This is a genomic window from Sphaerotilus sp. FB-3 (genome assembly GCF_023706025.1).
Classification (GTDB): Bacteria; Pseudomonadota; Gammaproteobacteria; order Burkholderiales; family Burkholderiaceae_C; genus Sphaerotilus; species Sphaerotilus sulfidivorans.
Genome location: NZ_BQWE01000059.1, coordinates 1 through 57,671, shown reverse-complemented (window position 1 = coordinate 57,671; position 57,671 = coordinate 1). Strand labels below are relative to the sequence as shown.

The 57,671-nt window shown below is 70.0% G+C and carries 47 protein-coding genes and 1 pseudogene (1 of these 48 running past the window's edge); 22 read left to right on the top strand and 26 right to left on the bottom strand.

Going from position 1 to position 57,671, the window contains the following annotated elements:
• Positions 1-672 carry the 3' portion of a galactose-1-epimerase gene (locus NFT33_RS18260; protein WP_251677476.1) on the top strand. 324 nt of this gene lie to the left of the window's left edge, so the window shows 672 of its 996 coding nt (coding positions 325-996); its start codon lies off the left edge, out of view; the stop codon is at positions 670-672.
• 32 nt (positions 673-704) lie between these two features.
• On the top strand, positions 705-1,568 hold the full coding sequence (locus NFT33_RS18255; protein ID WP_220785433.1) for a metallophosphoesterase: 864 nt from the start codon (positions 705-707) through the stop codon (positions 1,566-1,568).
• Here NFT33_RS18255 and NFT33_RS18250 read toward each other — a convergent pair.
• The 4 genes from NFT33_RS18250 to dusA form a co-directional block, all read right to left on the bottom strand.
• Positions 1,492-5,028, bottom strand: a complete 3,537-nt coding sequence (locus NFT33_RS18250; protein ID WP_251677474.1) for an ATP-binding protein — start codon at positions 5,026-5,028, stop codon at positions 1,492-1,494. The genes NFT33_RS18255 and NFT33_RS18250 overlap by 77 nt on opposite strands.
• Before the next feature lie 7 nt (positions 5,029-5,035).
• Positions 5,036-6,334, bottom strand: coding sequence for a DNA repair exonuclease (locus NFT33_RS18245; RefSeq protein WP_251677472.1), 1,299 nt, complete (start codon positions 6,332-6,334; stop codon positions 5,036-5,038).
• A gap of 50 nt (positions 6,335-6,384) precedes the next feature.
• Complete coding sequence (locus tag NFT33_RS18240) at positions 6,385-6,747, bottom strand: H-NS histone family protein (RefSeq protein ID WP_149503326.1); 363 nt, start codon at positions 6,745-6,747, stop codon at positions 6,385-6,387.
• A gap of 171 nt (positions 6,748-6,918) precedes the next feature.
• Positions 6,919-7,944, bottom strand: a complete 1,026-nt coding sequence (dusA, locus tag NFT33_RS18235; RefSeq protein ID WP_149503325.1) for a tRNA dihydrouridine(20/20a) synthase DusA — start codon at positions 7,942-7,944, stop codon at positions 6,919-6,921.
• Between the two features lie 262 nt (positions 7,945-8,206).
• On the opposite strand from dusA, the gene NFT33_RS18230 reads away from it, so the two are divergent.
• From NFT33_RS18230 to NFT33_RS18195, 8 genes are all read left to right on the top strand, one after another.
• The gene (locus tag NFT33_RS18230; protein ID WP_251677470.1) at positions 8,207-8,896 is read left to right on the top strand and encodes a heavy metal response regulator transcription factor; all 690 of its coding nucleotides are present in this window, start codon (positions 8,207-8,209) and stop codon (positions 8,894-8,896) included.
• A complete protein-coding gene (locus NFT33_RS18225) occupies positions 8,893-10,209 on the top strand; it encodes a heavy metal sensor histidine kinase (RefSeq protein WP_251677468.1) in 1,317 nt (438 codons plus the stop codon). Before NFT33_RS18230 ends, NFT33_RS18225 begins: the two co-directional genes overlap by 4 nt.
• 115 nt (positions 10,210-10,324) lie before the next feature.
• Positions 10,325-10,669 (top strand): CzcE family metal-binding protein, encoded by a 345-nt coding sequence (locus NFT33_RS18220; protein ID WP_251677465.1) that lies wholly within the window; start codon positions 10,325-10,327, stop codon positions 10,667-10,669.
• Positions 10,670-10,897: 228 nt separating this feature from the next.
• Complete coding sequence (locus tag NFT33_RS18215; protein WP_251677463.1) at positions 10,898-12,124, top strand: TolC family protein; 1,227 nt, start codon at positions 10,898-10,900, stop codon at positions 12,122-12,124.
• A gap of 43 nt (positions 12,125-12,167) precedes the next feature.
• Entirely contained in the window at positions 12,168-12,722 is a 555-nt protein-coding gene (locus NFT33_RS18210) for a hypothetical protein (RefSeq protein WP_251677461.1), read from the top strand.
• Positions 12,719-13,831, top strand: a complete 1,113-nt coding sequence (locus NFT33_RS18205; protein WP_251677459.1) for an efflux RND transporter periplasmic adaptor subunit — start codon at positions 12,719-12,721, stop codon at positions 13,829-13,831. Before NFT33_RS18210 ends, NFT33_RS18205 begins: the two co-directional genes overlap by 4 nt.
• Before the next feature lie 11 nt (positions 13,832-13,842).
• Positions 13,843-16,962, top strand: a complete 3,120-nt coding sequence (locus tag NFT33_RS18200; protein ID WP_251677457.1) for an efflux RND transporter permease subunit — start codon at positions 13,843-13,845, stop codon at positions 16,960-16,962.
• Positions 16,963-16,998: 36 nt separating this feature from the next.
• On the top strand, positions 16,999-17,388 hold the full coding sequence (locus NFT33_RS18195; protein ID WP_251677455.1) for a hypothetical protein: 390 nt from the start codon (positions 16,999-17,001) through the stop codon (positions 17,386-17,388).
• 19 nt (positions 17,389-17,407) lie between these two features.
• Here the strand turns inward: NFT33_RS18195 and NFT33_RS18190 are convergent, their stop codons facing one another.
• Positions 17,408-18,667, bottom strand: coding sequence for a hypothetical protein (locus NFT33_RS18190; protein WP_251677453.1), 1,260 nt, complete (start codon positions 18,665-18,667; stop codon positions 17,408-17,410).
• A 64-nt stretch (positions 18,668-18,731) separates the two neighbouring features.
• Here NFT33_RS18190 and NFT33_RS18185 point away from each other — a divergent pair, with 64 nt between their 5' ends.
• The gene (locus NFT33_RS18185; protein WP_251677451.1) at positions 18,732-19,754 is read left to right on the top strand and encodes a DUF1839 family protein; all 1,023 of its coding nucleotides are present in this window, start codon (positions 18,732-18,734) and stop codon (positions 19,752-19,754) included.
• A gap of 33 nt (positions 19,755-19,787) precedes the next feature.
• Here the strand turns inward: NFT33_RS18185 and NFT33_RS18180 are convergent, their stop codons facing one another.
• The 8 genes from NFT33_RS18180 to NFT33_RS18145 form a co-directional block, all read right to left on the bottom strand.
• Positions 19,788-20,708, bottom strand: a complete 921-nt coding sequence (locus NFT33_RS18180) for a DMT family transporter (RefSeq protein ID WP_251677448.1) — start codon at positions 20,706-20,708, stop codon at positions 19,788-19,790.
• A gap of 14 nt (positions 20,709-20,722) precedes the next feature.
• On the bottom strand, positions 20,723-22,558 hold the full coding sequence (gene typA / locus NFT33_RS18175; RefSeq protein WP_251677446.1) for a translational GTPase TypA: 1,836 nt from the start codon (positions 22,556-22,558) through the stop codon (positions 20,723-20,725).
• Between the two features lie 70 nt (positions 22,559-22,628).
• On the bottom strand, positions 22,629-23,519 hold the full coding sequence (gene truB / locus NFT33_RS18170; RefSeq protein WP_251677615.1) for a tRNA pseudouridine(55) synthase TruB: 891 nt from the start codon (positions 23,517-23,519) through the stop codon (positions 22,629-22,631).
• A 100-nt stretch (positions 23,520-23,619) separates the two neighbouring features.
• Entirely contained in the window at positions 23,620-23,997 is a 378-nt protein-coding gene (rbfA, locus tag NFT33_RS18165) for a 30S ribosome-binding factor RbfA (protein ID WP_149503319.1), read from the bottom strand.
• Positions 23,998-24,084: 87 nt separating this feature from the next.
• Positions 24,085-27,399, bottom strand: a complete 3,315-nt coding sequence (infB, locus tag NFT33_RS18160; protein ID WP_251677444.1) for a translation initiation factor IF-2 — start codon at positions 27,397-27,399, stop codon at positions 24,085-24,087.
• Positions 27,400-27,488: 89 nt separating this feature from the next.
• Positions 27,489-28,973, bottom strand: a complete 1,485-nt coding sequence (gene nusA / locus NFT33_RS18155; protein ID WP_220785414.1) for a transcription termination factor NusA — start codon at positions 28,971-28,973, stop codon at positions 27,489-27,491.
• Positions 28,970-29,539, bottom strand: a complete 570-nt coding sequence (gene rimP / locus NFT33_RS18150; protein ID WP_149503316.1) for a ribosome maturation factor RimP — start codon at positions 29,537-29,539, stop codon at positions 28,970-28,972. The genes nusA and rimP overlap by 4 nt, the downstream gene beginning before the upstream one ends.
• A 225-nt stretch (positions 29,540-29,764) precedes the next feature.
• Positions 29,765-30,598: a hypothetical protein gene (locus NFT33_RS18145; protein WP_251677442.1), complete on the bottom strand. Its 834-nt coding sequence runs from the start codon at positions 30,596-30,598 to the stop codon at positions 29,765-29,767.
• Positions 30,599-30,980: 382 nt separating this feature from the next.
• On the opposite strand from NFT33_RS18145, the gene NFT33_RS18140 reads away from it, so the two are divergent.
• Positions 30,981-31,199 carry a hypothetical protein gene (locus tag NFT33_RS18140; protein ID WP_220785409.1) on the top strand — a complete coding sequence of 73 codons (219 nt, stop codon included), beginning with the start codon at positions 30,981-30,983 and terminating at the stop codon, positions 31,197-31,199.
• Here NFT33_RS18140 and NFT33_RS18135 read toward each other — a convergent pair.
• Genes NFT33_RS18135 through NFT33_RS18125 form a run of 3 tightly spaced genes read right to left on the bottom strand, consistent with a single transcriptional unit; the run spans position 31,130 to position 33,990 of the window.
• Positions 31,130-32,653 (bottom strand): sensor histidine kinase, encoded by a 1,524-nt coding sequence (locus tag NFT33_RS18135; protein WP_251677440.1) that lies wholly within the window; start codon positions 32,651-32,653, stop codon positions 31,130-31,132. The genes NFT33_RS18140 and NFT33_RS18135 overlap by 70 nt on opposite strands.
• Complete coding sequence (locus NFT33_RS18130; RefSeq protein ID WP_220785408.1) at positions 32,650-33,360, bottom strand: response regulator transcription factor; 711 nt, start codon at positions 33,358-33,360, stop codon at positions 32,650-32,652. The genes NFT33_RS18135 and NFT33_RS18130 overlap by 4 nt, the downstream gene beginning before the upstream one ends.
• A gap of 39 nt (positions 33,361-33,399) precedes the next feature.
• Entirely contained in the window at positions 33,400-33,990 is a 591-nt protein-coding gene (locus NFT33_RS18125) for a Spy/CpxP family protein refolding chaperone (RefSeq protein ID WP_220785405.1), read from the bottom strand.
• A 468-nt stretch (positions 33,991-34,458) separates the two neighbouring features.
• Here NFT33_RS18125 and NFT33_RS18120 point away from each other — a divergent pair, with 468 nt between their 5' ends.
• From NFT33_RS18120 to NFT33_RS18110, 3 genes are all read left to right on the top strand, one after another.
• The gene (locus NFT33_RS18120) at positions 34,459-35,442 is read left to right on the top strand and encodes a polysaccharide deacetylase family protein (RefSeq protein ID WP_220785404.1); all 984 of its coding nucleotides are present in this window, start codon (positions 34,459-34,461) and stop codon (positions 35,440-35,442) included.
• A gap of 124 nt (positions 35,443-35,566) precedes the next feature.
• Complete coding sequence (locus NFT33_RS18115; RefSeq protein WP_251677438.1) at positions 35,567-37,111, top strand: lipopolysaccharide biosynthesis protein; 1,545 nt, start codon at positions 35,567-35,569, stop codon at positions 37,109-37,111.
• 155 nt (positions 37,112-37,266) lie between these two features.
• Positions 37,267-38,355, top strand: a complete 1,089-nt coding sequence (locus NFT33_RS18110; RefSeq protein ID WP_251677436.1) for a glycosyltransferase family 2 protein — start codon at positions 37,267-37,269, stop codon at positions 38,353-38,355.
• Between the two features lie 39 nt (positions 38,356-38,394).
• Here the strand turns inward: NFT33_RS18110 and NFT33_RS18105 are convergent, their stop codons facing one another.
• The 6 genes from NFT33_RS18105 to NFT33_RS18080 form a co-directional block, all read right to left on the bottom strand.
• Complete coding sequence (locus NFT33_RS18105; RefSeq protein ID WP_220785397.1) at positions 38,395-39,594, bottom strand: GNAT family N-acetyltransferase; 1,200 nt, start codon at positions 39,592-39,594, stop codon at positions 38,395-38,397.
• Positions 39,595-39,647: 53 nt separating this feature from the next.
• A complete protein-coding gene (rocF, locus tag NFT33_RS18100) occupies positions 39,648-40,565 on the bottom strand; it encodes an arginase (RefSeq protein WP_220785476.1) in 918 nt (305 codons plus the stop codon).
• A gap of 8 nt (positions 40,566-40,573) precedes the next feature.
• Positions 40,574-41,479 (bottom strand): LOG family protein, encoded by a 906-nt coding sequence (locus NFT33_RS18095; protein ID WP_246607030.1) that lies wholly within the window; start codon positions 41,477-41,479, stop codon positions 40,574-40,576.
• Positions 41,480-41,512: 33 nt separating this feature from the next.
• On the bottom strand, positions 41,513-42,265 hold the full coding sequence (locus NFT33_RS18090) for a HesA/MoeB/ThiF family protein (RefSeq protein ID WP_149503306.1): 753 nt from the start codon (positions 42,263-42,265) through the stop codon (positions 41,513-41,515).
• A 13-nt stretch (positions 42,266-42,278) separates the two neighbouring features.
• Complete coding sequence (locus tag NFT33_RS18085) at positions 42,279-43,724, bottom strand: S41 family peptidase (protein WP_149503305.1); 1,446 nt, start codon at positions 43,722-43,724, stop codon at positions 42,279-42,281.
• A 114-nt stretch (positions 43,725-43,838) separates the two neighbouring features.
• Positions 43,839-44,924: an ABC transporter ATP-binding protein gene (locus NFT33_RS18080; protein ID WP_149503304.1), complete on the bottom strand. Its 1,086-nt coding sequence runs from the start codon at positions 44,922-44,924 to the stop codon at positions 43,839-43,841.
• Positions 44,925-45,027: 103 nt separating this feature from the next.
• Between NFT33_RS18080 and NFT33_RS18075 the strand changes: the two genes are divergently transcribed.
• From NFT33_RS18075 to NFT33_RS18050, 6 genes are all read left to right on the top strand, one after another.
• Positions 45,028-46,692, top strand: coding sequence for an ABC transporter permease (locus NFT33_RS18075; RefSeq protein ID WP_251677434.1), 1,665 nt, complete (start codon positions 45,028-45,030; stop codon positions 46,690-46,692).
• A gap of 168 nt (positions 46,693-46,860) precedes the next feature.
• Positions 46,861-48,045: a glycosyltransferase gene (locus tag NFT33_RS18070; RefSeq protein WP_251677432.1), complete on the top strand. Its 1,185-nt coding sequence runs from the start codon at positions 46,861-46,863 to the stop codon at positions 48,043-48,045.
• A gap of 198 nt (positions 48,046-48,243) precedes the next feature.
• Complete coding sequence (locus NFT33_RS18065) at positions 48,244-48,852, top strand: TRAP transporter small permease subunit (protein ID WP_220785391.1); 609 nt, start codon at positions 48,244-48,246, stop codon at positions 48,850-48,852.
• Positions 48,849-50,636, top strand: coding sequence for a TRAP transporter large permease (locus NFT33_RS18060; protein ID WP_251677429.1), 1,788 nt, complete (start codon positions 48,849-48,851; stop codon positions 50,634-50,636). The genes NFT33_RS18065 and NFT33_RS18060 overlap by 4 nt, the downstream gene beginning before the upstream one ends.
• Before the next feature lie 143 nt (positions 50,637-50,779).
• Positions 50,780-51,892 (top strand): efflux RND transporter periplasmic adaptor subunit, encoded by a 1,113-nt coding sequence (locus NFT33_RS18055; RefSeq protein WP_251677428.1) that lies wholly within the window; start codon positions 50,780-50,782, stop codon positions 51,890-51,892.
• Complete coding sequence (locus NFT33_RS18050; RefSeq protein WP_251677426.1) at positions 51,889-54,981, top strand: efflux RND transporter permease subunit; 3,093 nt, start codon at positions 51,889-51,891, stop codon at positions 54,979-54,981. The genes NFT33_RS18055 and NFT33_RS18050 overlap by 4 nt, the downstream gene beginning before the upstream one ends.
• Here the strand turns inward: NFT33_RS18050 and NFT33_RS18045 are convergent.
• Both NFT33_RS18045 and NFT33_RS18040 read right to left on the bottom strand, forming a co-directional pair.
• Complete coding sequence (locus NFT33_RS18045) at positions 54,959-55,351, bottom strand: hypothetical protein (RefSeq protein ID WP_251677424.1); 393 nt, start codon at positions 55,349-55,351, stop codon at positions 54,959-54,961. The two genes, NFT33_RS18050 and NFT33_RS18045, sit on opposite strands and share 23 nt — an antisense overlap.
• 7 nt (positions 55,352-55,358) lie before the next feature.
• Entirely contained in the window at positions 55,359-55,751 is a 393-nt protein-coding gene (locus NFT33_RS18040) for a VOC family protein (RefSeq protein ID WP_251677422.1), read from the bottom strand.
• A gap of 127 nt (positions 55,752-55,878) precedes the next feature.
• Here NFT33_RS18040 and NFT33_RS18035 point away from each other — a divergent pair.
• Positions 55,879-56,211: pseudogene (locus NFT33_RS18035) on the top strand (transposase); the annotation flags it as partial.
• 452 nt (positions 56,212-56,663) lie between these two features.
• On the opposite strand, the gene NFT33_RS18030 reads toward NFT33_RS18035, so the two are convergent.
• Positions 56,664-57,104: a hypothetical protein gene (locus tag NFT33_RS18030; RefSeq protein ID WP_251677420.1), complete on the bottom strand. Its 441-nt coding sequence runs from the start codon at positions 57,102-57,104 to the stop codon at positions 56,664-56,666.
• Positions 57,105-57,333: 229 nt separating this feature from the next.
• Positions 57,334-57,671 (bottom strand): transposase (locus NFT33_RS19285; RefSeq protein WP_309296166.1); only part of this gene is annotated, 338 nt, incomplete at its 5' end.

Sequence of the window (57,671 nt, the reverse complement as noted above, 5' to 3'; positions counted from 1 at the left end):
GAGGCGCAGACCGCCGACCAGGCCGTCTTCGCGCTGCATTCGCCCGACGGCGACCAGGGATTTCCCGGCGCGGTCGAGGTGCGGGTGCGCTACCGCCTGCATCCGGGGCGGCGGCTGCGCATCGACTTCGAGGCCTGCGCCGACGCGCCCACGCCGCTGGCGATGACGAACCACGCCTACTTCAACCTCGATGGCGTCGGCACCCCCGGCGACGCGCGTGCGCAGCGCCTGCGCCTGCATGCCGACGCCTGGATGCCGGTGGATGCCGCGCTGATCCCGACCGGCCCGCCGGTGGCGCTGGACGGCGAGATCCGCGCCGACGACCCGATGGATCTGCGCCGGCTCCGCGCTGCCGACGCCCGGCCTTTCGCGACCCATCCGGCCCTGGCGGCGGCCGGCGGCTACGACCACGGCTGGCGGCTGGCCGCCGGCCACGCGCAGGAGGCCGCGCGGCTGGTGTCGGCCGACGGCCGGCTGGCGATGAGCATCGCCACCTCGATGCCGGCGCTGCAGTTCTACGACGGCCGCGCGCTGGCGCCGCCCTGCGCCGGCCTGGCGCTCGAGCCCGGCTGGCTGCCCGACAGCCTGGGCCGCGACGACACCGGCCAGCCCGATGCCTGGCTGCGTCCGGGCGTGCCGCGTCACGACTGGATCGAGTACCGCTTCGGCTGACAGGCTTGCAGGCCGGCCGCTAGACTGGCCGGATGCGCCTGCAGATCCTCTCCGACCTTCATCTCGAGACCCAGCCGGACTGGACGGCTGCGCCGGCACCGGACGCCGACCTGCTGGTGCTGGCCGGCGACATCGGCTCCTACCAGCGCGGCTCGCGCCTGCAGGGCGACGATTTCGGCCTGGGCCGCTTCGCGCCGCGCCCCGGCTGGTCGCGGGTGCTGTTCGTGCCGGGCAACCACGAGTACGACGGCCTGGACCATGACGCCACCGGCCCGCGGCTGCAGGCGCTGTGCGCGCGGCTGGGCATCGAGTGGCTGGACCGGCGCATCCGGGTGATCGACGGCGTGCGCTTCATCGGCACGACGCTGTGGAGCGACTTCGCCGCGCTCGGCCATCTGGACAAGGCGCTGCGCGCCGCCGACTGGTACCTCAGCCGCAACACCACGCTGCGCGAGGGCCGGCTGGTGATGGCCGCCGAGCTGCGCGGGATGGCGCTGGACTGCCAGCGCTGGCTGCGCGCCGCACTGTGCGAGCCGCATGACGGCCCGACGGTGGTGGTCAGCCATTTCGCGCCGACGCTCGACAGCGCCGACCCGCGCTACGGCATGGTTCCGGGCACCGCGGGCTTCTGCAACACGCTCGACGAGCTGCTGCCGCTGGCCGACCTGTGGATCCACGGCCACCTGCACTGCCCGGTCGACGTGACGCGCGCGGGCTGCCGCATCGTCTGCAACGCGCTGGGCTATGTGCACAAGGGCGAGCAGGACGGCCACCGGCCCGGCTGGTGCGTCGAGGTGCCCCGGCCTTCGGCCGAGGCGCTCACAGCGCGACGGCGTGCAGCCGCGTCGCTCCGAGCGTCCGGCGTGCGGGTTCCAGCAGATGGAGGTGGTGGGTGAAGACGATGATCTGCCCGCCATCGCCCTCGCAGGCCTCGGCCAGCGCCTGAAGCACCCGCAGCGCCCGGCCGTCGTCCGAGGTCATCAGCACATCGTCGAGCACCATCGGCAGCAGCAGGCCGCGCGCGCGCTGCTGCGCCAGCGCCGCCAGCCGCAGCGCCAGGTGGAGCTGGTCGCGCGTGCCCTCGCTCATCGCCTCGACGCCGATGGCGCGGCCGCCGCGCCGGCGTGCCTGCAGCACCGCAGGCCCGCCGGCGTCGTCGCCGGCCTCGGTCTCGAGCCGCTCGAACTCGCCGCCAGTCATCGCCGCGAACAGCGTGGAGGCGGCACCGAGCATCGGCCCCTGGCTGCGCTCGCGAAAGCGCTGCATCGACTGCGCCAGCAGCGCATGCGCCAGCCGCGCGCGCATCCAGTGCGGCAGCTCGGCGCGCACCGTGGCGGCGGCCTGCTCCAGCCCTTCGCGCGCCTGCACCGCGCGGTCGTCGCCGTCGATCGCGTCGAGCGCACGCCGCGCCAGCTCGTCGGCCGCTCGCGCCTGCTCGAGCGCCTCGTCGGCCTCGGCCAGCCGGCGCTCGAGCCGGAGCACCGCCTGGGCAGGATCGTCGGTCCCGCTCCCGGCACCGGTCTCGTGCGCCGGCGAGGCGCCGGCCAGACGGGCGCGCAGGCCGGCCTCGTCGTCGCGCGAGGCCTCGGCCAGCATCGCGCCGGTGCGCGCCAGGCGCAGCACGGCCTCGCGCTGCTGCTGCCACTGGGCCTCGCGCTGCGGCAGCAGCTCGGGCGAGGCCACGCCGGCGCGCTCGCACAGCCGCCCCAGCTGCGCCTGCACCGCAGCCAGCGCCGCACTGTCGGCGGCCAGGCGCTCGTCGGCCTGCTGGCGCTGCTGCTGCAGCCGGGCGCGCTCGCCCTCGACCGCACGCGCCTCGCCCAGCCGGGCCGCGAGCCGGTCGATCCAGCCGCGCAGCGCCTCGCCGGCCGGCGCCGGCTCGGCCAGCGCCGCAGCCAGCACGGCGGCGCGCTCCTGCAGATCGGTCTCGACCAGCCGCGCCTGCGCCAGGCGCTGGCGCTGCAGTTCACGCTGCTCGGCCAGCGTGCGCAGCCGCTCGCCCGCCTGGCGGCGCGCATTCGCGAGCGCCAGCGCCTGCAGCGCGTCCTCGGGCAGCACCACGCCACGGCCGTCCTCGTCGAGCAGGGCCTGCAGCGCCGCATGCGCCTGGCGCTCGGCGGCACGGCGCTGGGCGGTCTGGCGCGCCAGCCGCTCCAGGCGCTGCTGCGCCGCCTGATGCGCGCTGCGCTGCGCCTCCAGCGCGGTCTGCCGCTCGCGCAGTTCCTGCAGCCGCGCACGCGCCTGGCCCAGCAGCGCGGCCGCATCGTCCGGTGCGACGCCGGCCGGCATCGGGCCCAGCGCCTCACGCAGCTCGGCCGCGGCGGCCTGCACCCGGCGGTCGAGCGCCTGCAGCGCCTCGTCGACCGACTGCAGCGCCTGCACCGCCTCGAGGTGGCGCGCCTGGTGCTGCTGCCATTCGCGCAGCGCCTGCGGCGCCAGCCGCGGCAGGCCGGCCTCGGCCAGCGTCTCGTCCCAGATGCGGTTCTGGCGCTCGAGATCGCGCTGCAGCGCCTGCCGCTGCATGTCCAGCACCGCCCGGTCCTCGTCCAGTTCGGCCAGCGAGCGCTGCAGCGCCTGCAGCCGGGCCGCACGCTCGCCGTCGCGGCTGCGGCCGTCCGCCAGGCGGTCGGCATGGTCGAGCAGCTGCGCGAACAGCGCCCGGTCCTCGGTCGAAGGCGCCGCCGGGCCGTCGGTCAGCCTCCGCCACAGCGCGTCGCGCACCCGGCGCGCCTCGGCAATGTCGTCATCGGTCGGCACTGCGCCGGCGGCCAGCAGCTGGGCGCGCTCGGCCGCACGACCGCGCCGCGCCTCGTCGATCTGGTCGATGCGCTGTGCCAGCGCGGCCAGGCGGGTGACCGCGGCCTCGCGCTCGCGCAGCGCCTGGTCGATGTCGGCCTCCAGGCGCGGACATGCGGTCAGCGCCCGGCTCGCCATCGCCGCGCCGCCGAGCTGCAGCGCGGTGCGCTGCAGCATCTCGTGACGCTCGGCACGCTGGCGCTCCAGCGCCTCGCGACCAGCCAGAAGCGCCACCTCCGGCGCCAGCCGGTCGCAGCGCTGCTGCAGCGCCTGCACCTGCGCGGCCAGCGCGGCCGGCGGCTCGGTCAGATCGGCCGGCCGCGCCTCGCCCCCCGGCTCGGCCGCCAGATCATCAAGATGCTGGGCCAGGGCGCGCGTCTGCTCCTGCAGCTGCGCGGTGGCGGCTTCCATGCGCGCCTGCCAGGCCGCGTCGGGGCGCCGCGCCAGCAGCGCCGGCGCACCTGCATTTGCACCCGCGCCCGGCTCGAGCGCCTGCGCGGCCGCCTCGAGCTGCCGATCCAGCGCCTGCCCTTGCTGCTCGAGCTCGCGGCACTGCAGCCGCGCCGCCTCCAGGCCGTCGGCGGCGGCGACCAGGCGGTCGATGCCGGCGGCCTGCTCGAGCCAGCGCGGCGTGCCCGCCGGCAGCGCCTGCAGCTGCTCGTCGAGCCGGGCACGCAGCGCCTGCTGCGCGGCGCGGGCGGTCTGCAGCTCATGCTCGCGGGTCTGCAGCGCGATGCGCTGGCGCGGCAGATCCTCGTCGGGCGGCGGCAGCAGCGACAGCGCGGCCAGCTCGGCGCGGGTGTCGTCGAGCGTGCGCAGCAGCGGCGCCACCGCGATGCGCTCGCGCAGGTCACGCAGCGCCAGATCAGCCGCGGCGCGGTTCTCGCGGGCACGCTCCAGCGCAGCCTGCGTCTCGTCGGCACGCTGGCGCAGCGCGGCCCATTCGGCCGGGCGCAGCTGCGCGGCACGCAGCGCCTCATGCTGCTCGCGGTGGCGGCGCAGCGCGATGTTGACGCTGCCGGTGCTGCCGCGCGGCACCAGGCGCGAGCGCGCCTGCTGGTCGAGGCGGTCCAGCACCGTGCGCAGGCTGTGCACGCCGGCGCTGGCCTCGAACAGCGCCGCACCGATCTCGCCCTGCCCGGCCAGCAGCTGCTCGCCGCCGGCACGCAGGCGCTGGTGATCGAGCGCGAACATCAGATCGTGGTCGGCGCGCTTCAGGCCGCCGGTGAGCTGCAGCTCCAGGTCGGCCGAGGCCGGCAGACTGCCGCCGGCGGGCGCCACGACGGACAGCGTCGGCTCGCGGCCCTTGCGCCGCAGCAGCTGCAGCTCGCGCCCCTCGCGGTCGAGCACCACCGCGCCGAGCGCCATGCGTGCATGCTCGTGCACGAAGTTGTCGGTGCTGCGATGCTCGATGCCGAAACGCAGCGCCGTCAGCGCCCGCAGCATCGAGGACTTGCCGGCCTCGTTCGGACCGGCCAGCAGCGTCAGGCCGGGGCCGAAGTCGATCCAGCGGTCGGTGAACGGCCCGAAGGCCTGCAGATGCAGTCGGCGCAGTCTCACCGCCGCCTCATGTCGTCAGATCGCGGCCCAACTGCGCCAGCACCATCGCCTCGGCATCGAGCAGCAGCGCGCGCCAGCTCGCCTCGTCAAGGCGCTCCGGGCGCAGATCGGCCAGTTCGGCGGGAAGATTCGCGCCGGCCCCGAGCGCCGCCTCGGCCCAGGTGCGCAGCGCCTGCGGATCGGCCAGCAGCCGGTCGACCTCGCGCAGCACCTCGCCGAGCGCATCGTCGCGCGCAGCCAGCGCGCCCCGGTCCAGCGGCGAGGCCAGCTCGACGCGGACCTGCTCGATCCACAGCCGCCCGGCCTGCTGCAGCGCCTGGGCGCGCACGGCGGCCTCCAGCAGGCCCGGCTGTGCGGCCTCGGCGCCGTGCAGCCGGCTTCTGCCGCGCAGCACCACACGCACGCAGTGCAGGCGCGAGGCCGCGCCCGCGTCGACACCGACCCCGCGCCCCGGCCCGGCCTCGCCGGCCAGCAAGGCCTCGAAGGCCGGATCGATGCGCTGCGCCAGCGCTTCCAGATCGTCGATGCCGCCCAGGTCCAGCTCGAGCCGGTGCCAGCGCAGCACATCGAGCACCACCGGCTCATGGCGCACGATGCGCCCGTGCTCGATCTCGACCAGCTCGCAGCCTTTCGGGCCGGTCTCGCGGGCATGCCGGCCCTGGAGATTGCCGGGATACACGATGCAAGGCGAGGATTCCCGGACCACCTGACGCTGATGGATATGTCCCAAGGCCCAGTAGTCGTAACCGGTTGCAATCAGGCGGGCTTCGGTGGTCGGCGCATACGGATCATGGTCCGGATTGCCGGTCAGGCTGGTGTGCAGCAGCCCGATATTGAATCGCCCGGGCACGGGCGGCGGATATCCGGGCAGCAGATCCTCGGTCACCGCAGGCTTCGAGAAGCTGCGGCCATGGACCGCCACCCCCGAATCCGGCAGATCGACGGTGCCGCCGCGCCGGGATTCGAAGACATGCACATGCGCCATCGGCGGCAATTGCCGGGTGATGCGACTTTCCGCATCATGATTTCCCCGGACGATGAACACCCGGATATCCCGGCTGGCCAGCCGGTTCATCTGCTGGTGAAAAAACAGCCCGGTGCGGAAATCATCCCAGTCGCCGTCATAGAGATCGCCGGCGATCAGCAGCGCCTGGACCTCGCGCTCGATCGCCAGATCGACCAGGGCGATCAGCGCACGCCGGGTGGCCGAGCGCAGCGGTTCGACCGGCGCGCCTTCATGTCGGTCCAGCCCGCGCAGCGGACTGTCGAGATGCAGATCCGCTGCATGAAGAAAACGCCAGCGCATCGATGCACCTGATCAGCAGGCCGTGGCAGGCGACGTCATGTCGCTCGCGCTCACTCGGCGGCGGGCGCCTCGACCAGGAATTCCTCGAGCGAGCGGCCGGCTTCCAGCGCGCTGGTCAGCCAGCGCGGCTTCAGGCCACGGCCGGTCCAGGTCGAGCCGGTCTCGGCATCGCGGTACTTGATCGCGACCTTGGACGGCTCGCGGGTCTTGCCCTCGGCGGCGGCTCGGCTGCCCCGGCCGGCCGGGGTTTCCAGATCGGACACCGTCAGACCATGCTGGGCCATCATGGCCTTGATCTCGGCGATCACGCCGGCGCGCTGCGAGGAGCGGAATTCCTCGATGGAGCGGGCAATTTCTTCCTGCTGCTTGCGCAGTTCTTCCTGCTTGGCGCGCAGGTCCTGGAGAGTCGTCATGGCAGAGGCATTCCAAGGCGTTCGAGCACATGCTCGGCGCGGAGTATGCCCGAATTGCCCGCAGGTACGGAAATATTTCAGGCTTGAATTCCCGGGCACCGCACCCGGGATTCCCTGGAGTCGCGTGAAATGTCGCGGCTTTCCTTCCTCTGTTCCTGGCGATGCGCCGGGTCAATTCGATGCCGAACCCGCCTGACGGGCCAGATCATGAAATCGGCGGGCCAGTTCGGAGGGGCGAGCCTCGCGGTGGCGGTGATCGGACCAGAACTGGCGCCAGATCCGGGCACCACGCTGGCCATTCCACAGCCCGAGCGCATGGCGCATCGCGGTCGGCCAGGGTCGGCCACCCGCCTGGACGCCGTCCAGATATTCGATCCAGGCCGATTCGACCGCCTCGCGCGAGGCCGCCGGCCCCGGCTCGCCGAAGAATCGCGCATCCCAGCCGGCCATCTGCCAGGGCTCGTGATAGGCCTGCCGGCCGACCATCACCCCGTCGACATGGGCCAGATGCTGCGCGATCTCGTCGTCGTCGCGGATGCCGCCGTTGATGACGATGGTCAGTGCGGGAAAGTCGCGCTTGAGCTGCCAGACCCATTCATGGCGCAGCGGCGGAATCTCGCGGTTCTCCTTCGGACTCAGGCCTTTCAGCCAGGCATTGCGCGCGTGCACGATGAAGACCTCGCAGCCGGCCTCGGCGATCTGCCCCACGAAGTCGCGCACGAAATCGTAGGACTCGATGCGGTCGATGCCGATGCGGTGCTTGACCGTGATCGGCAGATCGACCGCATCGCGCATCGCGCGCACGCCGTCGGCCACCGTGGCCGGCTCGGCCATCAGGCAGGCGCCGAAGGCGCCGCGCTGCACCCGCTCGCTCGGGCAGCCGCAGTTCAGGTTGACCTCGTCATAGCCCCATGTCGCCGCCAGCCGCGCGCAGGCGGCCAGGTCGGCCGGCTCGCTGCCGCCGAGCTGCAGCGCCACCGGATGCTCGATCTCGCCGAAGTCGAGATGGCGCGACTGGTCGCCGTGCAGCAGCGCGCCGGTGGTGACCATCTCGGTGTAGAGCCGGGTGCGGCGGGTCAGCAGGCGGTGGAAATGGCGGCAGTGACGGTCGGTCCAGTCCAGCATCGGCGCGACGGACAGGCGCCAGGGGGACAGCGGAGCGGCGGCAGGCGCTGCGGCAAGAATCGGTTCGGACATCGGCAGGGGCCCGGTGGGCCGGGAAGACGGGGCCGGAAAGACGAGCCCGGCGGGAGCGCGATTCTGACCGATCCTTGCCCAGCCTGAACTTCGCCGTTCACGCTAAATGGGCAGCGCGTCCAGCCGATCCTTGCCGTCTGTACACTGCGGACCGCTTGGTGGCGCATTCAACGCGGCCATCCAGGCGGCCCCAAGCACCGGACACAACATCGACCCTGCCCGACTGGACACCACTCGCGCGCATCCTGAACAAGAAGAATGCATGAAGCTGCTGATCGTAGAGGATGAGGCCAAGCTTGCGGGCTATCTGCGCAAGGGGCTGGTTGAAGAAGGCCATGTCGTCGAGGTGGCCAGCAACGGCATCGACGGACTGCACCTGGCCCTGGAAGGCCGCCACGACCTGATCGTGCTGGACTCGATGCTTCCCGGCATCGACGGCTTAAGCCTGCTCGCAGCGCTGCGCCCGAGCAAGCAGACCCCGGTCATCATGCTGACAGCGCGTCACCGCGTCGAAGATCGGGTTCAAGGCCTGAAGGCGGGTGCGGATGACTACCTGGTCAAGCCGTTTGCGTTTTCCGAGCTGGTGGCCCGCATCGAGGTGCTGCTCCGACGCACGGCCCGCAGCACGCCTGTGCAAGGCAGTGCCCTGACCCTGTCGCTCGGTGAGCTGCATGTGGACATGGCGCGGCGCCGGGCAACACGCGCCGGCCAGCGCCTCGAACTCTCTGCCAAGGAATTCCAGCTGCTCACGCTGCTCATCCGTCGCCAAGGCGAAGTGCTCTCCAGAACCGAAATTGCCGAGCAGGTGTGGGATGTCAACTTCGACCACGGCACGAACGTGATCGACGTCGCTGTTCGACGCCTGCGTGGCAAGCTGGACAAGCCCTTCGATCACCCCCTGCTGCATACCGTGCGTGGCATGGGCTACGTGCTGGAAGATCGAAAAGCATGAGCCGGCAGCACGCGGGGGCACTGGGTCATCGACTGGCCCGCTGGCTTGCGCTTCTGGCCCTGGCCGGCCTGGCGCTGACCTGCCTGGGGGTCTACTCCGCCACGGCACTGAGCTTCGTGGATCGTCAGGTGGATACGCTGCGCAAGAAGGAACTGCAGGTTCGCCACCTGATCGACGAGGCCGCCACGCTGGAACACGCTGTCCTGCTCCACAAGCTCGACGATGCGATGATCGGCCGGCAGGACCTGACGTTGGTGCTGGTCGATGCCCAGGGTCAAACGCTCTACGCAGGAACACCAGCCACCACGGATCACCCGACCCATGTCTCGCGGTTCGCGGTCCACACCGCCACCGGCCCTGTACAGGCCACATTGGCCCTGTACGCACGCGACGACGAGCGGGTGCTGTCACGCTTGGCACACACCTTGATTGCGGCAGCGATGGCTGGATCGATCGTGATCGCTGCGGGTGGGTTTGCGCTGGTGCAGTTCGGTCTGCGCCCTGTACGAGAACTGGCCGTGCAGATTCAAGTCCTGGCAGCGGACACGCTGCACCACCGCCTGGACGGCTCGGCACAGCCAAAGGAGCTGGCTCCGCTCGTGGCTCATGTGAACGATCTGCTGGCGCGGCTGCACCGGGCCTATGCGCAGCTCGAGGCGTTCAACGCCGATGTGGCGCATGAGCTGTTCACACCGCTGACCACACTGATCGGAGGCACCGAAGTCGCGCTGCGCAAGACACGTGATGCCGAATCGCTGCGCGAAGTCCTCGGTGGCCAGCTCGAGGACTTGCAGCGCATGGCGCTGATCATCCAGGACATGCTCTTCCTTTCCCAGGCGGACCGGGGCGCAACGGCACGTCGCGAGCCGGTGCCCAGCCTGGCCAAGGTCGTGGGTACGGTGGTCGATCTGCATGACGCGGCGCTGGACGAAGCCGGCCTGCGCTGGGAAATCAAAGGGGATGCCTGTGGCGAGATCGACGTTCGCCTGCTGCAGCGTGCGCTGTCGAACCTGATCGGCAACGCCACGCGACATGCCGAAGCGGGCAGCTGCGTGAGCATCCGGATCGATGTCTGCGACCACGGGGTGGCGATCAAGGTGGTGAACCGAGGCGAGACCATCCCCGGTGAACATCTGCCCGCTCTGTTCAACCGGTTCTACCGGGTTGATCCGGCACGCGCCGGTGGTGAACACAACCACGGCCTGGGCTTGGCCATCGTGGCCGCGATTGCCCGCATGCACGGCGGAACGGTCCTGGCCGAGTCGAGCCAGGGGATCACGGCCATCGGGCTGATCCTGCCCGGGTCAAGATGACAGAACTGTCATCGACCGGTTCCTGAACTGTTCTACGTCGAACCTTAGATTCCTCTTCCATGTCGTCAGGCATTCAGCGCCACCCGGCTGCAGCCTGCGCCACAAAGAGGATCTCATGCACGCATCATCCCGCCTTGTTCGCACCGCCCTTCTGATCGTGGCGACAGTTCCCGCCGTCGGCTTCGCCGCCGGCGACACCTTCCGCAACGGCCAGTCCCTCCACGGTCAGCCGGCCACCGCATCAAGCACCACACGTGTCGTCGATCTGACTCAGACGACCCGGCCGAACATCGCCTACGGCGAGACGGTCGTTTTCCGCAACGCCACGGGCCAGCAATTCGCGTGGACGTTCAGCGGCCTGGATCGGCGTGGTGTCGATCTGGCGAAGATCGCCCCCGCAGGCTTCGCCACGCAGGACACCATCGCCGACGTGGGGCGCAACCCCGCCAATCGCCGCTGAGCCCGCGTCATCCCTCCAGACGCCCGCAGCGAGCACACCTCGCCTGATCGGCGAGGCGGGTTCAAGCGAGGCGGATCAAGCTTCCAGCGCAATCCCGTCCGGGTCGGTGCGACCGCCTAGCCGCTGCTCGCCGGTCTGTCGCGTCCCCTTGAACACTGACTGGAACCTCGGATGCCTCCGACAGCACGAACAACGACCCCTGTGCGGCACACCCTGCTGGCGGCCAGCTTGGCCGCCATTCTGTGCGCCGCCTCCCCTGGCGCCTCGGCCCAAGCACCCGCTGAGGCGGCCCCGGCGGCCCTCACCACGCCGAGCCTCAAAGACCTGTTCGAGGCCGCCTGGTCGCGCCAGCCCGAGGCGCAGGCGCTGCAGAGGCGGCACGACGCCATGCGGGCGCAGCGCCGCGCAGCCGAGGCCTGGACGCCAGACCCTCCCGCGTTCGAAGCCAGCCACGAGACCGATCGCCTCACCCGCAACGGCGGTGCCCGAGCGCTGGAGATCGGAATGACCGTTCCCTTGTGGCTGCCGGGCGAACGTGCTGCCAGTGCAGCGCTGGCCGATGCGGAAGCGGCGGCCTTGCAGAGCCGTGTCGACGCCGCACGCATGCGGCTGGCCGCCAGCCTGCGCGAGGCCTGGTGGAACTGGCTGAGCACCGGCGTGGACGCCGAAACCGCCCGAGGCCAGTTGGACAGCGCACGCCGCATCGCGGCCGATGTCGCGCGCCGCACCCGGGCCGGTGACCTCGCTCGTGCCGATCAGCACCAGGCCGACGGCGCCGTGGCCAGCGCTGAAGCCGCTGCGGCGCAAGCGGAGACCGCCCTCAGCGTGGCCCTTCAGCAGATCAAGGCGCTGTCCGGGACGACGCCGAATGTACGGCCTGCGGTCGACGCCGCCACCGAACGGGAGCCCATGACGGCACAGGCCACCGCGCACCCGGCGCTGGCGGAGTGGCAGGACCGATTCACCGTGGCGGAGCGGGCAGTGGCCTTGGCCCGCACCCAGTCCCGGGCCAATCCTGAGTTGACGCTGACGACCACACGCGATCGGGGTGCGGCAGGCGAGCGCTATGGACAGACCGTGACGCTGGCGGTGCGCATCCCTTTCGGTGGAGGCCCTCGCCACGACAGCCGTGTCGCGAGCGCGCAAGCCGACGCCCTCGAAGCACAAGCCCAGCTGGAACTCGACCGCCTTCGTCTGCAATCAGAGAGCACTGCGGCACAGGCACGGGTCGATGCGGCGCGACTGCAGCGGGCGGCGGCCGAGCGCCGCGCCGCACTGGGCCGAGAGACACGCGGCTTCTTCGAGAAGTCGTTCCGCCTCGGCGAGACCGACCTGCCGACGCGGCTGCGCATCGAGGCGGAAGCCACCGAGGCCGAACGCCAGGCCGCCCGCAGCCACATCGAACTGGCCGCCGCAATCTCCGCCTGGCGGCAGGTTCTGGGCCTGCTGCCGTAATGAACTCCTTGCCGAGCACCTCATCCCTTCATCCCTCCTCTATATGAGACGCACTTTCTTCACCGCCACGCTGATGGCCGCGGTGGCCCTCGGGGGGTCGCCCGCCGTTCACGCGGGCGAGGGCCATGACCACGGCGAGGCAGCACCCGTGGCTCACGGCCCGGCGCTGCCGCGCTTCACGGCCGCCTCCGAAACCTTCGAACTGGTCGGCATCGTCGACGGCAAGCGGATCACGCTGTATCTGGATCGCACCACCGACAACAGCCCGGTCGACGATGCCGTGATCGAGCTGGACATCGGCGACACCCAGCTCCAGGCCTCCCAGCATGAAGACCTCTACGAGGTGACGCTCCCGGCCGCGCCCCAGGCGGGCGTGCTGCCGATCACCGCCAGCGTGACCGCCGGCAACGAGGTCGACCTGCTCGTCGGTGAGCTCGACATTCACGAAGAGGCCCATGCCGCGCCCACCGTGCCAGCCCGTGGCGCGAAGGCCTACGCCGGCTGGGCCGCCGCTGCGGTGGCCGCGCTGATCGCGCTGGCCTTCATCGGCCGCCGTCTGCTCGCCCGTCGTCAAACCCGTGTCGGAGCCGCTGCATGAAGCCGAGCTGCCCCCTCATTGCCGCGGCCCTCGTGCTGTCTTTCGGCCTGGCCGGACCCGTGCGGGCAGGCGAAGGCCACGACCATGGCGACGCGCCCGCCGCCGCCCGCACCAACGGCCCGCAGCGCCTGCCCGATGGCAGCGTCTTTCTGCCCAAGCCCGCGCAACGCCAGCTCGGTGTGCGCACCCAGGTCGCCGAGGCTGGCGAACAGCCCCGCTCGTTCGAGCTGAACGGCAAGGTCGTGATGGATCCGAACGCCGGAGGCCTGGTGCAGGCGCTGAATGCCGGCCGCCTCGAGCCCGGCCCGCGCGGCCTGCCTGAACCCGGCCAGACCGTGCGCAAAGGCGAGGTGCTGGCCTATGTCGTGCCCTCGGCCGCGCCGATCGAGCGCTCGAACCAGGCCGCGCAACTGGCCGAGCTGCGGGCCGCCAAGACGCTCGCCGACAAGCGTGTCGCGCGACTGAAGGAACTGGCGGACACCGTGCCGCGCAAGGACATCGAGGCCGCCGAGAGCGAGGCCCAGAGCCTGGGCGAGCGCATCACCGCCGTGGGCACCGGGCTGGCATCGCGCGAAACCCTCGTCGCCCCCGTCTCTGGCGTGGTGGCATCCGCCAACGCGGTGGCTGGCCAGGTCGTCGATGCACGCGAGCGGGTCTTCGAGATCGTCGATCCGACACGGCTGCGCATCGAGGCCCTCACGTTCGACACCGCGCTGGCCCGCGGCATCAGCAGCGCCAGCCTGACCGTCGGCAACGAACGTGTGCCACTGACCTTCATAGGCGCCGCCCGCAGTCTGCGCGAGCAGGCCCAGCCCCTGGCTTTCCGTGCAGAGGGCCAGGCCCTGGCTGCACTGGCGGTAGGTCAGCCGGTTCGTGTCTTCGTGCACGGCAATGCCCCGGTGAAAGGCATCGCGGTGCCGGTGAGCTCGCTGATGAGGAATCCGGCCAACCAGGCCATCGTCTGGGTGAAGACCTCGCCGGAGCACTTCGCGCCCCGCGCCGTGACGGTCGAACCGCTGGACGGCGTGAACGTCACCGTCACCTCGGGCCTGAAGCCGAGTGAGCGGGTGGCCACGCAAGGCGCCACGCTGATCAACCAGATCCGCTGACAGGAGCCGCAATGTTCAAGTGGCTCCTCGACAACAGCCTGACCAACCGGCTGCTGGTGATCATCACCAGCGTCGTGCTAATGGCCTATGGCGCCTTCACCCTGTCGCAAACACCGGTCGACGTGTTCCCTGACCTCAACAAGCCGACCGTCACGATCATGACCGAGGCCGGCGGCATGGCCGCCGAGGAGGTCGAACAGCTCATCACCTTCCCGCTCGAGACGACGATGAACGGGCTGCCCGGCGTCGAGTCGGTGCGCTCCACTTCGTCGGCCGGCCTGTCCTTTCTCTATGTCACCTTCGACTGGAGCACCGACATCTTCCGCGCCCGCCAGCTCGTCGCCGAGCGGCTGGCCTCGATGGAGGAAGTCCTGGCCGAAGGCGTCGTGCCGCGCATGGGCCCGATCAGCTCGATCATGGGCGAGATCATGCAGATCGCCATTCCGGTCGATCCGCAGAAGATCAGCCCGATGGCCGTGCGCGAGTACGCCGACTGGGTGCTGCGCCCCCGGCTGCTTTCGGTGCCCGGCGTGGCCCAGGTCATCCCGATCGGGGGTGAGGTGCGCCAGTTCCAGGTGCAGCCCGACACGGTGCGCATGGCCGAACTGGGCATATCGCACGATCAGCTCGAGGCCGCGCTCCGGGGCTTCTCGGCCAACACCTCCGGCGGCTTCCTCGAACTGAACGGCCGCGAGTACCTGATTCGCCATCTGGGCCGCACATCGCGTCTGGAGGACCTCAAGAATCTCGTGGTCGCCACGAACCAGGGGCAGGTGATTCTGCTGCGGCAGATGGCCGAGGTGACCTTCGCTGCGGCCGTCAAGCGGGGCGACGCCGGCTTCGAAGGCCAGCCCGCCGTCATCCTGGGCATCCAGAAACAGCCGACCGCCGACACGATCGCGCTGACCCGGACCCTCGAGGAGGCGCTGACAGACCTGAAGGCCTCGCTGCCCGCCGGCATGGAGGCGCCGCGTGTCACCTTCCGCCAGGCCAACTTCATCGAGGCCTCGATCGCCACGCTCCAGGGCAAGCTGATCGGCGCGTCAGTCTTCGTCGCGGTGGTCCTGTTCTTCTTCCTCGGCACGCTGCGGCCGACCGTGATCGCACTGACGGCCATTCCCGTCTCGATCTTCGTCACCGCGCTGGTGTTCCGGCACTTCGGCCTGTCGATCAACACCATGACGCTGGGCGGCCTGGCCATCGCCATCGGCGGCCTGGTGGACGACGCGGTGGTGGACGTGGAGAACATCCTGCGCCGACTGAAGGAGGACCGCGCCCGGCATCCGAACAAGCGCCTGAATCCGCTGCAGCTGGTGGCCAAGGCTTCGATGGAGGTACGCTCGGGCATCCTGTACGCGACCGTGATCATCGTGCTGGTGTTCCTGCCGCTCTTTGCGCTGCCGGGCATCGAAGGCCGGTTGTTCGTGCCGCTGGGCGTGGCCTTCATCGCCTCGACCTTGGCCTCGCTGCTGGTGTCGGTGACGGTGACGCCGGTGCTGAGCTACTACCTGCTGCCGCACATGAAGAACCTCGATCACGGCGACACCCAGGTGCTGGCGTGGCTCAAGGCACGCTATCGCAACGGACTGCAGGCGGTGCTGGATCGGCCCCGCACCGCCATCGCCACCGCAGGTGTCGCGGTGGTGGCTGCTGCCGCCGCCGTGCCCTTTTTCCCGACGACCTTCCTACCGCCGTTCAACGAAGGCACGCTGCTGGTCGGCCTGCGACTGAACCCGGGCGTGACCTTGCCCGAGAGTTCGGCGGTGGCGCGGCAGGCCGAAACGCTGGTGAGCCAGGTGCCCGAGGTCACACATGTGGGCCGGCGCAGCGGTCGGGCCGAACTCGATGAACACGCGGAGGGTGTGCACGTCAGCGAGCTGGACGTCGGCATCGTGCCCGCCGAGCGGCTGACACGATCGATGGACGAGGTTCGCGCCGACATCCGTGCACGTCTGGCCAACCTCCCTGCCGCCATCGAGGTCGGGCAGCCCATCTCGCACCGCATCGACCACATGCTCTCGGGCGTGCGCTCGCAGGTCGCGATCAAGATCTACGGCGAAGACATGGATACCCTGCGTGGCCAGGCCGATGCGCTACGACAACGATTGGCCGCCATCCCCGGCATCGCCGACCTGCAGATCGAGAAGCAGGTGCTGGCGCCGCAGATCAAGGTGCGGGTCGACTATGCCGCGGCGGCGCAGTACGGCGTATCGGCGCCGCAGGTGCTGGCCACGCTGCAAAGCCTGGTCGAGGGCGAGAAGATCACGCAGATCGTCGAGGGGGGACGGCGCTTTGCACTGGTGCTCAAGCTGCCTGACTCGGCACGCTCGCTCGACGGCCTGAGCCAGATCCTGATCGAGACCCCCAGCGGCCGCATCCCGCTATCCAAGGTGGCCTCGATCGAGGACGGCGATGGCCCCAACCAGATCAGCCGCGACGACGGCAAGCGGCGCATCGTGCTGTCAGCCAACGCCTCCGGGCGCGCGCTGTCGGAGATCGTCACCGACATCCGGCGCGTCACCGCCGAGACCCGGCTGCCCGAAGGCATGTTCATCACGCTGGGGGGCCAGTTCCAGGCCCAGGAGGAGGCCTCGCGCCTGATCGGCGTGCTGTCCGTCGTCTCGCTGACGCTGATGTTCGTTGTGCTGTACAGCCGCTACCAGAGCGCCACGCTGTCGGCGCTCATCATGGTGAACATTCCTCTGGCGCTGGTCGGTGCGGTGATCGGGCTGTGGCTCTCGGGTCAGCCGCTGTCGGTGGCGGCCATGGTCGGCTTCATCACGCTGGCGGGCATCTCGGTTCGCAACGGCATCCTGAAGGTCAGCCACTACATCAACCTGATGCGCTTCGAGGGCGAGAACTTCGACCATCCGATGATCGTGCGCGGCTCGCTGGAACGCCTGAGCCCGGTGCTGATGACAGCGCTTGTCACGGCCTTCGCGCTGGCGCCGCTGCTGTTCGAGGCCGAACGGCCGGGCACCGAAGTGCTGCATCCGGTGGCGGTGGTCATCTTCTCCGGCCTGATCAGCTCGACGCTGCTCGACACCTTCCTCACGCCCGCGATGTTCTGGCTCTTCGGCCGCAAGGATGCCGAGCGGCTGATGGACGACCAGGACGCCGAGGCGCTCTGAACCCGATCGCTTCCCTCATTCACTGAAAGGATACCCATGAAGAAGCTGCACATGCTCATCACCTCCAACCTCCTGGCGGTTGCCGGCGTCGTCCACGCCGCAGGCGAAAAGCACGACCATGCCCACGAACACAAGCCGATGCACGGCGGTGTCGTGGTCGAGGTCAAGGACATGGACTACGAACTGGTCGCCAAGGCCACCGTTCTCCAGCTGCATCTGCGCGACCACGGCAAGCCTGCCGACCTGTCCAAGGCCAGCGCCAAGGTCACGCTGCTGTCCGGCGGCGAGAAGCAAGAAGCCGAACTCAAGCCCGTCGGTGACAGGCTGGAAGCCTCCGGCACCTTCAAAGTCGGCCCCGGCACCAAGGCCGTGGCGGTGGTGATGATCAGTGGCAAACCAGCCACGGCACGGTTCACCCTGAAATGAGCGGGCGACGCCCGGACGGTCACGCGGACAGGCACAGGCTCTCGGGCAGCGCCTGCATCACCTGCGTGATCACCGATTCGGGCACCGACTCGGGTACCCGCACACAGGCCAGCGATGCACGCGCCTGCCAGCGCGCCAGCTGCTGGGCCAGCTGGGCGGACGCGGCGGCGCTGTCCAGACTCAGGCCATGGCCGATCAGCAGGCCCTGGGCATCGCAGGCATCGAGCAGCGCCTCGTCGGCATCCGGCCCGCCTGCAGACGCGATGTCCAGCAGATCGATGCCTGCAGCGCGCGCCTGCGCGACCTGAGCGGCGGCCTCGGTGGCCGACATCTGCGCGCCCGGCACCCAGCGGGTCCGGCGCAGCGGTGCAGGCATCGGCACGCCGTTGATGATCAATCGCCCGCGCGGGCGGTCATGCGCGATCCGGCGCCAGCCGATGCGTCCCAGCGGCAGCACCCGGCGCCCGCCCTCGGGCAGCAGCGCGTGCAGCTCCAGCTCATGCAGGGCCGGCTCGCCGAGCGCATGCGGCCACCACAGCGCCGGCGCCTCGACATCCAGCAGCCCCTGCCACAGGCCGCCGCCCCGCCCTGCAGCCACGGCCCCCAGCGCCATCGGCGCCTGCCAGCGTCGGCCGGCATGGCGCAGCACCATCGACAGGCCCAGCAGCGGCTCATGCACCCGCAGGCGCAGCGCCAGCCGGGCGCGGTCCGCATCGAGCAGGCGCGCGCGCAGGGCCGGCGCATCGACCGCCAGCCGCTCGCCCACCCGGCGCACCGACCGCCACAGCCCGACCGCCGACACCGGCTCGTCGCGCAGCACCAGCCAGAGCACGGTGTCGGCCGCGCCGGTCGGCAGCTCGACGCGGTGGCGCAGCAGCGCGCTGTCGCTGCGCAGCAGCAGGCGCTGGTGTCCGGTCTCGACCTGATGCAGCCACAGCTCGGCCCGGCGCCCGGCCAGACCGTCCAGCTCCAGCCAGCGACGGCGCCGATCGGCGCAGGCCGGCAGCGGCCGGCACAGCCACCAGTCGCGCACGCCGGCATGAACCGCCGACAGCGCCGCCGAATCCAGCCGGCGCACCAGCGTGTCGATCGGCGCGACCGGGCCGTCGCAGGCATGCCAGTGCGGCTCCTGCGACAGCCGCAGCACGGTCTGCGGCGAGTCCCACTGCCCGGGCGCGCTGCTGCCCCACCACCAGCCGTCGTCCAGCGATTCGGCCAGGTCGGCGCAGCCGGGTCCCAGCCGGCCCTGGCTGCGCAAGGAATCCGCAAACGTGATCAATTCAACACTTCGGTTATTTTATTACTGGATGTTACATTAATCTCATTGAGGGAGAACATCGATCATGCTTCCGCCGCCTGCCACTGCCGCCCGCCTGTGCCTGATCAACGGGCTGGAACACGGCATCACGGTGCCGCTGGATACCCGGCAGCGGCTGTGGCCTCAGGGCGCCGGTGCGCTCGATCCCTGGCTGTCGCTGCTGGCGGCGCTGCGGCTCGATGTGCATGCGGTGCTGGGCCATGTGCTGGCGATCGACTGGCTCGATGACCAGTGGAGCGAGCCGCGCCCGCCGGCCGAGGATCTGCGCCGCCTGCACGGGCTGGAGCCGCATGCGCTGACGCTGTGGCGGCCGCTGGCCGACCATCTGCACGAGCAGCTCGGCGCGGGCCGGCTGGTGATGCTGGAGGCCGACGCCTGGTGGCTGCCCGATACCGACGGCCAGGACTACCGGCGCCAGCACCGGCGCACCCCGCTGATCGTCAACGACTTCGATGCGACGCAGCGCCGCCTGGGCTATTTCCACCATGACGGCTACTTTCACCTGCAGGACGAGGATTTCGACGGCCTGATGCAGGCCGGACTGCAGGGCGATGGCAGTCTGGCGCCGAGCGCCACGGCGATCGAGCTGCGCGGGCTGGTGCGCCGCCCGCCCGAGACGCTGCGCCATCTGGCCCGGCAGCTGCTGGAGCGGCATCTGGAGCGGATTCCGACCCGCCATCCGCTGCGCCGCTGGCAGCGCCGCAGCCAGGCCGAGCTCGATGCGCTGGTGCGCCAGCGCAATGTCGAGGGCTGCCGGCGCTGGCTGGACTGCGGCATCGCGCGGCTCGGTGCCAGCGCGGAGCTGGCGGCCATCCATCTGCGCTGGCTCTCGGGCGAGGACAGCGGCTCCGCGCATCTGCTGCAGGCCGCCGATGCGCTGCGCCAGCTGGCGGTGCTGGCCCGGACAGCCCAGCTCAAGGCCCAGCGGGCGGTGCAGCAGGGCCAGCCGGTCGATCTGGCGGCCCTGAGCGAGCGCATGGCGCGCCACTGGAGCCGGGCGATGGCGCTGCTGGGCGCCGGCGCGATCGTGATCGAGGATCTGGCCTGAGCCCCATGCCGGCCCAGGACGGCAGCGGCGGCCTCAGCGCGCCGGGCCGGTGCGGTGGCGACCGGCCAGCGCCAGCAGCTCGTTGCCGACCAGCGCGCCCAGCACCAGCAGGCCGCCGCTGAGCGTGGCCGGCCCCGGCACCTCACCGGCGCCGACCCAGGCCCACAGCACGCCGAACAGCACCTCGAGCAGACCGAGCAGCGCGATCTCCGGCGCCGGCAGCACGGCCGTCAGGCCGACCACCAGCAGGCAGGGCAGCGCGAGCTGGAACACGCCCAGCCCGGCCAGCAGCATCAGGTCATGCGAGGAGGCCTGCAGCGGCCAGGCCAACGGCAGCGTCACCAGCGCCGACAGCAGCCCGCCGATCAGCACCGCCGGCAGCATGTCGGGCGTGGCCGCGGCCTCGCCGCCGAGCGCCTCGTCCGGGTCGCCGCTGCCGTGCGAGACATGCTGCAGCACGGTGAAGTTGACGGCTGCGGCCAGCGGCACCGCCAGCGCGACGCCCATGCCGGCGGCCGCGCCGGTCTGCAGCTCGGCGCCGAACATCCAGGCGATGCCGGCGCCCGCCACCGCGATCGCGCCCCAGGTGCGCGCCGGCAGCTGGTGCTGCAGGAAGATGCGCGCGAACAGCGCGGTGATCAGCGGGCCGATGGCCATCGTGACCAGCACGTTGGCCACCGAGGTCAGCGTCAGCGCGAACATGAAGGCGGTGAACATCACCGCCCAGCACAGGCCGGAGAGCCACAGGGCGCGCCCGCCCTCGCGCAGCGAGCGCCACAGGCCCGCGCCGCGCAGCAGCGGCAGCGCCACCAGCAGCGCCAGCGCATTGAAGGCGCTGCGCCAGAAGGTCACCTCGAAGCCGCGCGCGGCCTCGAGATGGCGGCTGACGACGCCCGCGCTGCTCCACAGCAGCGTCACCAGCACCATCAGCGTGACCGCGCGAGCATGGCTCATGCCCGGCATGCGCGTCAGGAACCCGCGCCTTCGCGCGAGGCGCGCTTGCGCTCATGCTCCTTCAGGTAGCGCTTGCGCAGGCGCACCGACTTCGGCGTGATCTCGACCAGCTCGTCGTCGTCGATGAAGTCGACGCCGTATTCGAGCGTCAGATCGATCGGCGGAGTGATCTTGATCGCGTCTTCCTTGCCGCTGACACGGAAGTTGGTCAGCTGCTTGGTGCGGGTGGCGTTGACCACCAGATCGTTGTCGCGGCTGTGGATGCCGACGATCATGCCCTCGTAGACCGGGTCGTTGGCCTTGACGAACATGCGGCCGCGGTCGTCGAGCTTGCCCAGCGCGTAGGTGAAGATCTCGCCATCGTCCATCGAGATCAGCACGCCGTTCTTGCGGCCGCCGATGTCGCCCTTGTGCGGCTCGTAGCCGTCGAAGATCGACGAGATCAGGCCCGAGCCGCGGGTCAGGTTCATGAACTCGTTGGAGAAGCCGATCAGGCCGCGGGCCGGGATGCGGTATTCGAGGCGGACACGGCCGTGGCCGTCCGGCTCCATGTTCAGCATTTCGCCCTTGCGCAGGCCCAGCGCCTGCATCACGCCGCCCTGATGGATTTCTTCCACATCGGCGGTGACCAGCTCCATCGGCTCGCACTTCACGCCGTCGATGTCCTGGAACATCACGCGCGGCTTGGAGACGGCCAGCTCGTAGCCCTCGCGGCGCATGTTCTCCAGCAGGATGGTCAGGTGCAGTTCACCGCGGCCGCAGACCTCGAAGATGCCGTCCTCGTCGGTCTCCTTCACGCGCAGCGCGACGTTGTGCTGCAGCTCCTTCTGCAGGCGGTCCCAGATCTGGCGGCTGGTGACGTACTTGCCTTCGCGACCGGCCAGCGGGCTGGTGTTGACGCAGAAGTTCATCGTCAGCGTCGGCTCGTCGACCTTGAGCATCGGCAGCGGCTGCGGGTTGGCCGGATCGGTCACGGTGACACCGATGCCGATCTCCTCGATGCCGTTGATCAGCACGATGTTGCCCGGGCCGGCTTCCGTCACCTGCACGCGGTCCAGGCCCTGGAAGGTCAGCACCTGGTTGATGCGGCCGTTGACGCTCTTGCCGTCCGGACCTTCCATCACGACCACGTTCATGCCCGGCTTGATGGTGCCCTGGCTGATGCGGCCCACGCCGATGCGGCCGACGAAGCTGGAGAAGTCCAGCGCCGAGATCTGCAGCTGCAGCGGCGCCGAAGCGTCACCCTGCTGCGGCGGCACATGCTTGAGCACCGTGTTGAACAGCGCCGACATGTCGGGGCCCCACTGCTCGCCCGGCGCGCCTTCTTCCAGGCTGGTCCAGCCGTTGATGCCCGAGGCGTAGACCACGGGGAAGTCGAGCTGCTCGTCGGTGGCGCCGAGCTTGTCGAACAGGTCGAAGGCGGCGTTGATGACCGCGTCCGGCTTCGCGCCCGGCTTGTCGACCTTGTTCACCACGACGATCGGCTTCAGGCCCAGGGCCAGCGCCTTCTTGGTCACGAAGCGCGTCTGCGGCATCGGGCCTTCCTGGGCGTCGATCAGCAGCACCACGCCGTCGACCATCGACAGCGCGCGCTCGACCTCGCCGCCGAAGTCCGCGTGTCCGGGCGTGTCGACGATGTTGATGTGCGTGCCTTCCCAGCTGACTGCGCAGTTCTTGGCCAGGATGGTGATGCCGCGCTCGCGTTCGATGGCGTTGTTGTCCATCACGGTGTCGACGACCTTCTCGTGTTCGGCGAAGGTGCCGCTCTGGCGCAGCAGCTGGTCGACCATCGTGGTCTTGCCATGGTCGACGTGGGCGATGATGGCGATGTTGCGGATCTGTGTGCTCATGAGGTTGGTCCGTCAGCGCGGCCGCAGCGGCGCGGGGTCAGCGGAAGAGTTCGGAAGGAATCGGATCAGGTCAGTCGCGCCGCAGCGCGCGGACTTCGAGAGGACTCAGCAGACGGTCGGCGATCAGCTCGCCGGCCTTCACATGGGCGCCCCCCAGCAGCGAGCGCCCGTCGGGGCCGTAGACGCGCACATGCTCGGCATCCGCATGCACGATCCGGCGGCGCATGCCGCTGAGGAACCGTGCCGCGTCGGCCTCGCCGAGCTGCACCGCCGGCCAGTCGGCCAGCAGCACGTCGACCGGGCGCAGACAGGCGTCGCGCGCCGGCTCGTCCATCGCCTCCAGCGCCGCCAGCGTGACCGAGGCGCGCAGGTCGACCGGTCCGCTGACGATGCGCCGCAGGCCGGCCAGGTGGGCGCCACAGCCCAGCGCCTCGCCGAGGTCCTCGGCCAGCGTGCGGATGTAGGTGCCCTTGGTGCACAGCACGTCGACCACCAGCAGATCCGGCCGGTCAGCCTGCCACTCGATGATGTCGATGCGATGAATCGTGACCTGCCGCGGCTGGCGCTCGACGGTCACGCCGGCGCGCGCGTATTCATACAGCGCCTTGCCGTTGTGCTTGAGCGCCGACTGCATCGGCGGCAGCTGCGAGATCAGGCCGGTGAAGCGCGCGCAGGCCGCCTCGACGGCCGCGCGGTCGCAGGCGACCGGGCGCTCGGCGATGACCTCGCCCTCGCGGTCGCCGCCGACGCGGGTCTGGCCGAGCTGCAGCGTGGCGCGGTAGCCCTTGTCCGCCTCCAGGCTGACCTGGGAGAACTTGGTCGCCGCACCGAAGCAGATCGGCAGCAGGCCGGTGGCCAGCGGGTCCAGCGTGCCGGTGTGGCCGGCCTTCTCGGCGCGGAACAGGCGCTTGACCTTCTGCAGCGCGTCGTTGCTCGACAGGCCCAGCGGCTTGTCGAGCATCAGCACGCCATGCACCGGACGGCGCGGCACCCGCACCCGGGGCGCCGGTGCCGCGGCACCCTGCGGTTCGGCGACCGCCGCATCGGCGATCAGGGGGATGTCACTGCTCATCGTCGGTGTCGGCGGCGCGCTGCGCATTGGCCTCGCGGATCAGCGCATTCATGGCGACCGCGCGCTCGGTGGTGCGGTCGAAATGGAAATGCAGCGTCGGCACGGTGTGGATCTGCAGCCGCTTGAACAGGCCGTTGCGCAGGAAGCCGGCCGCCTCGTTCAGCGCCTGGCCGGTGGCCTCGGCATCGCCGACCAGCACCGAGAAGTGCACCTTGGCATGGGCATAGTCGGGCGTGACCTCGACCGCGCTGATCGTGACCATGCCGACGCGCGGATCTTTCAGGCCGCGGATCAGCTCGGCCAGGTCGCGCTGGATCTGGTCGGCCACACGGAAGCCGCGGTTGGGAATCGAACGCTTGTGTCTCATGGTGAGAAAGCTCTCGCGCACTCTCGCGCAAAACGACGAGGCCCCGGCGCTGGCGCCGGGGCCCGGAAGCAGGGCAGACGCCGTGGATTACAGCGTGCGCGCCACTTCCTTGATCTCGAAGAACTCCAGCTGATCGCCTTCAGCGATGTCGGTGACGTTCTTGAGCTTGATGCCGCACTCGAAGCCTTCCTTGACTTCCTTGACATCGTCCTTCATGCGGCGGACCGATTCGACCTCGCCGGTGTAGATGACGATGTTGTCGCGCAGCAGGCGGAACTTGCAGTTGCGACGCACCAGACCCGAGGTGACCATCGAGCCGGCGACCGTGCCGATCTTCGACGCGACGAACACCGTGCGGATTTCCGCGGTACCGATGGCTTCCTCGCGCTGCTCCGGCGCCAGCATGCCCGACATCGCGGCGCGGATCTCGTCGACCGCGTCGTAGATGATGTTGTAGTAGCGCAGATCGACGCCGTTGCCTTCGGCCAGCTTGCGCGCACCGGCATCCGCACGGGTGTTGAAGCCGATGATGACCGCCTTCGAGGCCAGCGCCAGGTTGACGTCCGACTCGCTGATGCCGCCCACCGCCGCGTGCACGATCTGCACCTTGACCTCGTCGGTCGACAGCTTGAGCAGCGAGGTGGCCAGCGCTTCCTGCGAGCCCTGCACGTCGGCCTTGATGATCAGCGGCAGCATCTGCGCGGCCGTCTGACCCATGCTCTCGAACATGTTCTCGAGGTTGGCGGCCTGGCGCTTGTTCAGCGTCACTTCGCGGTACTTGCCCTGACGGAAGGTGGCGATCTCGCGGGCCCGGCGCTCGTCGGCCAGGACCATGAACTCGTCGCCGGCCGCCGGCACTTCGGACAGACCCTGGATCTCCACCGGAATGGAGGGGCCGGCCTCGGTGATGGGCTTGCCGTCCTCGTCGAGCATGGCGCGGACGCGGCCATAGCTCTGGCCGGCCAGCACCGCGTCGCCACGCTTGAGCGTGCCCGACTGCACCAGCACCGTCGCGACCGGGCCGCGGCCCTTGTCCAGACGCGCTTCGATCACCAGGCCCTTGGCGAGGGCCTCGACCGGCGCCTTCAGCTCCAGCACTTCGGCCTGCAGCAGCACCTGCTCGAGCAGCTCGTCGATGCCCTGGCCGGTCTTGGCCGACACTTGGCAGAACGGCGAGTCGCCGCCGTACGCTTCCGGCACCACATGCTCGGCGACCAGTTCCTGGGTGACGCGCTCGACGTTGTGGCCCGGCTTGTCGATCTTGTTGATCGCCACGACGATCGGCACGCCAGCCGCCTTGGCGTGGCTGATGGCTTCCTTCGTCTGCGGCATCACGCCGTCGTCGGCCGCCACCACCAGGATGACGAGGTCGGTGGCCTTGGCGCCACGGGCACGCATCGCGGTGAACGCTTCGTGACCCGGGGTGTCGAGGAAGGTGATGACGCCACGCGGCGTCTCGACGTGGTAGGCGCCGATGTGCTGCGTGATGCCGCCCGCTTCGCCCGCGGCGACGCGGCTGCGGCGGATGTAGTCCAGCAGCGAGGTCTTGCCGTGGTCGACGTGACCCATGACGGTGACCACCGGCGGACGCGCCAGCGCCTCGCCCGACGCGGCCGCGTTCTCTTCCTCGAGGAAGGCGTCCGGATCGTCCAGCTTCGCGGCAAACGCCTTGTGGCCCATTTCCTCGACGAGGATCATGGCCGTTTCCTGGTCGAGCTGCTGGTTGATGGTGACCATCTGGCCCAGCTTCATCAGCTGCTTGATCACCTCGGAGGCCTTGACCGACATCTTGTGGGCCAGATCGGCCACCGAGATGGTCTCGGGCACATGGACCTCGTGGATCTGGGCCTCGACCTGCGGCGCCATGCGCTGGTCGCCACTGTCGCCACGACCGCCGCGGCGACCGCCACGGCCGCCGGCCGGCGCACCGCGCCAGTTGCTGCCACGGTTGGCGGAGGCGCCCGGTGCCGCGTCACGGCCCTTCGGCGCGGTGCCGCGCTTCTTGTCGTCGGACCAGGTCGAGGAGAGTTCGCCGGACTTGACGTTCTTCTCCGCACCCTTCTTGCCCGGCGCAGCCTTGTCGCCAGGACGGGCCGTACCCGGAGCAGCGGCGGCGCCCGGAGCGCCAGCCGGCTTGCGAATGGTGCCGGTGATCGCACCCGGGGCCGGAGCCGCAGCGGGCTTGGGCTCCTCGGGCTTCTTCGCGACCAGAACCTTGTTCTTGCGGGCCATCATGTCGCGGATGGCCTGGGCTTCGGCCTCGGCCGCCTTGCGACGGCGCTCGGCTTCGGCCTGGCGTGCCGCATCCACGGCAGGAGCGACAACCGCAGCCGCAGCCGGGGCAGCGGCCGGCGTCGGGGCCGGTGCACGAGTGAAGATGCCGCGGCTGGTCGGCTGCTGCGGCGCCGGGCGAACCGGCGGCGCCGGAACACGTGCGGGAGCCGGAGCAGCGCCACGCGGAGGCACAGGCAGCGGTGCCGCCGCAGCGACGACCGGAGCGGGGGCCGCCACAGGTGCAGCCACCGGGACCGGGGCCGGAGCCGGTGCGGGCTCAGGCGCAGCCACCGGAGCGGCTGCGGCCACCGGGGCAGCAGTGCGGGCAGCACTGCCCGCACGGCCCTGGGCGCCACCGCCGTTGCGACGGCGCGCAGCCGCCTCGTTCAGAGCAGCCACTTCGGCGGCAGCACGGGCCTGGGCCTCGGCACGGCGGGCAGCAGCGTCGCGGGCAGCCTGCGCTGCCGCGTCGACCACCGGCGCGGCGGCCGGCGCCGGAGCAGCAGCAGCCGCTTCGGCACGGGCCGCAGCCGCAGCGGCGGCTTCAGCCTGGGCACGGGCTTCCTGCTCGGCAGCAGCACGGGCAGCAGCCTCGCGGGCCGCGGCTTCGGCCGCAGCACGCTCTGCGGCCTCGCGGCGGGCACGTTCCTCGGCCTCGCGGCGGGCGCGCTCCTCGGCCTCGGCCTGCTCGCGGCGGCGGGCTTCTTCCGCAGCCGCGGCCGCGGCGGCAGCTTCCGCCTGCAGGCGCAGCTCTTCCTCGACCTGACGCGAATCGTCCTCGACCGTCTCCAGCGCCTCGGAGGCGCCACCGGCTCCACCCACCACATCGTCGCGCTTGACGAAGGTGCGCTTCTTGCGCACTTCGACCTGGATCGTGCGGGCCTTGCCGGACGCGTCAGCCTGCTTGATCTCGCTGGTGGATTTCTTGGTCAGCGTGATCTTCTTGCGGTCGGCACCAGTCGTGCCATGCGTGCGGCGGAGGTAGTCCAGCAGTCGTTCCTTGTCGGCCTCGGTGAGGGGGTCGCGGTCGCTTCCCTTGCTCACGCCGGCGTGTTGAAGTTGCTCGAGCAGCGTCGTCACCGAACTCTTGAGCTCGGCAGCGAACTGGGCAACGGTGGTCACAGCCATGTGTTTGTTTCCTTGGGACGGGCGTCTTGTTCGTTCGTTCGTCGGTGTCGGTCAGGATCTGGAAGGGTCTCGGGGCGCGGGGCTCGGACTCAGGCGTCCGTGCCGAACCAGTGCTCGCGCGCCTTCATGATCAGCGCCTTCGCACGGGCCTCGTCGACGCCGGTCATCTCGACCAGCTCGTCGACCGCAAGATCGGCGAGATCGTCGCGGGTGTGGATGCCACCCTCGGACAGGCTCGCGATCAGTTCGGCGTTGAGTCCTTCCATGTCGCGCAGGTCCTGCGACACCTCCTCGACGCGCTCCTCCTTGGCGATCTCGAGCGTCAGCAGGACATTCTTCGCGCGGGAGCGCAGCTCCTGCACCGTGTCCTCGTCGAAGGCATCGATCTCCAGCATCTCCTGCAGCGGCACATAGGCCACTTCCTCGAGACTGGTGAAGCCCTCGGCGATCAGGATGTCGGCGACTTCCTCGTCGACATCCAGACGCTCGACGAACAGGCGACGGATGCCGTCGCTTTCCTCGGCCTGCTTGGCCGCCGACTCCTCGGCGGTCATGATGTTGATGCGCCAGCCGGTCAGCTCGGAGGCCAGACGCACGTTCTGGCCGCCGCGACCGATCGCGATGGCCAGGTTCTCCTCGTCGACCACCACGTCCATCGCGTGCTTTTCCTCGTCGACGACGATGGACTGCACATTGGCCGGGGCCAGCGCGCCGATGACGAACTGCGCCGGATCCTCCGACCACAGCACGATGTCGACGCGCTCGCCGGCGAGCTCGTTGGTGACCGCGTTGACGCGCGAACCGCGCACGCCCACGCAGGTGCCGATCGGATCGACGCGCTTGTCATAGGACACGACGGCGATCTTGGCGCGGCTGCCCGCATCACGGGCGCAGCTCTTGATCTCGAGCAGGCCCTGCTCGATCTCGGGCACTTCCTGGCGGAAGAGCTCGATCATGAACGACGGCGCCGAGCGCGACAGCAGGATCTGCGGACCGCGCAGCGTCGGGTCGATCTCGACCATCATCGCCCGCACCCGGTCGCCCGAGCGCAGGTTTTCCTTCGGGATCAGCTCGCTGCGCTTCAGGCGGCCCTCGACGCGGCCGCTCTCGACGATCAGATCGCCCTTGTCGAGGCGCTTGACGGTGCCGGTGAAGATCTTGTCGCCGCGCGACAGGAAGTCGTTGAGCAGCTGCTCGCGCTCGGCGTCGCGGATCTTCTGCAGGATCACCTGCTTGGCGGCCTGCGCGCCGATGCGGCCGATCGGCACCGACTCGACCGACTCCTCGAGGAAGTCGCCGACCTCGATGTCGTCGATCTGCTCCTTGGCCTCGAAATGCAGGATCTCGGCCTCGGGCTGCTGCAGACCGGCCTCGTCGGGCACGACATGCCAGCGCCGGAAGGTCTCGTAGGCGCCGTTCTCGCGGTCGATGGCGACACGGATGTCGACCTCGCCCTCATAGAGTTTCTTGGTGGCCGAGGCCAGCGCCGACTCGACGGCGCCGAACACGACTTCGCGATCGACGTTCTTCTCGTGCGAGATCGCATCGACCAGCATCAACAGTTCGCGGTTCATTCTTCGTGACCTCCGGGTTCCTGTTCCGCCGCTTCACCCGCTGCCGCGCCGGCATCCTTGTCCTTGCGACCCCGCCCCTTGAAGTCCACGACCGGCACCAGCCGGGCCTCGCGGACCTCGTCGAGGGTGAAGCCCAGCACCTGCTCGTCCTTGTCCTTGCCGTCGCGGAAGATCAGTTCCAGCGAGGCGTCCGGACCCTTCCCGGCCAGACGGAGGATGCCGCGGTATTTCTTGCGCCCCTGGAAGACCTGGCGCAGCGTGACGTCGATCTCGGCGCCCTCGAAGCGCACATAGTCGGCCATCCTGCGCAGCGGCCGATCCAGCCCGGGCGAGGACACCTCCAGACGAGCGTAGTCGCAGCCCTCGACCTCCAGCACGCGCTGGAGCTGGCGGGTGACCTGCTCGCAATCCTCGACCAGGACAAAGTCGGCCGGACCGGTCGGATAGACGGTGCCCGGCACCCGGTCGATGGACACACTCAGCAACCCGCGCAGGCCACGCTCGCATTCCACGAGTTCGTAGCCCATGCCGGTAACGGTTCGTTCGACAGCCTGCTGCCAGTTCATCTATGCAGTACAAACGGCAGCCTGAGAGCCGCGTCATGCCGCATCAAGGCCGCAACGGGCCTCTTCGCAGACATCACGCCAGCCGGCTGCCGCACTCCTTCCGGTGCCTTGCGGCGGTTCAAGCAAAAAAAATGGGCTGGATCTGATCCGCCCATTCAGCGTTCTAGCGAAAACCTGATCATACCCGAGCCGGGGCGCCCGGGCAACCCACCATGGGCCGGCCGATCAGGCGGCCCGGGGCGGTCGTGGCCGGCTCTGGCTGCCGGCGGCGGCGCCCGCATCGGGCAGATCGCGCAGGCGCTGGCGCAGCTGGCGCTGCTCGAGACGCAGGTCCGCCTTCAGGTCGGAGAGGTTCAGCACCAGATCGCGCAGCCGACGCAGGTCATCGGCCGAACCGGCACCGGCCAGCAGCGGCACCGGGCCGGTGGCCAGATCGCCGAAATCGGACTGGTTGGTCGAGCTGCCCGCCGCCATGCGCTCGCGCAGATCGCCGAGCTGATGCCCGATCTGCTCGCCATTGCGCTGCAGCAGACCTTCCAGTCCCGACAGGCGCTGCTCGAGCCGTGCAAAGCGATCGCGCTGGGTGTCGTCGGTGGCCGCACCCATCGCCTGCACCCGGGCGTATTCGCCGGCCAGCGATTCGCGGCAGGCCTCCACCTGGCGCGACAGCAGATCCATCTGCTGCGCCAGCGCGGGCGGCGGCACCACCGCGCCTGCAGCAGGTGCGACCGGCGCGGCCGGCCCCTCGGCCGACGCCGGCTGACCCGCCCGGCCGCCCGCCCGCCCCCGCCAGGCACCGACGCAGGCCGACAGGATCGCCAGGCCGAGCCAGACCGCCGCCACCAGCATCCACTGCCGCGCGGCGGCGATGTTGGCCGCCTCGTTGATGTCGGGCATCGGCATCAGCGCCGAGCTCGGGGTGAAATGCAGCCGCGCCAGATCGTCGTTCAGATAGTCGAGCAGGCGCTGCCAGGCCAGCAGCGCGGGCACCAGCCAGCCGCCCCACAGCAGCATCTGGCCGACCAGGCGGATCGAGGAGGCGAAGGAAGGCAGATTCATCATGTCGACTCGCCCGCGGCGATCGGTCCCAAAGGTTACCGATTATCACAGCACAGAGGCCCAGGCCTGAAACAGCCGGCCCCGCAACCCGGCACCCGGACCGAGGGCTCCGGACACCTCGTACCCTGAACCGGATCCGGGCCCGCTTCAGAACTTGCCAAGCATTCTTGCGGAACCTGTCACGCTCAAGCGCACTCGAAACCCGGAACCCGACCGCACCGCACCCTCCCCCTCACCGGCGGTCAGGGTCGTTCGAAGCTGCAACCCGGGATGGGACAAGGACACGTCTTGATGCGTCTGTTGCCCGACTGGGTAGTCAGCCCCCGGACCTGAGCCTGAAATCCGGATCAGAAGATCCACGACGACAAGGAAGGAGCCCGACATGTCCGACAAGCACACCCCTGCCGCCGACAGCTCGCTGCCGCTGTGGCGCCGGCTTCACACCATGCTGCGCAGCGAGGGCTCACGCGATCAGGACGGTCCGCGCGAGACCGACAGCGCCCGCATGGACCTGGGCTACGAGGCGGCCTACTACGCGCTGCCAGCCGGGTCGGAGCGGAGCGACGACGGCGGATCAGCCGGACCCGACCGCGCCGGCTGATCCGGCCAGGGCACCCGGACCCGCACATCGAGGCCGGGCTGCGCCGGGCGCAGCTCCAGCCGACCGCCATGCGCCCGTGCGACCAGCCGGCACAGATGCAGGCCCAGGCCGACGCCGCCCTGCCCCCGGCCGCGTGCGGCGTCCGGCCGATAGAAAGCCTCGCCCAGATGGGCCAGCACCTCGGGTGCGACGCCCGGCCCATGGTCGCGCACGCCGAACTCGAGCAGATCGCCCGCCACCGCATCGGCCTGGCCTGCATCCGGGCGGACCCGGGCCAGCCGAACCTCCACCGGCGCGCTGCCGTGCCGCAGCGCATTGCCGACCAGATTGCGCACCAGCAGCCGCCAGCGCGCCGCATCGAGCGCCAGCTCGCCGGACACCGCATCGAGGTCGAAGCGCAGCGCCTGCTCGGGCGCACCCGCAGCCTCGGCCGCCTCGACCGCGGCCAGCTCGACCAGCAGCGCCAGATCGGTCGGCGCCGGCTGGAGCGCGGCATGGCCGCCGGCCAGGCGCTCGCCCTCGAGCAGATCGGCGATCAGCTCGCGCATCTCGCCCAGATCGCGCAGCAGCGCCTCGCGCGAGGGGCCGTCCTCGACCAGCTCGGCGTGCAGGCGCGCGCGGGTCAGCGGCGAGCGCAGCTCATGGCTGATCGCCAGCAGCAGCGCGCGCTTGGCCTCGAGCATGCCGTGCAGCGCGGCGGCCATGGTGTTGATCTGGACCGCCAGCCGCCCCAGCTCGCCGCGGTCGCGCACCGGGATCGGCGAGGCGAAGTCGCCCTCGCCGTAGCGCACCGCGCCGGCGCGAATGTCGTCGAGCGGCCGCAGCCAGTGGCGCATCACCAGATAGGCCAGCAGCGTCAGGCCGAGCAGCGTGGCCAGCGTGACCCAGCCGATCGAGCGCGGCCGTTCCCGCCAGGGCACATCGCCCAGGCCGAAGCGGATGCGGTGGCCGTCCGGCGTGACCCGGCTGATCAGCAGCCAGCCGCGCTCGCTGCCCTCGTCCGCATCGGCGCGGTCCTCCAGCGCCGGATCGGCCACCCAGCGCAGGTCGCGCCCGCCCGAGGCCGGCGCATCGCCGTGACGATGGCGATGCAGATCGACATCGGAGGCATGCCGGGGCGGCCCCATGCGCCAGGGCCGCTCCGGCTGACCGCGCAGATGCGGGTGCGAGTCCCACTGCACCACCGGCCCGTCGATGCGCACCGACAGCGGCAGGCGCGCCACCAGCGCCTGCGCACGTGCGATGTCCGGCGGCGAACCCAGGTCCGCCGCCAGCCGGTCGGCATAGTCGGCGACCAGCGGGCGCACCAGGCCGCGCCAGCCTCCGCCGATCGCGCGCTGCAGGCCCGACATGAACACCGCCGTCATCGCCAGCGCCAGCACCACGAACAGCAGCAGCAGGCGCGGCCCGAGCCGGCCGCCCAGCCGGCGCAGCACGCCCGGCAGCCGCCTCACTCGGGCGCTCCGGCCGCGAAGGTGTAACCGGCATTGCGCAGGGTGCGAATGCAGTCGAGCGGCTCGAGCTTGCGGCGGATGCGGCTGACCAGGATGTCGATCGCGCGGGTGTGGATCTCGGTCTCGTGCCCGCGCAGGCGCGAGAGCATCTCGTCGCGACTGAAGACGCGCTGCGGCTCGGCCGCCAGCAGCGCCAGCAGCGTGAACTCGGTGCCGGTCAGCTCGACCGGCTGGCCGTCGCGCCAGACCTGGCGTCGCTCCAGGTCGATCTCGATGCGATCGAAGCGCAGACGCCCGGCCATCGGCATCGCCGTGGTCGCCCCGACCGGCGCGGCACGGCGGCGCAGGATGGTCTGCAGCCGCGCCGCCAGCTCCCGCGGCTCGAAGGGCTTGGGCAGGTAGTCGTCGGCCCCCAGTTCCAGGCCGATGATGCGGTCGGTGACCTCGCCGCGCGCGGTCAGCATCAGCACCGGCAGGCCGGCGAGACGGGCATCGGGGTCGCGGCGCAGGCGCCGGCACAGCTCGAAGCCGTCCATGCCGGGCATCATCACATCGAGGATCACCGCGTCGAAGGACTCTGCGCGCAGCCGCTCCAGCCCCGCCTCCGGCCGGACCGAGGCCTCCAGCTGCAGGTCGAAGCGGCGCAGGTAGGCGGCCAGCGGCGCGGCCAGATGTTCATCGTCATCGATCAGGAGCAGGCGAGGCATGGCCCGATCCTAGCCGCGGACACCCGCCGCGCGCACGGCTCAGCCGTGGTGACGGCCACCGCCCATGAAGCCGCGGCCCGGACCGCGCTCCAGGAAGGTGCGCACCTTGGCCTGCTGCTCGGGCTTCAGGCTGTCGTAGAAGTCGCCCATCGCGGCGATGACCTGCGGCGCGGCGGCACGCGCGGCCTGCGTCTTCTCGTCGACCAGGGTCTGGGCGCGGGCCCGGTCGAAGCGCTCGCCCTTGACCAGCTCCTGCATCTGCTGCGGCGGCAGCATGCCGGGACCCCCCGGGCCGCCATGTCCCCCGCGGCCGGCCTGCCCCGCGCTGCCGGCCATTGCCGTGCGCTGGGCCTGCAGGGTCTCCATCAGCCGGACCAGATGGCCCTTCTGCACCGCGTCGAGTTCGAGCTGCGCGGTGATGCGCTCGACCATGCGCTCGCGCATCTTCTGGTGGTCGGCCTCGCTGCGCGGGCCGTGCGCATGGCGGTCCTTCATGCCCATGCCGATGGACGAGCCCTCGCCCTCGGGGCCGCCGCGCCCGCCGAAGGGCGCGCTGCCGCAGGCGCTCAGACCGACCACCAGCGCCAGGGCGGCCACACCGGCCAGCGAACGCTTGAACACGCGATTCATGACGATTTCCTTCCTTGATGAGACTGCATCGAACACGGTCTCATCGTGCCGGGCGAGCACTTCGGCGTCCTTTCGCCCAGGTATCGTCGTGTTTCGTTTTATGTCGTGCCCTGCCGGAGGGCCTCGACTGCGGCCGCGAAACCACAGCGTTTCGTCAGGAAACAGACTTTCGGATGTGACATGCTACACACTCGTTAACATGCAGGCCGGCATCAAGGATGGGACACCGTCCTTCTGTGGCGGGCACGATCGGGCGATGAGCTTTTCGCCGATTTGCATTCCGCAGGTAACAGATCTGTCGATACCAGCGCCCGGCGTGGAAAATTCGTTTCCATCATTGCCGGAAAAGAGGTTTCCCCATGAAAAGGGAGACGGATTCCGGGCTCTGGTTGTCGCGCAGTCGATGCACGGCAGGACAATATGAAGTCTTCCCCGACGGCATGGGGAGACGCTGGGAGTCATCTGAACATGGTCGCCATCGCCCGCCCGATCGCACGCTGGTTCGTGCAGGCCCGTTATCCGACGGGCACGAACCTGCTGCCGATCCTGATGTATCACAGGGTGCTGAAGGAGCCTGATCCTCTGCAGCCCGACGTGCCGGACATCCGCCAGATGGCCGAGCAGTTCCGCGCGCTCGCGGGCGCCTTCAAGGTCTTGCGGCTGCACGAGGCCGCCGAGATGCTGCGCGAAGGCCGGCTGCCGGCCGGGGCAGCCTGCATCACCTTCGACGACGGCTACCGCGACAACCACGATCTGGCGCTGCCGCTGCTGCGCGAGTTCCGCCTGCCGGCCACCGTCTTCGTCACCACCGGCTTCCTCAACGGCGGCTGCATGTTCAACGACACGGTGGTCGAGACGGTGCGACGCCTGCCGCCCGGCGCGATCGACCTGTCCGAGGTCGGCCTGGGCACCCGCATGATCACCGACATCGCCTCGCGCCGCGCGCTGGTGACCGATCTGACCCGGGCAGTGAAATACCTGGATCCGCAGCACCGGCAGGACTTCTGCGCCGAGCTGTGCCGCAAGGCCGGCGCGAAGCTGCCCAACGACCTGATGATGGACGACCATCAGGTGCGGGCGCTGTCCGACAGCGGTCTGGTCGACATCGGCGGCCACACCGTGACCCATCCGATCCTGGCCAAGGTCGACCCGGAGCAGGCCCGGCGCGAGATCGCCGACAACCGCGACCGCATCACCGAGCTGACCGGGCGCCAGCCGCCGTGCTTCGCCTACCCCAACGGCAAGCCCGATCTCGACTATGCGGCCATCCACGCCAGGATGGTGCAGGAGGCCGGCTACAGCAGTGCGGTGTCGACCGCCGTCGGCGTGGCCACCGACCAGGCCGATCCCTACCAGCTGCCGCGCTTCATGCCACGCGAGCGCAGCGCGGCCCAGTTCGTCGCGCGGATGATGCGCATGGCCACCCATCGCCATCCGCAGTTCGCGCGCTGAGCACGGCACCTCAGGCCGAAAGGCCCGTTTGCTACCATCCACAGGAGGTTCGTCGCGGACGGACCGGGCCCCGCCGGACCCAGCCGACGGCGCCGCGGGCCGAACGATTCGACAAGGACCCTGAATGAGCAACCAGTTCGGTGCCAAGGCAGTGCTGCGCTCAGTGCTGCTGACGACCGGCTCGACCTATGTGACCTACGCGGCCGGTCTGGTGACCAGCATGCTGATCGCGCGCGGCCTCGGGCCGGCCGACTACGGCCGCTACGCCTATCTGGTGTGGCTCTCGGGCCTGCTGGTGCTGGTGATGAACCATGGCCTGACCACCTCGGCGATCCGCTTCGTCTCCGAGTCGCTCGGGCGCAAGAGCCTGGTCGACGCCCAGGACGTGCACCGCCGGCTGCAGCGCTGGCAGGGCTGGTCGCTGCTGGCGGTGGGCGCCATCTTCCTGGCCGCACTGCCGGCACTGCGTCCGGCCGGCTGGGAAGGTCATCTGGCGCTGTTCGCCGCGGTCGCCCTGCTGGCCTCCTTCGCCAAGGCCTGGTACCTGTTCAGCATCTCGGTGGCCAAGGGCTACGGCCGCTTCGGCATCGAGGCCAGCTCGATCAGCCTGCTGAGCCTGATCAACCTGGCCGGCGCCGGCATCATGGCGCTGCTGGGCGCACCGCTGGACGGCTACATGCTGCTGTTCCTGGCGATCTCGATCGCGCATCCGCTGATGGCCGCCCACCAGCTGCGCCGTGCCGAGATCCGCAAGGGCTCGCGCGAGATCGACGACGAGCTGCTGGCCCGCGTCAAGCCGCATCTCGCCTGGACCATGGTCTCGACGCTGGTGGCCGCCTTCAGCAACAAGGCGATCGAGACCTATCTGCTCAACCGCCTGGTCGGCGCCGAGGCGGTCGGCTTCTTCACCATCGCCGCCACGCTGGCACGCGGCGGGGTGGATCTGCTGTCCTCCGGCCTGATGACGGTGCTGATGCCGGTGCTGGCCAACGCCTATGGCGCCGGCGGCCAGCAGCGCATCCACCGGCTCGGCGGCGATGCGGTGCGCTACTTCCACTTTCTCGGCCTGCTGCTGACCGGCGTGGGCTACTTCTGGGCCCGGCCGGTCGTCGAGCTCACCTATGGCAGCAGCTATGCGCCCGCCATCTTCGCGCTGCAGATGATGGTGCTGGTGCGCGGCGTCACGCTGTCCTACGCCGCGTTCGGCGCGCTGCTGACGATCACCGACAACCAGCGCCTGCGCGCAGCCGAGGCCGTCTTCGCGGTGGTCACCAGCGCGGGCATGGCGCTGTGGCTGGTGCCGACGCACGGGCTGGAAGGGGCCATCTACGCGCACATGGCCTCGACGCTGGCGGTCTTCCTGTTCACCTTCGGCTGCGTCTGGTGGGTGCTGCGCATGCCGCTGCCGCTGGGCGAGCTGATGCGCATGAGCGCCGCAGCCCTGAGCGCGGCAGCGCTGTGCTTCGGCGCGCTGTCCCTGAGCGAGGCCCCGACACTGCTGCACCAGCTGCTGGCCGGACTGCTCTACGTGGTGAGCTATCTGCTGTCGACGCTGATCTTCAGGGTCTGGAACCAGAATGACATCGTGCTGCTCGACCAGCTCGGCCAGCGTGTGCCAGCGCTGCGCCGTCTGGCACTGCTGCTGGTGCCCTGGGCACGACCGGCCTGAGACAAGGAACCGCACAGCGACGACGACGACGACGCCACGCCACGGTCACGGAACACATTCGTTACCGTTGCTTTCAGCAAACCCGAAATGGGAAACCTTCCCTTTTCACGGCTGCTCTGAAATCATGTGAACCATTGACCCGACCGGACACAACAATGCCTGGACCGCAGGCCGGACCTGATCTGAACTCGAAGCTGAACTCAGACCTGAATCCGGCGGAACTCATCAGCGTCGTCATTCCCGCCTACAACGCACGCCACACCCTGCCGGCCACGCTCGAGAGCCTGTTCGCGCAGACCTGGCCGCACCTGGAGATCATCGTCGTCGACGACGGTTCGACCGACGGCACCGCGCAGATGCTGGCGCAGTACGGCGCGAGGGTGCGGCTGCTGTCGCAGCCCAATGGCGGGCTGGCACGGGCGCGGGCCACCGGGGTGGCGGCCGCACGCGGGCAGTGGATCGCGCTGCTCGATGCCGACGACCTGTGCCGGCCGGAGCGCCTGGCCCTGCAGGCGCGGGTGCTGGAGGCGCTGCCCGAGGTGGTGATGTGCGCCGGCGACTTCGATGCCTTCGACGACCGCGACGGCAAGGTGAGCGCCAGCCATGCGGCACGCTACTACGCACGCATCGGCCGGGCCCGCCAGGGCATCCGCTCGCTGCTGCGCCGCCGCGAACCGCTCGAGACCGCCTGGGGCGAGCAGTTCCATGTCTGCCACGGCCCGGCCTACGAGGAGCTGGCACATGGCAACTTCATGCACCCGCCGACGCTGATGTTCCGCCGCGAGCTGCTGCGCGCCGACCAGGCCGGCAGCTTCGAGGACGAGGCGCGCTCGATGTGCGACTGGGACTGGATCGTGCGCGCGGCGCGCTGCGGCGAGGTCGCCTTCATCGAGCGCGCGCTGATCGACTACCGCCTGTCGGCCAGCCAGATGTCCTCGCCGCGGCACCGGGTGCGCGCCACCGTCGACACGCTGCGGGTGGCCGAGCGCATCTGCCAGCGCGATCCCGAGCTCTACCTGCGCCAGCTGCCGCTGTTCCTGCGCGAGCTCGGTGGCTTCTGCCTGGACGCCGCCGATGCGCTGATCGAGACCGACCGGCTCGAGGCCGCACGCATGCTGCTGCGCAGCAGCACCCGCTTCGGCTGCCTGGACATGCGCACGCTGCGGCTGCTGGCCAAGCTGCTGACGCCGCGCCGGATGCTGCTGGCGGCACGCCAGCGGCGCGGCATCGCACCCGCTGGCTGAAGAGCGCCGGTTGAAGCGTCGCGACGGGCTGCGCCGATCTCAGTCCGCCAGCGCCTCCGGCGACTCGACCGCGCCGGCACGGCGCTGACGGCGCCGGCGCAGCGCCGCCTCCAGCTCGAAGCGCAGCGCCGAAGTGCGCAGCGTCGTCCAGGTCATCTGCTCGTCGAGCGTGGCCAGCGTGGTCTTGTAGCGCGACTCGCCGGCCATGAAGTCGTAGACCTCGTGGCCGAGCGCGGCGTTGTGCTGCGCGGCCAGCACATGCGCGACCAGCCCGGGCCGCGCATGCTTCTCGATCAGGCCGTACTCCAGCCCCGACTGGTAGAAATACACCCGGCCGCGGTGGATGAAGCTGTAGAGAAAGCCCAGGTCATGCTCGCCCACCGCCACCCGCAGCATCTGGACCGCGCCGCTGTCGTGGTGGTGCTCGACCAGCGTGCGGTGGAAGCGGAAGAAGAAGTCGTTGGCGAAGGCGCCGGGCTGGCCGCGGCCGGTCCAGTGCGCCTGGTGCAGCGCGGCCAGGCGCTCGAGCCAGTCCAGCGCCTGCGCGGTCGAGGCCGCCGGCGTCAGCGTGAGGGCCCCGAGCTGGCCGTATTCCTTCATGCTGCGGCGGATCTGCGAACGCGAGTTCGAGCTGATCAGCTTCAGGAAGTCGCCGCCGGCGGCGCGCACCGCCTTCAGGTCGACCGCGTAGGAGCGGCGCACCCAGTCCTCGCGCTCGAGCCGGCGCGAGGCCAGCCGCGTCTCGCAGCCGGCCGGCCAGCCCGGCCCGGCCAGGCCGGGCAGCACGATCTCGGTGACGCCGCGCAGACGCCCGGCCCAGTGCGCCAGCATCGCCGCACGGACCGCGTCCGCGCCCTCGGCGTCGTCGTCGGCGACCAGGAAGTCGTTGTGCTCGATCGTCAGGATGTCGAGCTCGGGCCGGCCGGTCGCATGCAGCCAGGCGGTGCGGCAGAACGGCAGGCCGAAGCGCTGCCGGCCGGGCCCGTCGACGACCAGCGCCAGGCCGACATCGCGCTCGCCGCGCCGCGCCTGCAGCAGCCGCGGGCGCACCGCGTCAGGCAGCAGCGCCAGCCAGGTGCCGATCCAGGCCCAGCGGGTGAAGAAGCTGCCCTCGGCACGGGCCTCGAGCGCACGCCAGCGGGTGGCCAGCGCGACACGGTCGGCCGGATCATCCAGCGCGACCAGGGAAAGCTGCAGGGAAGACGATGCGGCGGAAGCGGAAGGACTGCGAAGGCTCATGCGCCGATTGTCGCAGTCCGCGATGTCACTCCGCCCTGCGCGGTGCACGCGGCTCAGCGTCGCATCAGCGTGCTCTTGCCGAACAGGCTCTCGACCAGGTCGACCGCCAGCGCCGCGGTGCGGTTGCGCACATCGCAGGCCGGATTGAGCTCGACGATGTCGAGCGAGCCCAGCCGGCCGGTGTCGGCGATCATCTCCATGCACAGCTGCGCCTCGCGGTAGGTCGGGCCGCCCGGCACGGTGGTGCCCACGCCCGGCGCGATGTCCGGGTCGAGGAAGTCGACATCGAAGCTGACATGCAGATGCGTGCGCTCGTCGAGCGTGGCCAGCGCCAGCTCCATCGCATGGCGCATGCCCATCTCGTCGATGTAGCGCATGTCGAAGACCTCGAGCTCGTTCTGATGCACGAAGCGCTTCTCGCCGGCATCGACGCTGCGGATGCCGATCTGGCGGATCCACTTCGGCGAGATCGCCGGCACCTGGCCGCCGATGCCGGTCAGCTCCGGCGGGCCGAAGCCGCACAGGCAGGCCACCGGCATGCCATGGATGTTGCCGGTCGGGGTGATCGCCGAGGTGTTGAAGTCGGCATGCGCATCGAGCCACAGCACCCGCAGCTTGCGGCCGGTCTCGCGGCAGTGGCGCGCCACCGCGCTGATCGAGCCGATGCCCAGGCAGTGGTCGCCGCCCAGCATGATCGGCAGCCGCCCGGCGGTCAGCTCGGCATGCACCGCCTCGTGCGCCTTGCGGTTCCACTCGGCGACCTCGGCCAGATGGCGGTAGCCGTCGACCGGTGGCAGCCACGGATTGGCCGGGCCGGACAGGTTGCCGCGGTCATGCACCACCAGGCCGTGCGCCTGCAGCCGCTCGCGCAGGCCCGCCACCCGCAGCGCCTCCGGCCCCATCGACGCGCCCCGGTCGGAGGCACCGACATCGGTCGGCACGCCGATCAGCGCGACCTCGCGCCCGCTCATGTCGATGCTCACATGTCCTCCGCGAAGGCGCCGGTGGTGGTGTCGGGCAGATCGAAGCCGTAGTGGGCCGACAGCTGCTCCCAGGCCTCCTCGGCGGTCTCGACGAAGCGGAACAGGTTCACGTCGCCCGGGCTGATCATGCCGGTCTCGATCAGCCAGTCGAAGTCGATCAGGCGGGTCCAGAACTCGCGTCCGAACAGCAGGATCGGGCGGCGGCGGCTCTTGCCGGTCTGGATCAGCGTCATCGTCTCGAACAGCTCGTCGAGCGTGCCGAAGCCGCCGGGAAAGCACACCAGCGCGATGCTGCGCATCACGAAATGCATCTTGCGCAGCGCGAAGTAGTGGAACTGGAAGCACAGCTCCGGCGTGATGTACGGATTGGGCGCCTGCTCGTGCGGCAGCACGATGTTCAGGCCGATGCTCTTGCCGCCGACCTCATGCGCGCCGCGGTTGCCTGCCTCCATGATGCCGGGGCCGCCGCCGGTGACGACATAGATCGGCGTCTCCAGCGTGCGCGAGCGCTGGGTGACGATCGCGCCGAAGCGGCGCGCCTCGTCGTAGTAGCGGCTCATGTCGACCTGGCGACGCGCACGCGCGACTGCAGCCTCGTCGCCGCCCGCCTCGGCCTCGGCCAGGCGCTCGGCGGCGGTCTCGGGCGGCAGGATGCGCGCGCTGCCGAAGATCACGATCGTCGACTCGATGCCGAGTTCGGTCTGGACCAGCTCGGGCTTGAGCAGCTCGAGCTGCATGCGCACCGGCCGGAGCTCCTCGCGCAGCAGGAAGGCGCTGTCGGCGAAGGCCAGCCGGTAGGCGCTCTCCGGGCCGCCGTACAGCGAGGGCGGCTGTGCGGCCTGGAGTTCCTCCTGGGCCGACGGGAAGTTGCGTGCTGTCAGTTCGGGATGGGCTTTTTCCATGTCCGACAGCATAGCGGCCGGATCAGGTCCGTGTCAGGCCCGTGCCGAACAGACCGGACAGGCGGCATCGCGCCCGACCTGGATCTCGGTCCATTCCATGCGGCGACCGTCGAGCATCTGCAGCCGGCCGGCCAGCGGCTGACCGAAGCCGGCCAGCAGCTTCAGCGCCTCGGCCGCCTGCATCGTGCCGATGATGCCCACCAGCGGCGCGAACACGCCCATCGTCGCGCAGCGCACCTCCGGCACCTCGGCAGTCGGCGGGAACAGGCAGGCGTAGCACGGCAGTTCCCCGGTGCGCGCATCCCAGACCGCGATCTGGCCGTCCAGCCCGATCGCCGCGCCCGACACCAGCGGACGACGCTGCGCCACGCAGGCGGCGTTGACCGCCTGGCGGGTGGGGAAGTTGTCGCTGCAGTCGAGCACCACGTCGGCCGCCGCCACCAGCTCGGCCAGCAGCGTGGCGTCGGCACGCTGCGCGACGGTGCGCACCACCACGCCCGGGTTGATCTGCGCGATCGCGGCCGCCGCCGACTCGACCTTCGGCAGGCCGACGCGCGCTTCGGTGTGCGCGATCTGGCGCTGCAGATTGGTGCGATCGACCGTGTCGTGGTCGACCACCGTGATCGTGCCCACGCCGGCGCTGGCCAGATAGAGCAGTGCCGGCGAGCCCAGGCCGCCGGCGCCGATCACCAGCGCATGACCGTCGAGCAGGCGCTGCTGGCCCTCGACGCCGATCTCGTCGAGCAGGATATGGCGGCTGTAGCGCAGCAGCTGGTCGTCGTCCATCGCGCGCTCCGTCTCAGTTCGCCTTCGGCTCGACCGGCTTGCGCTCGGTCTGGGTCTTCGACGCCACCACCGGGCGCCCCTTCAGGCGGTTGAGCGCCTGCTGCAGCTGGAAATCCTCGGGCGTGCCGTATTCCGGCAGCTTCGGGGCCTTGTCCTTGCTGTCGCGCGCTTCCTCGAGCTTCTTCAGCGCCTCCTCGCGGGCCTTCTCGCGGGCGGCATCCTTCTTCTCGGCCGCACCGCTGCCGTCGCCCAGGTGCTTGTCGAGATCGGCCTCGCGCATGCGCAGCGCCGCGAACGGGCTGCCCTCGGCGGTCTCGTCGACCAGCACGTCGGGCACGATGCCCTTGGCCTGGATCGACTGGCCCGACGGGGTGTAGTAGCGCGCGGTGGTGATCTTCAGCGAGGTGTTGGGCATCGGCAGGCGTGCGATCTCGCTCTGCACCGAGCCCTTGCCGAAGGTCTGCGATCCCATGATGACCGCGCGCTTGTGGTCACGCAGCGCGCCGGCGACGATCTCGCTGGCCGAGGCCGAGCCCTCGTTGACCAGCACCACCACCGGCACCGTCTTCAGCGCGGCGGGCAGTCCGGCGAGCAGGTCGCTGCCATCGCGCGAGTAGAACATCGGCGAGGCCTTCAGCACGCTGCGCGCCTCCGGGATCTGGCCGTTGGTCGACACCACCACCACGTCGCGGGGCAGGAAGACCGCCGAGACGCCGACCGCGGTGTCGAGCAGGCCGCCGGGATCGTTGCGCAGGTCGAGCACCAGGCCCTTGAGCTGCGGATCCTTCTGGTAGATCTCGCGCAGCTGCTCGGTGAAGTCGCGCAGCGTCGGCTCCTGGAACTGGTTGATGCGGATCCAGGCGTAGCCGGGCTCGACCACCTTCGAGCGCACGCTCTTGGTCTTGATCTCCTCGCGGATGATGGTGACCGGGAAGGTGCGGTTGTCGGCCTTGCGGAACACTGTCAGCACGACCTTCGTGCCGCTGGGGCCGCGCATGCGCTTGATGGCCTGGTCCATGTTCAGGCCCTTGACCATCGTGTCGTCGATGCGGGTGATCAGGTCGCCGGTCTGCAGGCCGGCGCGGAAGGCCGGCGAGCCCTCGATCGGCGAGACCACCTTGACCAGACCGTCATCCATCTCGATCTGGATGCCCACGCCGGTGAACTTGCCGCTGATGCCCTCGCGGAATTCCTTGAAGGCCTGGCCCTCGAAATAGGCCGAATGCGGGTCCAGCCCGGACACCATGCCGCCGATCGCGTCGCGGATCAGCTTCTTCTCGTCGACCGGCTCGACATAGGAGCGCTTGACCAGATCGAAGACCGCAGCGAGCTGCTGCATGTCCTCCAGCGGCAGCGGCGACATCGCGCTGCGCGCGGTCGCCTGCAGCTGCATCGTCGTCAGGGCGCCTGCGACCGCACCGATCGCCAGCCAGCCCGCCACCTTCAACTTGCTTCCCATCTCGCACACCTTTCGCGTCGCGCAGCGGGCCCGCGGAAAAACCCGTCCCGGTGCGCATCCAATATCGTGCGGCCAGTATAGGTCGGGCCCGACACCCCCGACATGCCGACGAGATCAGGCCGCGACCACGCCTTTCAAGTCGCGCGGGAAAGTCACGACATGATCCAGCTCGGCACGAATGCCGATCCACTCGCCGACCGCATGATCGTGGTGCGAGGGCACATGCGCCATCACCAGCTCGCCGCTGGCCAGCTCGAGCGTGTAGAGGAACTCCGAGCCCCGGAAGGCCTTGGCGCGGATGCGCGCCTTCACCGCGCTGTCGTCGTCGTGCACGATGTCGTCGGCACGCAGCAGCACGTCGCACTCGCCGCCGATGCCCGGCAGCGGGCACTCGAAGCGGTCCGACCACTCGCCCAGCGCGCTGCGCACCCGCGCACCCTCGGGCCCGGAGACCACCCGCGCCGGCGCGAAGACCCCGTGGCCGACGAAGGTGGCGACAAAGCGGGTGGCGGGGCGGTGATAGAGCGCATAGGGCTCGTCCCACTGCTGCAGCTCGCCGTCGTTCATCACCCCGACCAGATCGGCCACCGCGAAGGCCTCCATCTGGTCATGGGTGACGAACAGCGCGGTGGTCTCGGCCTGCTTCAGGATCGCGCGCACCTCCTGCGCCAGACGCTCGCGCAGGTCGACATCGAGGCTGGAGAAGGGCTCGTCCATCAGCAGCAGGCGCGGCTTCGGGGCCAGCGCGCGCGCCAGCGCGATGCGCTGCTGCTGGCCGCCGGAGAGCTGGTGCGGATGGCGCGAGGCCGCGCCGGCCAGCCCGACCAGATCGAGCATCTGCGCCACCCGCGCCTGCTGCTCGGCACGCGGCAGGCCCTTGAGGCCGAACAGCACGTTCTCGGCCACCGTCATGTGAGGAAAGAGCGCGTAGTCCTGGAAGACCATGCCGATGCGGCGCTGCTCGGGCGGCAGGTGCCGGCCGGCGGCGGCATCGCTGACCGCATCGCCCTCGAGCACCACCCGGCCGCGCGCCGGACGCTCCAGGCCGGCCACCGCGCGCAGCAGCGAGGTCTTGCCGCAGCCCGAAGGCCCGAGCAGCGCGCCGATCTGCCCGCGCTCGAGCGCGAGCGAGACATGCCGGACGCTGGCGCGCGCGGCGCCCGGATACTGGACACTGAGCTGATCGACGTGCAGGAACATGGGCGCAGGGACTCGCAAGGACTCGTCTTGAGGTTCTGCCTCTATCATAGCCGGGCTCGCCAATGCAAATCATTCACGATAACGACTTTCCCGAAGCTCTCCCATGTCCGCGACCCCTCTCGCCCGCCTGCGCGCCGAGCCGCCCCACCCGCTGCAATGGCTGCTCGCGCTGCTGTGCCTGGTGCTGGCGCTGCCGGTGCTGTCGATCGCCTCGTCCTGGCTGAGCTTCGACGCCACCGCCCGCGAGACGCTGGCCCATCAGCTCGACACCGTGCTGCCGGGCTATGCGCTGGCCTCGCTGCAGCTGACGCTGCCGGTGGCGCTGGGCGTGGCGGTGGTGGGCGGCGGCGCGGCGGCGCTGGTGACGCTGCTGCGCTTTCCCGGCCGCGGGGTGATGGAGTGGGCGCTGCTGCTGCCGCTGGCGATGCCCGCCTATGTGCTGGCCTATGTCTACACCGACACGCTGCAGTCCAGCGGCCCGCTGCAGGTCTGGCTGCGCGCGCGCACCGGCGCCACCGGCGCGCTCTGGCCCGACATCCGCAGCACCGGCGGCGCGGTCGTGCTGTTCATCCTGACGCTCTACCCGTATGTCTACCTGCTGACGCGCACCGCGCTGACCGAGCGCGGCGCGGTGCTGATGGAGGCCGCGCGGCTGCTCGGCGCCGGCCCGTGGCGGCGGCTGACCGAGGTGGCGCTGCCGATGGCACGGCCCGCGCTGGCCGCCGGCGTGGCGCTGGCGCTGATGGAGACGCTGGCCGACTATGGCGTCGGCGCCTATTTCGGCCTGAACACCTTCACCACCGGCATCTACAAGGCCTGGCTCTCCTTCGGCGACCGCCATGCCGCAGCGCAGCTCGCCACCGTGCTGCTGCTGGTGGTGGGCGTGCTGGTGTGGCTGGAGCGGCGCGCGCAGTCGCGGCTGCGCTTCTCGACCTCCCGCGGACCGGGCAGCAGCCCGGAGGCCCGCCCGGTGCAGCTGCAGGGCGCCGCGGCCTGGGCGGCGCTGGCGGCCTGCCTGCTGCCGGTGGTGCTGGGCTTCCTGCTGCCGGTGGCGCTGCTGCTGCGCCTGGTGACGCTGGAGGCGCTGCACGGCGAGTTCGGCCTGCCGTGGGAGCGCTTCGGCCAGTGGGCCTGGGCGAGCCTGCGCCTGTCCGGCCTGGCCGCGCTGGCCGCCGCCGGCATGGCGCTGCTGCTGGCCTTCGCGAGCCGGCTGCGCCCGCATCCGCTGCTGGGCGCAGGCGTGCGGGTGGTCTCGCTGGGCTATGCGGTGCCGGGCGCGGTGATCGCCATCGGCCTGCTGCTGCCCTCGGGCTGGGCGCAGCAGCGCTGGCCCGACAGCCAGATCGGCACGCTGCTGACCAGCACCTCGCTGGGCCTGGTCTATGCCTATCTGGTGCGCTTCTCGGCGGTGGCGCTGCAGTCGGTCGAGGCCGGCTATGCGCGCCTGCCCGGCAGCCTGGACGAGACCGCGCGCATGCTCGGCGCCGGCAACGCACGCATTCTGGGCCGCATCCATCTGCCGCTGCTGCACCGCACGGTGCTGGCCGCGGCGCTGCTGGTCTTCGTCGACGTGATGAAGGAGCTGCCCGCCACGCTGGCGCTGCGCCCCTTCAACAGCGACACGCTGGCGATCATCGCCTCGCAGCTGGCCCGCGACGAACGTCTGGCCGAGGCCGCCCTGCCCTCGCTGGCGCTGGTGGTGGTCGGGCTGGCGCCGGTCATCCTGCTGTCGAGGGCCATGCGGCGCGGCGACAGTCTGGCGACCTGATCGCCGGCCCGACCTCAAGCCCAGCATTCACACAGGGGGGGACAAGGACCGCGCCGGCCGTGCAGCAGATCACGGCAACATGGAAGACACATCCAGAAACACCTTTTCGCGGGGAATGCACAAAACGGCACAGGTCGAAAAATCGGCGACGACCTGCGAGACCCTGGCATGCCCCCATCCAACCGCCCCCCCCTTCGCGCAACCCTGCTCGGCCCGGACATCGAGCACCGGCGCAGCCTCGAGGCGATGCTCGACACACGCTGCGCGGTGTCGTGGATGCCGGACTCGAGCAGCTTCTTCCGCGACCGGCCGGTCACGCTGGCGCGGCGTCTGCAGCGGGCCTTCGACCAGTTCGGCGGCACCCGCGATCCGGCCTTCCGCCAGGCGCTGCTGCGCCATCTCGACGAGCACCGCACCGAGGTGGTGGTCGCCTACTGGGGCACCAATCCGCTGGCCGATCTGCTGGCCATCCGCCAGCTGCGCCCGGGCATCCGGCTGGTGCTGATGGTGCTGTGCTATCCGCTGGCGCTCGACGAGCTGGGCGTGCGCCGCCAGCACTGGATGCTGCGCCGCGCCGCGCCCCATCTGGACGGCGTGCTGTTCCCGAGCGAGGCGATGCGCGGCCATTTCCAGGCCCACCGGCTGCTGCAGCGCGCAGGCCGCGAGGTGGCCGACCTGGTGCTGCCGCCGTGCTGGCCGGCCAGTTTCCAGCCCCCTCTGGAGACCGACACGCCGCCCGCGCCGGCCTCCAGCGGCCCCAACCTGATCTTCGTCGGCCGCACCGACCTGTCGCATCCGACGATCCACGCAGCCGACGACCTGCGCGGGCCGATGCGCGAGCTGCTCGCGCAGGGCATCGAGCTGCACCATGTGCACTCGCCCGAGACCGACGACGGCCATCCGCTGCGCCGCCCCTTCGCGCCCGACAGCCAGACCGGACTGCTGGCGCGCATGGCCCGGCATGACGCCAGCCTGATCCTCTACAACACCGCCGCCTGCGAGCGGGCCGACCGCTTCGACCTGACGGTGCCCGACCGGCTGATCTCCAGCGTCGCCGCCGGCGTGCCGATCGCGCTGCCGGCGCGTGGCTACCGGGCCGCGCACGACCATCTGGCCGACCATCCGGCGGTGATCGCCTTCGAGTCCTTCGCCGATCTGGCCCGGCAGCTGGCCGACCGGCCGCGCATCGCCGCGATGCGCCAGGCCGCCTGGCAAGGCCGCAGCCGGCATGCCGCCGAATGGCAGGGCCCGCGGCTGTGCCGCTTCCTCGAGGAGCTGGCGCCGCGCCCGGTGCCCCAGCCCTCGCGCCCGGCCGCCACCCGACGCGACAGCGCACGCGAAGTCGTCGCCTAGGACCACGCACCGGCAGCGAGAAGCACGGGGGATGAGGACGGCGTGGCTGCTGCGTAGTGCCGCGTAGTCGTAACACCCGATGGGCTGAATCAGGGTTTTCGAGTGTGATCGGGGCCATGGTTCCTGAAGATCAGGAACCGCGTGCATCTTCCCCGGTTTCCACTTTTCCTCACTTCCACTTCTCCCCGGAGATTCCCCTTGTCCGCCCTCCTGAAACTCTCAGGCTGGATCGATTCGTTCAATGAACGGATCGGCCGGCTGCTGTCATGGCTGGTGCTCGCCGCAGTGCTGATCAGCGCCGGCAACGCCATCCTGCGCAAGACCTTCAACATCGGCTCGAACGCCTTCCTGGAAATCCAGTGGTATCTGTTCGCGGCCGTGTTCATGCTCGGCGCCGGCTATGCCTTCCTGAAGAACGCCCATGTGCGCATCGACTTCATCTCCTCGAAGCTGTCGACCCGCGCCAACACGATCATCGACATTCTCGGCATCGTGGTGTTCCTGGTGCCGCTGTGCCTGATCCTGATCGACCTGTCCTGGCCGCTGTTCACGCAGGCCTACGCCAGCGGCGAGATGAGCCAGAACGCCGGCGGCCTGATCCGCTGGCCGGTGCTGCTGATGATCCCGGCCGGCTTCGCGATCCTGCTGGTGCAGGCGCTGTCGGAGCTGATCAAGCGGGTGGCCTACCTGCAGGGCCTGCGCGATGACCCGATGTCGGTCGAGCACGGCCCGAGCGACGAGGAAAAGCTCGCCGCCGAGCTGGCCGCCAAGGCCGAGCAGGCCGCCCGCGAAGGAGCACGCGCATGATCGAGTTCATCACCCAGAATTTCGTGCCGCTGATGTTCGGCGGCCTGCTGGCCTTCCTGCTGACCGGCATTCCGGTGGCCTTCGGCCTGGCCGCCACCGGCCTGGTGTTCGGCTTTCTCGGCATGGAGGTGGGGCTGTTCGGCAGCACCATGTTCCAGGCGCTGCCGCTGCGGATCTTCGGGATCATGCAGAACGACACCCTGCTGGCGATTCCCTTCTTCACCTTCATGGGCATCATCCTGGAGCGATCCGGGATGGCGGAGGATCTGCTCGAGACCGTCGGCCAGGTCTTCGGCCCGCTGCGCGGCGGTCTGGCAGTCGCGGTGATCCTGGTCGGCGCGCTGCTGGCGGCCACCACCGGCGTGGTCGCGGCGGCCGTGATCTCGATGGGCCTGATCTCGCTGCCCATCATGCTGCGCTACGGCTACAACCGCACCATCGCCACCGGCACCATCACCGCCTCCGGCACGCTGGCGCAGGCGATTCCGCCCTCGCTGGTGCTGATCGTGCTGGCCGACCAGCTCGGCCGCTCGGTCGGCGACATGTACGCCGGCGCGCTGGTGCCGGGCCTGCTGCTGGTGGGTCTGTACCTGTCCTTCATCGCGGTCGTGGCGATCGTCAAGCCGGACTGGGTGCCCGCCCTGCCGCCGGAGGCGCGCATCTACCGCGAAGACAACGGCGCGAGCGGCCACAAGTCGCTGCTGGCGCTGCTGGCGATCTGCGGCGCCGCCGGCTGGGGCTGGGCGCAGGTGCACGAGAGCATCATGAACCCGTGGATGGAGCGCACGCTGCCGGCCCCGGGCGACGAGGTGGTCATCCTGTCGATGACGGTCGCCTCCTTCCTGGCCCTCGGCCTGGCGATGGTCAACCGGGTGCTGAAGATGGGCCTGCTGTCGAAGCTGGCCGAGCGCTTCACCTTCGTGCTGATTCCGCCGCTGGTGCTGATCTTCCTGGTGCTGGGCACGATCTTCCTGGGCGTGGCCACCCCGACCGAGGGCGGCGCGATGGGCGCGGTCGGTGCGCTGCTGATGGCGATGTCGCGCGGCCAGATCAATCGCCGCCTGATGAACCAGGCGCTCGACAGCACCGCTCGCCTGAGCTGCTTCGTGCTGTTCATCCTGATCGGCTCGACGGTGTTCAGCTTCACCTTCAACGCCGCCGACGGCCACATCTGGGTCGAGCATCTGTTCGACAACATGCCCGGCGGCGCGATGGGCTTCCTGATCGTCGTGAACCTGCTGGTCTTCGTGCTGGGCATGTTCATCGACTTCTTCGAGATCGCCTTCATCGTGGTGCCGATGCTGGCGCCGGTGGCCGAGAAGCTGCTGCCCGAGCTGCTGCCCGAGGGCTACCCGGCCGACTTCGCGCTGGTGTGGTTCGGCGTGATCCTGGCGATGAACCTGCAGACCTCCTTCCTGACGCCGCCGTTCGGCTTCGCGCTGTTCTACCTGCGCAGCGTCGCGGCCAAGAAGGACTACAAGGACCGCGTCACCGGCGAGATGATCCCGGCGGTGCAGACCACCGAGATCTACAAGGGCTCGATCGCCTTCATCGTGCTGCAGCTGATCATGGTCGCGGTGGTCATCGCCTACCCGACGCTGGTGTCGGGCGATGGCACGCAGGCGACCAAGATCGATGCCGACCAGGCGCTCGAGCAGATGATGGGCGGCGACACCCCGCAGGCCGAGCCGAGCATGGACGGACTGGAGCCGGCCGGCGCCGCCTCCGAACCCGATCCGATGGACGCCTTCAAGGACATGGAGAAGCCGGCCGAGTCGAAGTGACCCGACCTGCAGGCTGACCGGCGCCGCCCGGTCATCGGCGGACACGCATTCGTTGATAAGCTCACGAAATGCGTGTCCGCCTTCTTCATTTCCGTCCGGCGCCTTGGTGCCCCCACCTTCTCGCCGCGCTGCTGCCGGCCCTGATGACACTGGTGACGCTGGCCCCGCAGCCGGCCGAGGCGCAGGCCTCCTCCTCGCCCTCGGCGACACCGGCAACAGCGGCCACAGCCTCGGCCGGCGGCCGTGCCGCCCTGAGCGTGCAGGCGGTGTCGCCCCGGCGCGAGATGCTGGCGCGCACGCTGTCGGCCAGCGGCGGCCTGGCCGCCTGGCAGGAGGTGGTGATCGGCGCCGAGACCCAGGGGCTGCGGCTGGTCGAGGTCGCGGTGCAGGTCGGCGAGCGGGTGCGCCGCGGCCAGCTGCTGGCGCGGCTGCAGTCCGACACGCTGACGGCCGAGCGGGCCGCCACCCAGGCCGCGCTGGCCGAGGCCGAGGCGGTGCTGGCGCAGGCGCGGCTCGAGGCCGAGCGCGACCGCGCGCTGCAGGCCGGTGGCGCCCTGAGCGCCCAGCAGCTGCAGCAGACCCTGACCGCCGAGACCACCGCCCGCACCCGCGTGCAGGCCCTGAAGGCACGGCTGCAGGCCGACGAGGTGCGGCTGGCCCAGACCCGACTGCTCGCGCCCGACGACGGCCTGATCTCCGCCCGGCTGGCCACCGTCGGCGCGGTCGCCCAGCCGGGGCAGGAGCTGTTCCGGCTGATCCGCCAGGGCCGCATCGAGTGGCGCGCCGAGCTCTCCGGCGCCGACATGGCCCGCCTGGGCCCGGGCACCGCGGTGCGGCTCACGCCCGCCGGCACCGACACGGTGCTCGAGGGCCGGGTGCGCCAGATCGCGCCGACGGTCGATCCGGCCACCCGCCAGGGCCTGGTCTATGTCGACCTGACGCCAGGCGCGGCCGCCTCGCCGGTGGCGCGGCCCGGCATGCTCGCACGCGGCGAGTTCCAGCTCGGCGGCAGCGAGGCGCTGACGCTGCCTCAGGGCGCGGTGCTGCTGCGCGAGGGCTTCAGCATCGTCATGCGCATCGAGGCCGACGCGCGGGTGCGCGAGGTCAAGGTGCGCACCGGCCGGCGCGTCGGCGACCGGGTCGAGATCCTGGAGGGACTGGACGCGCAGGCGCGGGTGGTGGCGCAAGGCGCCGGCTTCCTGGGCGACGGCGACCGGGTCAAGGTGGTCGGCACCGCCTCGGGAGCCGCCAAGTGAATGTCTCCGCCTGGTCGATCCGCAATCCGATTCCCGCGATCCTGCTGTTCCTGCTGCTGACGCTCGCCGGCCTGATGGGCTTCCGGGCGATGACGGTGCAGGACTTTCCCGACATCGACCTGCCCTCGGTCACCGTCAGCGCCGCGCTGCCGGGCGCGGCGCCGGCGCAGCTCGAGACCGAGGTCGCACGCAAGATGGAGAACGCGCTGGCCGCGCTCAAGGGCCTGAAGCATCTCTACACCACGGTGCAGGACGGCGCGGTCACCATCACCGCCGAGTTCCGGCTCGAGAAGCCCACGCAGGAGGCGGTCGACGATGTGCGCGACGCCATCGCGCGCATCCGCTCCGACCTGCCGGCCGACCTGCGCGACCCGGTGGTGCAGAAGGTCGACCTGGCCGGCACGCCGATCCTGACCTACACCATCGCCTCCGACCGGATGGACGACGAGACGCTGAGCTGGTTCGTCGACGACGCGGTCAGCCGGCGCATGCTGGCGGTGCGCGGCGTGGGCGCGGTCTCGCGGGTCGGCGGCGTCAGCCGCGAGGTGCGCGTCGAGCTCGATCCGGCGATGCTGCTGGCGCTGGGCGCCAGCGCCTCCGACGTGTCGCGCCAGCTGCGCCAGATCCAGCAGGACGCGCCCGGCGGCCGCAGCGACCTCGGCGGCGCCGAGCAGGCGGTGCGCACCCTGGCCACCGTGCGCAGCGCCGACGAGCTCGCCCGCATGGAGATCGTGCTGTCGGACGGCCGGCGGGTGCGGCTCGACCAGATCGCGCGGGTCAGCGACACGGTGGCCGAGCGCCGCTCGGCCGCGCTGCTCGACGGCCGGCCGGTGGTCGGCTTCGAGATCACCCGCAGCAAGGGCACCGGCGAGATCGAGGTCGCCGAGGGCGTGCGGGCCCAGATCGAGCGGCTGCGCGCCGAGCATCCCGAGATCACCTTCACCGAGGCCTTCAACTTCGTCGATCCGGTCCAGGAGGGCTACGAGGGCTCGATGTACCTGCTCTACGAGGGCGCGGTGCTGGCGATCATCGTGGTCTGGTTCTTCCTGCGCGACTGGCGCGCGACCCTGGTCTCGGCGGTGGCGCTGCCGCTGTCGGCCATCCCGACCTTCGCGCTGATGCACTGGCTGGGCTTCACCGTCAATGTGGTGACGCTGCTGAGCCTGTCGCTGGTGGTGGGCATCCTGGTCGACGACGCCATCGTCGAGATCGAGAACATCATGCGCCACCTCGCGATGGGCAAGACGCCCTTCGAGGCGGCGATGGAGGCGGCCGACGAGATCGGCCTGGCGGTGATCGCCACCACCTTCACGCTGATCGCGGTCTTCCTGCCGACCGCCTTCATGGGCGGGGTGGCGGGCAAGTTCTTCGTGCAGTTCGGCTGGACCGCGGCGATCGCGGTGTTCTTCTCGCTGGTGGTGGCGCGCATGCTCACGCCGATGATGGCCGCCTACCTGCTGCGCCCGGTCGCGCATGCCGAGAAGCCGCCGCGCTGGATGGGCGCCTACCTGAAGATGGCCGCCTGGTGCCTGAAGCACCGCCTGCTGACGATGCTGGCCACCGCGGTCTTCTTCATCGGCTCCTTCCTGCTGGTGCCGCTGCTGCCCACCGGCTTCATCCCGCCCGACGATCTGTCGCAGACCCAGGTCACGGTGACGCTGCCACCGGGCTCGACGCTGGCCGACACCACCGCGGCGGCCGAGCAGGCCCGGGCGCTGGTGGGCTCGCATCCGCAGGTGAAGATGGTCTACACCGCCATCGGCGGCGGCGCGGCCGGCGCCGACCCGTTTGCGCCGCAGGGCGCGGCCGAGGTGCGCAAGGCGGTGCTGACGATCAACATGACGCACCGCGACGACCGCCCCGGCATCAGCAAGCAGGACATCGAGGCCGACCTGCGCGAGCGGCTCGAGGCGCTGCCGGGCGCACGCACCAAGGTCGGCTTCGGCGGCTCGAGCGAGAAGTACATCCTGGTGCTGGCCGGCGAGAACGGCGAGACGCTGGCCGCGCACGCGCGCCAGGTCGAGCGCGAGCTGCGCACGCTCCCCGGCATCGGCAATGTCACCTCCAGCTCCAGCCTGGTCCGGCCGGAGCTGATCGTGCGGCCCGACCCGGTGCGCGCGGCCGACCTCGGCGTGACCACCGCGGCGATCGCCGACACGCTGCGGGTGGCCACCCGCGGCGACTACGACCAGTCGCTGCCCAAGCTCAATCTCTCGCAGCGCCAGGTGCCGATCGTCGTGCGCCTGCCCGCTGAGGCCCGCACCGATCTCGACCTGCTCGGCCGGCTGCCGGTGCCCGGCGCCCGCGGGCCGGTGATGCTGTCGAGCGTGGCGACGCTGGAGCTGTCCAGCGGCCCGGCGCAGATCGACCGCTACGACCGGCTGCGCAACATCAACTTCGAGATCGAGCTCAACGGCCAGCCGCTGGGCGACATCGAGCGCCAGGCGCTGGCGCTGCCCAGCCTGCAGTCCCTGCCACCCGGCGTGATGCAGACCACCGTCGGCGACGCCGAGGCGATGGCCGAGCTGTTCGAGAGCTTCGGTCTGGCGATGCTCACCGGCGTGCTGTGCATCTATGTGGTGCTGGTGCTGCTGCTGAAGGACTTCATCCAGCCGGTCACCATCCTGGCCGCGCTGGTGCTGTCGATTCCGGGCGCCTTCCTGGCGCTGTTCATCACCCAGACCGCGCTGTCGATGCCCTCGATGATCGGCCTGATCATGCTGATGGGCATCGCCACCAAGAACTCGATCCTGCTGGTCGACTATGTGGTGCTGGCGCGCAAGGAGCACGGCCTGGGCCGGCTGGAGGCGGTGCTCGACGCCTGCCGCAAGCGCGCACGCCCGATCATCATGACGACGATCGCGATGGGCGCGGGCATGATGCCGATCGCGCTGGGCCTGGGGGTCGATCCGAGCTTCCGTGCGCCGATGGCCATCGTCGTGATCGGCGGCCTGATCACCTCGACCTTCCTGAGCCTGCTGGTGATCCCGGTGGTGTTCACCGGCATCGACGACCTGATGACGCTGGGCGGGCGGTGGCTGCGGCGCGGCCGGGGCCGCGCGCCGGTCAGCGACACGCCATCGGCGTGATCTCCTGCCCGGGCTCGACCCGTCGCCAGCCCTGGGTCAGGGCCTGATCGACCGCAGCGGCCGCCACCGTCACCCGCCAGGCCTCGCCCTTGTCGGTGCCGCAGACGGCGGCACGCATGCGCCCGTCCTGGGCGCACTGGGCCGACTGCACCGCCACGCCGGCGGCCTTCAATGCGGCCACCGCCTCGTCCAGTCGGGCCTGCGTGGTGAGTTCGGCCTCGCACTGCAGACTGCCCGAGGCGCGCCAGAGCACCACGCCCGCCGCATCGGCATCGGCCCGGCTGCCGCCTCCGCAGGCGGACAGCAGCAGCGCCGGCATGAAGACCAGCGCGGCCATCCGGCGCTGGCGCCGGATCGGTCGTCCGCTCATGTCCACTTCACTTCGGCCGGTACAGCGCGCAGAGCTTGTGGCCGTCCGGGTCGCGCACATAGGCCAGATGCATCGGGCCGATCGCGCCGTGACGCAGGCCCGGAGGGTCCTCGATCGACAGGCCGCCGTGCGCGACCGCGACATCGTGGAACTGCTGCACCTGTTCGGGCGAATCGCACTTGAAGCCGAGGGTGGCGCCGTTGGCGACGGTGGCCGGCTCGCCGTCGATCGGCTCGGTGACGCAGAAGCTCGAGCCGCCGTGGCGGTAGAACAGGCGCATCTGGCCGGCCGCGTTGCGGTTCTCCATCGCCTCGCCGGCCCCGAGCACGCCGAGCACGGCGTCATAGAAGCGCTTCGAGCGCTCGATGTCGTTGGATCCGACCATCACATGGCTGAACATCGTCCTGTCTCCTGAAGAAGGCGCCGGAATCGGCAGTGAAAGGCGCCGAAGGCGCTCACGAGTGTAGCGAGGCCGCGGCGCGCCCGCCCTCGAGCGCCTCGCCGACATAGCGTCTGACGCGCGGCGGCTGGCCAGCATCGGCCACGGCCACGACTTCGCCAACGGCCGACAGCTCGCCGCCTGGCTCGGACTCGTGCCGGGGCAATACAGCTCCGGCGGCAAGCAGCGTCTCGGGCGCATCACCAAGGCCGGCGACAGTTATCTGCGAACGCTGCTGATCCTGGGGGCACGCGCCACGCTGGCCGCTGCGGCCAGGAAGAAGGACCGGCTCAGCCGCTGGGCGGTGGCGCTGTCCGAGCGGCGCGGCTACTGGAAGGCCGTCGTCGCCGTCGCAGCCAAGAATGCCCGCATGGCCTGGGCGATGCTCGCCAAAGGTGAGGAATTCAAACCCGTGACGTGAGCCGACCCGGCCCGTCGAACCGATTTCGAATGTCTCATCCAACACCGTGAAGGAAGAATCTGCCACCGCGTGATGCCTGCGTTGATGGAACAAGGTCAGACCTGCGTGGGGAGTGCTCGGTTAACTCTGGGAGGCGCTCGCAAGAGCAACCTCGGCTAACGAATGGAGCCCCCACGCGCGTCTTTCATCAGGGTCAGCGGCACAGACAGCCGCAGCAAAGACCGGTTGTAGTTTTGCAGTCCGCACCTTGTTCTCCCTGTCAGTCGCCGGTTTCGTGTGCGTTGGTTGGATCGTTTGAACGCTGCTCAGGCGGTTTTCAGAAAAACCCGCCCGGAGAGGTTTTGTTGACTTCGCGGGGATGCCCTTGTAGTTTGAGGTAAGGGGCAGCCGTAGCGCGAAGCGCGGAGGGCACCTGCAAGCGCAGCTTGCAGGCTGTCCCTTTGACCGAGTTGTTAGGAGCGCGGTGCTGCACAATTTGGCCTTTCAACGATTTCCGCAATATCAGCAATGCTTCCGATTGTAAGCAGGACAGGCGCCAGCTCTTTAACTGGGGTGTAGGGGTGCCATGCAAAACGCCACTCGTGTTGCACGATGAATTGAAGCGGTTTGGAGAAAACTGCGCCTAGATTGCTTTTGCCGCCATACACAACGGCAGCATCAATGCCCGCCCACTGAGGCAGCGCTAGCTCTGCTGCGGAGTGAAATCTTTCGCAGAAGTCGTCTACATCATGGATGACGAGGCATGCATCGGTGCCAGGAAAGTCGTCAAAAAGATGTTCATCCCAGCGTTTGGAAAAGCAGATGGTTAAATAGTTAGTACCGACCTCAGATCGGTAGACGACATCGCCAATTGGTTTGATTGTTTGCCCTGTGCCCTCAATCGTGATTGTCACTGCGCTAGCCGGAGATGTGCTAATGCGAACCAACTCATCATCGTGTCGTGCTGCGTCAGTCTCTTGCTGCTTGTAGTCGGTTGCCGGTCGAAGACGAAACTCGCCTAGCTCAAGAGAGCGTTCTAGCCACTTTCTTTCCGAGTATCTATACAGCTTTGGCGGACGTGTAAGGTCGATTTCCATAAGCGCCTAACGCTGGAGCTATTAACCCGGCAATCAAAAGCATCACTCATGCCGCATACCGGATCGATACTGAATTGAAGTAGCGCGCGACCCGTCTTGGTGTGGAGGAAAGCTGACGCATGAAATCTTCTGCCATTCTTTTCAATCCAGTCTTGTCAAGCGCAGCTGGCCGCAATCGCAATTCCGTCTTGAGATCCCGGTTGAGCCATTCATCTGGATTCGCTTCTGGAGAATACGGCGGAAGATAATGCAGTTCGATCTGGTCTTTCCGCTCGTCTACCCACTGCCGCACCTGTTTGGCTTGACATCCTCCCCGCCCTAAAGGACGGGGATTCCGGCAGACACGACCGCTTGCGCGGCCGAGCCTTCGGCGGGTTCCTGCTT

Coding starts and splice junctions, on each gene's coding strand:
- NFT33_RS18255 (WP_220785433.1), top strand. CDS start 705: ATGCGCCTGCAGATCCTCTCCGACCTTCATCTCGAGACCCAGCCGGAC.
- NFT33_RS18245 (WP_251677472.1), bottom strand. CDS start 6,334: ATGCGCTGGCGTTTTCTTCATGCAGCGGATCTGCATCTCGACAGTCCG.
- NFT33_RS18240 (WP_149503326.1), bottom strand. CDS start 6,747: ATGACGACTCTCCAGGACCTGCGCGCCAAGCAGGAAGAACTGCGCAAG.
- dusA (WP_149503325.1), bottom strand. CDS start 7,944: ATGTCCGAACCGATTCTTGCCGCAGCGCCTGCCGCCGCTCCGCTGTCC.
- NFT33_RS18230 (WP_251677470.1), top strand. CDS start 8,207: ATGAAGCTGCTGATCGTAGAGGATGAGGCCAAGCTTGCGGGCTATCTG.
- NFT33_RS18225 (WP_251677468.1), top strand. CDS start 8,893: ATGAGCCGGCAGCACGCGGGGGCACTGGGTCATCGACTGGCCCGCTGG.
- NFT33_RS18220 (WP_251677465.1), top strand. CDS start 10,325: ATGCACGCATCATCCCGCCTTGTTCGCACCGCCCTTCTGATCGTGGCG.
- NFT33_RS18210 (WP_251677461.1), top strand. CDS start 12,168: ATGAGACGCACTTTCTTCACCGCCACGCTGATGGCCGCGGTGGCCCTC.
- NFT33_RS18205 (WP_251677459.1), top strand. CDS start 12,719: ATGAAGCCGAGCTGCCCCCTCATTGCCGCGGCCCTCGTGCTGTCTTTC.
- NFT33_RS18200 (WP_251677457.1), top strand. CDS start 13,843: ATGTTCAAGTGGCTCCTCGACAACAGCCTGACCAACCGGCTGCTGGTG.
- NFT33_RS18195 (WP_251677455.1), top strand. CDS start 16,999: ATGAAGAAGCTGCACATGCTCATCACCTCCAACCTCCTGGCGGTTGCC.
- NFT33_RS18185 (WP_251677451.1), top strand. CDS start 18,732: ATGCTTCCGCCGCCTGCCACTGCCGCCCGCCTGTGCCTGATCAACGGG.
- NFT33_RS18180 (WP_251677448.1), bottom strand. CDS start 20,708: ATGAGCCATGCTCGCGCGGTCACGCTGATGGTGCTGGTGACGCTGCTG.
- typA (WP_251677446.1), bottom strand. CDS start 22,558: ATGAGCACACAGATCCGCAACATCGCCATCATCGCCCACGTCGACCAT.
- truB (WP_251677615.1), bottom strand. CDS start 23,519: ATGCTCGACAAGCCGCTGGGCCTGTCGAGCAACGACGCGCTGCAGAAG.
- rbfA (WP_149503319.1), bottom strand. CDS start 23,997: ATGAGACACAAGCGTTCGATTCCCAACCGCGGCTTCCGTGTGGCCGAC.
- infB (WP_251677444.1), bottom strand. CDS start 27,399: ATGGCTGTGACCACCGTTGCCCAGTTCGCTGCCGAGCTCAAGAGTTCG.
- nusA (WP_220785414.1), bottom strand. CDS start 28,973: ATGAACCGCGAACTGTTGATGCTGGTCGATGCGATCTCGCACGAGAAG.
- rimP (WP_149503316.1), bottom strand. CDS start 29,539: ATGAACTGGCAGCAGGCTGTCGAACGAACCGTTACCGGCATGGGCTAC.
- NFT33_RS18145 (WP_251677442.1), bottom strand. CDS start 30,598: ATGAATCTGCCTTCCTTCGCCTCCTCGATCCGCCTGGTCGGCCAGATG.
- NFT33_RS18140 (WP_220785409.1), top strand. CDS start 30,981: ATGTCCGACAAGCACACCCCTGCCGCCGACAGCTCGCTGCCGCTGTGG.
- NFT33_RS18130 (WP_220785408.1), bottom strand. CDS start 33,360: ATGCCTCGCCTGCTCCTGATCGATGACGATGAACATCTGGCCGCGCCG.
- NFT33_RS18125 (WP_220785405.1), bottom strand. CDS start 33,990: ATGAATCGCGTGTTCAAGCGTTCGCTGGCCGGTGTGGCCGCCCTGGCG.
- NFT33_RS18120 (WP_220785404.1), top strand. CDS start 34,459: ATGGTCGCCATCGCCCGCCCGATCGCACGCTGGTTCGTGCAGGCCCGT.
- NFT33_RS18115 (WP_251677438.1), top strand. CDS start 35,567: ATGAGCAACCAGTTCGGTGCCAAGGCAGTGCTGCGCTCAGTGCTGCTG.
- NFT33_RS18110 (WP_251677436.1), top strand. CDS start 37,267: ATGCCTGGACCGCAGGCCGGACCTGATCTGAACTCGAAGCTGAACTCA.
- NFT33_RS18105 (WP_220785397.1), bottom strand. CDS start 39,594: ATGAGCCTTCGCAGTCCTTCCGCTTCCGCCGCATCGTCTTCCCTGCAG.
- rocF (WP_220785476.1), bottom strand. CDS start 40,565: ATGAGCGGGCGCGAGGTCGCGCTGATCGGCGTGCCGACCGATGTCGGT.
- NFT33_RS18095 (WP_246607030.1), bottom strand. CDS start 41,479: ATGGAAAAAGCCCATCCCGAACTGACAGCACGCAACTTCCCGTCGGCC.
- NFT33_RS18090 (WP_149503306.1), bottom strand. CDS start 42,265: ATGGACGACGACCAGCTGCTGCGCTACAGCCGCCATATCCTGCTCGAC.
- NFT33_RS18085 (WP_149503305.1), bottom strand. CDS start 43,724: ATGGGAAGCAAGTTGAAGGTGGCGGGCTGGCTGGCGATCGGTGCGGTC.
- NFT33_RS18080 (WP_149503304.1), bottom strand. CDS start 44,924: ATGTTCCTGCACGTCGATCAGCTCAGTGTCCAGTATCCGGGCGCCGCG.
- NFT33_RS18075 (WP_251677434.1), top strand. CDS start 45,028: ATGTCCGCGACCCCTCTCGCCCGCCTGCGCGCCGAGCCGCCCCACCCG.
- NFT33_RS18070 (WP_251677432.1), top strand. CDS start 46,861: ATGCCCCCATCCAACCGCCCCCCCCTTCGCGCAACCCTGCTCGGCCCG.
- NFT33_RS18060 (WP_251677429.1), top strand. CDS start 48,849: ATGATCGAGTTCATCACCCAGAATTTCGTGCCGCTGATGTTCGGCGGC.
- NFT33_RS18055 (WP_251677428.1), top strand. CDS start 50,780: ATGACACTGGTGACGCTGGCCCCGCAGCCGGCCGAGGCGCAGGCCTCC.
- NFT33_RS18045 (WP_251677424.1), bottom strand. CDS start 55,351: ATGAGCGGACGACCGATCCGGCGCCAGCGCCGGATGGCCGCGCTGGTC.
- NFT33_RS18040 (WP_251677422.1), bottom strand. CDS start 55,751: ATGTTCAGCCATGTGATGGTCGGATCCAACGACATCGAGCGCTCGAAG.